At 73.9% G+C, this 57135-nt stretch carries 48 protein-coding genes and 4 tRNA genes (1 of these 52 only partly in view); 24 read left to right on the forward strand and 28 right to left on the reverse strand.

Annotation, left to right across the window (positions count from 1 at the left end):
- The 6 genes from ABZ858_RS31040 to ABZ858_RS31065 form a co-directional block, all read right to left on the reverse strand.
- On the reverse strand, window positions 1-1825 hold a 1825-nt coding region (locus ABZ858_RS31040), incomplete at its 3' end, for an ATP-binding protein (protein ID WP_361386041.1).
- Window positions 1822-2559, reverse strand: a complete 738-nt coding sequence (locus ABZ858_RS31045; RefSeq protein ID WP_361386043.1) for a response regulator transcription factor — start codon at window positions 2557-2559, stop codon at window positions 1822-1824. The genes ABZ858_RS31040 and ABZ858_RS31045, both read right to left, overlap by 4 nt.
- 94 nt (window positions 2560-2653) lie before the next feature.
- Entirely contained in the window at window positions 2654-3559 is a 906-nt protein-coding gene (locus ABZ858_RS31050; RefSeq protein WP_361386046.1) for a DUF2797 domain-containing protein, read from the reverse strand.
- A gap of 109 nt (window positions 3560-3668) precedes the next feature.
- Entirely contained in the window at window positions 3669-5123 is a 1455-nt protein-coding gene (locus ABZ858_RS31055; protein ID WP_361386407.1) for a hypothetical protein, read from the reverse strand.
- Between the two features lie 206 nt (window positions 5124-5329).
- Window positions 5330-5402: transfer RNA gene (locus ABZ858_RS31060), tRNA-Arg, on the reverse strand.
- Between the two features lie 246 nt (window positions 5403-5648).
- Window positions 5649-5739, reverse strand: a tRNA-Ser gene (locus tag ABZ858_RS31065).
- A gap of 193 nt (window positions 5740-5932) precedes the next feature.
- Here ABZ858_RS31065 and ABZ858_RS31070 point away from each other — a divergent pair.
- Complete coding sequence (locus tag ABZ858_RS31070; protein ID WP_361386049.1) at window positions 5933-6436, forward strand: SSI family serine proteinase inhibitor; 504 nt, start codon at window positions 5933-5935, stop codon at window positions 6434-6436.
- Between the two features lie 270 nt (window positions 6437-6706).
- The gene (locus tag ABZ858_RS31075) at window positions 6707-11524 is read left to right on the forward strand and encodes a PAS domain-containing protein (protein WP_361386052.1); all 4818 of its coding nucleotides are present in this window, start codon (window positions 6707-6709) and stop codon (window positions 11522-11524) included.
- 133 nt (window positions 11525-11657) lie between these two features.
- Here the strand turns inward: ABZ858_RS31075 and ABZ858_RS31080 are convergent, their stop codons facing one another.
- Window positions 11658-12236: a TetR family transcriptional regulator gene (locus tag ABZ858_RS31080; protein ID WP_361386055.1), complete on the reverse strand. Its 579-nt coding sequence runs from the start codon at window positions 12234-12236 to the stop codon at window positions 11658-11660.
- Window positions 12237-12314: 78 nt separating this feature from the next.
- Here ABZ858_RS31080 and ABZ858_RS31085 point away from each other — a divergent pair, with 78 nt between their 5' ends.
- Window positions 12315-13535 (forward strand): MFS transporter, encoded by a 1221-nt coding sequence (locus tag ABZ858_RS31085; RefSeq protein ID WP_361386058.1) that lies wholly within the window; start codon window positions 12315-12317, stop codon window positions 13533-13535.
- 134 nt (window positions 13536-13669) lie between these two features.
- On the opposite strand, the gene ABZ858_RS31090 is transcribed toward ABZ858_RS31085, so the two are convergent.
- From ABZ858_RS31090 to ABZ858_RS31100, 3 genes are all read right to left on the reverse strand, one after another.
- Window positions 13670-15346 carry a long-chain fatty acid--CoA ligase gene (locus tag ABZ858_RS31090; RefSeq protein WP_361386061.1) on the reverse strand — a complete coding sequence of 559 codons (1677 nt, stop codon included), beginning with the start codon at window positions 15344-15346 and terminating at the stop codon, window positions 13670-13672.
- 342 nt (window positions 15347-15688) lie between these two features.
- On the reverse strand, window positions 15689-16246 hold the full coding sequence (locus ABZ858_RS31095) for a SigE family RNA polymerase sigma factor (RefSeq protein WP_361386064.1): 558 nt from the start codon (window positions 16244-16246) through the stop codon (window positions 15689-15691).
- 329 nt (window positions 16247-16575) lie between these two features.
- Entirely contained in the window at window positions 16576-16887 is a 312-nt protein-coding gene (locus ABZ858_RS31100) for a hypothetical protein (protein ID WP_361386066.1), read from the reverse strand.
- A gap of 399 nt (window positions 16888-17286) precedes the next feature.
- Between ABZ858_RS31100 and ABZ858_RS31105 the strand changes: the two genes are divergently transcribed.
- Entirely contained in the window at window positions 17287-18171 is an 885-nt protein-coding gene (locus ABZ858_RS31105; protein WP_361386069.1) for a bifunctional DNA primase/polymerase, read from the forward strand.
- Window positions 18172-18283: 112 nt separating this feature from the next.
- Window positions 18284-18817: an NUDIX hydrolase gene (locus ABZ858_RS31110; RefSeq protein ID WP_361386072.1), complete on the forward strand. Its 534-nt coding sequence runs from the start codon at window positions 18284-18286 to the stop codon at window positions 18815-18817.
- On the opposite strand, the gene ABZ858_RS31115 is transcribed toward ABZ858_RS31110, so the two are convergent.
- Window positions 18795-20141 carry a hypothetical protein gene (locus ABZ858_RS31115; RefSeq protein ID WP_361386075.1) on the reverse strand — a complete coding sequence of 449 codons (1347 nt, stop codon included), beginning with the start codon at window positions 20139-20141 and terminating at the stop codon, window positions 18795-18797. The two genes, ABZ858_RS31110 and ABZ858_RS31115, sit on opposite strands and share 23 nt — an antisense overlap.
- Before the next feature lie 324 nt (window positions 20142-20465).
- Between ABZ858_RS31115 and ABZ858_RS31120 the strand changes: the two genes are divergently transcribed.
- Complete coding sequence (locus ABZ858_RS31120) at window positions 20466-20795, forward strand: hypothetical protein (RefSeq protein ID WP_361386078.1); 330 nt, start codon at window positions 20466-20468, stop codon at window positions 20793-20795.
- Between the two features lie 258 nt (window positions 20796-21053).
- Here the strand turns inward: ABZ858_RS31120 and ABZ858_RS31125 are convergent.
- Window positions 21054-21138: transfer RNA gene (locus ABZ858_RS31125), tRNA-Ser, on the reverse strand.
- Window positions 21139-21220: 82 nt separating this feature from the next.
- A complete protein-coding gene (locus tag ABZ858_RS31130) occupies window positions 21221-22789 on the reverse strand; it encodes a trypsin-like peptidase domain-containing protein (protein WP_361386081.1) in 1569 nt (522 codons plus the stop codon).
- Window positions 22790-23090: 301 nt separating this feature from the next.
- Here ABZ858_RS31130 and ABZ858_RS31135 point away from each other — a divergent pair, with 301 nt between their 5' ends.
- The 3 genes from ABZ858_RS31135 to ABZ858_RS31145 all read left to right on the forward strand — a co-directional run bounded on the left by ABZ858_RS31135 (window position 23091) and on the right by ABZ858_RS31145 (window position 25935).
- On the forward strand, window positions 23091-23918 hold the full coding sequence (locus ABZ858_RS31135) for a glycerophosphodiester phosphodiesterase (protein ID WP_361386084.1): 828 nt from the start codon (window positions 23091-23093) through the stop codon (window positions 23916-23918).
- 136 nt (window positions 23919-24054) lie between these two features.
- Window positions 24055-24696 carry an ATP-binding protein gene (locus ABZ858_RS31140; protein WP_361386087.1) on the forward strand — a complete coding sequence of 214 codons (642 nt, stop codon included), beginning with the start codon at window positions 24055-24057 and terminating at the stop codon, window positions 24694-24696.
- A gap of 273 nt (window positions 24697-24969) precedes the next feature.
- Window positions 24970-25935: a DUF5926 family protein gene (locus ABZ858_RS31145; RefSeq protein ID WP_361386090.1), complete on the forward strand. Its 966-nt coding sequence runs from the start codon at window positions 24970-24972 to the stop codon at window positions 25933-25935.
- A gap of 263 nt (window positions 25936-26198) precedes the next feature.
- Here ABZ858_RS31145 and ABZ858_RS31150 read toward each other — a convergent pair whose 3' ends face one another.
- A complete protein-coding gene (locus tag ABZ858_RS31150) occupies window positions 26199-26720 on the reverse strand; it encodes a hypothetical protein (protein ID WP_361386410.1) in 522 nt (173 codons plus the stop codon).
- Window positions 26721-26888: 168 nt separating this feature from the next.
- Window positions 26889-27554 carry a bifunctional DNA primase/polymerase gene (locus ABZ858_RS31155; protein WP_361386093.1) on the reverse strand — a complete coding sequence of 222 codons (666 nt, stop codon included), beginning with the start codon at window positions 27552-27554 and terminating at the stop codon, window positions 26889-26891.
- Window positions 27555-28059: 505 nt separating this feature from the next.
- On the opposite strand from ABZ858_RS31155, the gene ABZ858_RS31160 reads away from it, so the two are divergent.
- From ABZ858_RS31160 to ABZ858_RS31170, 3 genes are all read left to right on the forward strand, one after another.
- On the forward strand, window positions 28060-29607 hold the full coding sequence (locus ABZ858_RS31160; protein WP_361386096.1) for a PP2C family protein-serine/threonine phosphatase: 1548 nt from the start codon (window positions 28060-28062) through the stop codon (window positions 29605-29607).
- Window positions 29608-29696: 89 nt separating this feature from the next.
- Window positions 29697-31154, forward strand: a complete 1458-nt coding sequence (locus ABZ858_RS31165) for an aminopeptidase P family protein (protein WP_361386099.1) — start codon at window positions 29697-29699, stop codon at window positions 31152-31154.
- A 71-nt stretch (window positions 31155-31225) separates the two neighbouring features.
- A complete protein-coding gene (locus tag ABZ858_RS31170; protein ID WP_361386413.1) occupies window positions 31226-32590 on the forward strand; it encodes a PLP-dependent aminotransferase family protein in 1365 nt (454 codons plus the stop codon).
- Window positions 32591-32611: 21 nt separating this feature from the next.
- Here ABZ858_RS31170 and ABZ858_RS31175 read toward each other — a convergent pair whose 3' ends face one another.
- Window positions 32612-33058, reverse strand: coding sequence for an ATP-binding protein (locus tag ABZ858_RS31175; RefSeq protein WP_361386102.1), 447 nt, complete (start codon window positions 33056-33058; stop codon window positions 32612-32614).
- A 221-nt stretch (window positions 33059-33279) separates the two neighbouring features.
- On the opposite strand from ABZ858_RS31175, the gene ABZ858_RS31180 reads away from it, so the two are divergent.
- The 9 genes from ABZ858_RS31180 (at window position 33280) to ABZ858_RS31220 (ending at window position 43424) form a co-directional block, all read left to right on the forward strand.
- Window positions 33280-34251 (forward strand): hypothetical protein, encoded by a 972-nt coding sequence (locus ABZ858_RS31180; protein ID WP_361386106.1) that lies wholly within the window; start codon window positions 33280-33282, stop codon window positions 34249-34251.
- A 223-nt stretch (window positions 34252-34474) separates the two neighbouring features.
- Window positions 34475-35209, forward strand: a complete 735-nt coding sequence (locus tag ABZ858_RS31185) for a YcnI family protein (protein ID WP_361386109.1) — start codon at window positions 34475-34477, stop codon at window positions 35207-35209.
- Window positions 35210-35298: 89 nt separating this feature from the next.
- Window positions 35299-35952, forward strand: coding sequence for an SCO family protein (locus ABZ858_RS31190; RefSeq protein ID WP_361386112.1), 654 nt, complete (start codon window positions 35299-35301; stop codon window positions 35950-35952).
- Window positions 35949-36425 carry a copper chaperone PCu(A)C gene (locus ABZ858_RS31195; protein WP_361386115.1) on the forward strand — a complete coding sequence of 159 codons (477 nt, stop codon included), beginning with the start codon at window positions 35949-35951 and terminating at the stop codon, window positions 36423-36425. Before ABZ858_RS31190 ends, ABZ858_RS31195 begins: the two co-directional genes overlap by 4 nt.
- 13 nt (window positions 36426-36438) lie before the next feature.
- Complete coding sequence (locus ABZ858_RS31200) at window positions 36439-38463, forward strand: copper resistance protein CopC (RefSeq protein ID WP_361386118.1); 2025 nt, start codon at window positions 36439-36441, stop codon at window positions 38461-38463.
- Window positions 38464-38471: 8 nt separating this feature from the next.
- Entirely contained in the window at window positions 38472-39770 is a 1299-nt protein-coding gene (gene efeB / locus ABZ858_RS31205) for an iron uptake transporter deferrochelatase/peroxidase subunit (protein ID WP_361386121.1), read from the forward strand.
- 48 nt (window positions 39771-39818) lie between these two features.
- On the forward strand, window positions 39819-40751 hold the full coding sequence (gene pheA / locus ABZ858_RS31210) for a prephenate dehydratase (RefSeq protein WP_361386124.1): 933 nt from the start codon (window positions 39819-39821) through the stop codon (window positions 40749-40751).
- A 562-nt stretch (window positions 40752-41313) separates the two neighbouring features.
- Window positions 41314-42591 carry a serine--tRNA ligase gene (serS, locus tag ABZ858_RS31215; RefSeq protein ID WP_361386127.1) on the forward strand — a complete coding sequence of 426 codons (1278 nt, stop codon included), beginning with the start codon at window positions 41314-41316 and terminating at the stop codon, window positions 42589-42591.
- Entirely contained in the window at window positions 42588-43424 is an 837-nt protein-coding gene (locus tag ABZ858_RS31220) for an HAD family hydrolase (RefSeq protein WP_361386130.1), read from the forward strand. The genes serS and ABZ858_RS31220 overlap by 4 nt, the downstream gene beginning before the upstream one ends.
- Before the next feature lie 192 nt (window positions 43425-43616).
- Here ABZ858_RS31220 and ABZ858_RS31225 read toward each other — a convergent pair.
- The 6 genes from ABZ858_RS31225 to ABZ858_RS31250 all read right to left on the reverse strand — a co-directional run bounded on the left by ABZ858_RS31225 (window position 43617) and on the right by ABZ858_RS31250 (window position 47935).
- A tRNA-Ser gene (locus tag ABZ858_RS31225) sits at window positions 43617-43700 on the reverse strand.
- Window positions 43701-43988: 288 nt separating this feature from the next.
- Complete coding sequence (locus tag ABZ858_RS31230) at window positions 43989-44231, reverse strand: hypothetical protein (protein ID WP_361386133.1); 243 nt, start codon at window positions 44229-44231, stop codon at window positions 43989-43991.
- A 145-nt stretch (window positions 44232-44376) separates the two neighbouring features.
- Complete coding sequence (locus ABZ858_RS31235) at window positions 44377-45096, reverse strand: ABC transporter permease (protein WP_361386136.1); 720 nt, start codon at window positions 45094-45096, stop codon at window positions 44377-44379.
- Between the two features lie 10 nt (window positions 45097-45106).
- Window positions 45107-46018 (reverse strand): ABC transporter ATP-binding protein, encoded by a 912-nt coding sequence (locus ABZ858_RS31240; RefSeq protein ID WP_361386139.1) that lies wholly within the window; start codon window positions 46016-46018, stop codon window positions 45107-45109.
- Window positions 46015-46929 (reverse strand): ABC transporter permease, encoded by a 915-nt coding sequence (locus ABZ858_RS31245; protein ID WP_361386142.1) that lies wholly within the window; start codon window positions 46927-46929, stop codon window positions 46015-46017. Before ABZ858_RS31245 ends, ABZ858_RS31240 begins: the two co-directional genes overlap by 4 nt.
- Complete coding sequence (locus ABZ858_RS31250) at window positions 46922-47935, reverse strand: ABC transporter ATP-binding protein (RefSeq protein WP_361386416.1); 1014 nt, start codon at window positions 47933-47935, stop codon at window positions 46922-46924. The genes ABZ858_RS31245 and ABZ858_RS31250 overlap by 8 nt, the downstream gene beginning before the upstream one ends.
- A 237-nt stretch (window positions 47936-48172) precedes the next feature.
- Here ABZ858_RS31250 and ABZ858_RS31255 point away from each other — a divergent pair, with 237 nt between their 5' ends.
- The 3 genes from ABZ858_RS31255 (at window position 48173) to ABZ858_RS31265 (ending at window position 51113) form a co-directional block, all read left to right on the forward strand.
- Window positions 48173-49936 carry an SDR family oxidoreductase gene (locus ABZ858_RS31255; RefSeq protein ID WP_361386144.1) on the forward strand — a complete coding sequence of 588 codons (1764 nt, stop codon included), beginning with the start codon at window positions 48173-48175 and terminating at the stop codon, window positions 49934-49936.
- A 149-nt stretch (window positions 49937-50085) separates the two neighbouring features.
- Window positions 50086-50634 carry an RNA 2'-phosphotransferase gene (locus tag ABZ858_RS31260; RefSeq protein WP_361386147.1) on the forward strand — a complete coding sequence of 183 codons (549 nt, stop codon included), beginning with the start codon at window positions 50086-50088 and terminating at the stop codon, window positions 50632-50634.
- A 17-nt stretch (window positions 50635-50651) separates the two neighbouring features.
- Entirely contained in the window at window positions 50652-51113 is a 462-nt protein-coding gene (locus tag ABZ858_RS31265) for a hypothetical protein (protein ID WP_361386150.1), read from the forward strand.
- A 70-nt stretch (window positions 51114-51183) separates the two neighbouring features.
- Here ABZ858_RS31265 and ABZ858_RS31270 read toward each other — a convergent pair whose 3' ends face one another.
- From ABZ858_RS31270 to lanKC, 6 genes are all read right to left on the reverse strand, one after another.
- Window positions 51184-52086 (reverse strand): LLM class flavin-dependent oxidoreductase, encoded by a 903-nt coding sequence (locus ABZ858_RS31270; RefSeq protein WP_361386153.1) that lies wholly within the window; start codon window positions 52084-52086, stop codon window positions 51184-51186.
- 143 nt (window positions 52087-52229) lie between these two features.
- Window positions 52230-53258 carry a glycosyltransferase gene (locus ABZ858_RS31275; protein ID WP_361386156.1) on the reverse strand — a complete coding sequence of 343 codons (1029 nt, stop codon included), beginning with the start codon at window positions 53256-53258 and terminating at the stop codon, window positions 52230-52232.
- Between the two features lie 149 nt (window positions 53259-53407).
- Window positions 53408-54037 carry a response regulator transcription factor gene (locus ABZ858_RS31280; RefSeq protein WP_361386159.1) on the reverse strand — a complete coding sequence of 210 codons (630 nt, stop codon included), beginning with the start codon at window positions 54035-54037 and terminating at the stop codon, window positions 53408-53410.
- Window positions 54038-54239: 202 nt separating this feature from the next.
- Window positions 54240-54926 carry a GPP34 family phosphoprotein gene (locus ABZ858_RS31285; RefSeq protein WP_361386162.1) on the reverse strand — a complete coding sequence of 229 codons (687 nt, stop codon included), beginning with the start codon at window positions 54924-54926 and terminating at the stop codon, window positions 54240-54242.
- A gap of 112 nt (window positions 54927-55038) precedes the next feature.
- A complete protein-coding gene (locus tag ABZ858_RS31290) occupies window positions 55039-56292 on the reverse strand; it encodes a YcaO-like family protein (RefSeq protein ID WP_361386165.1) in 1254 nt (417 codons plus the stop codon).
- Between the two features lie 32 nt (window positions 56293-56324).
- Window positions 56325-57135, reverse strand: the final stretch of a protein-coding gene (gene lanKC / locus ABZ858_RS31295; protein WP_361386168.1) for a class III lanthionine synthetase LanKC. 1703 nt of this gene lie beyond the right edge of the window; the window shows 811 of its 2514 coding nt (coding positions 1704-2514); the start codon falls outside the window, past its right edge; the stop codon is at window positions 56325-56327.

Consider the following 57135-nt stretch of genomic DNA (forward strand, 5'->3'; position numbering starts at 1 on the left):
CGGGGGCGGCGGGGGCGGCGGGGGCGGCGGGGCCAGGGGTAGCGGGGCCAGGGATAGCGGGGGCGGCCGAGGCGGCGGAGCCGGGGGCGGCCGAGCCAGGGGTAGCGGGGGCGGCCGAGGCGGCGGAGCCGGGGGCGGCCGAGCCAGGGGTAGCGGGGGCGGCCGAGGCGGCGGAGCCGGGGGCGGCAGAGCCAGGGGTAGCGGGTGCGGCCGAGGCGGCGGAGCCGGGGGCGGCAGAGCCAGGGGTAGCGGGTGCGGCCGAGGCGGTGGAGCCGGGGGCGGCGGCCGGCCGGAGTGCGGGCAGCCGCACGGTGAACGCGGTCCGGCCGGGCTCGCTGTGCACGGTGACGGCACCGCCGTGCGCGCTCACCACGGCCTGCACGATGGCCAGCCCGAGCCCCGTGGAGCCGGTGGCGCGCGAGCGCGCCGAGTCGCCGCGCGCGAACCGCTCGAAGACGTGCGGCAGCAGCGGGGGCGGGATGCCCGGCCCGTCGTCCTCGACGTCCACGCACAACCACGGCCCGCGCCGCCGTACCCGTGCGGTGACGGTCGTCCCGGGCGGGGTGTGGGTGCGGGCGTTGGCCAGCAGGTTGACCAGCACCTGCTGGAGCCGGGCGGCGTCGGCCGACGCCGGGACGTCCTCGCCGGGCAGGTCGAGGCGCCAGGTGTGGTCCGGCCCGGCCGCCCGCGCGTCGCTGACGGTGTCCACGACCAGCGGTACGAGGTCGGTCGGCTCGAACCGCAGCGGCCGGCCCGCGTCCAGCCGGGCGAGCAGCAGCAGATCCTCCACGAGGAGGGTCATCCGGCCGGCCTCGGACTCGATGCGGGCCAGCGCGTGCCGGGTGTCGGGGCCCACCTCTTCCCCGCCGCGGCGGGTCAGTTCGGCGTAGCCGCGGATGGAGGCGAGCGGGGTGCGCAGCTCGTGGCTGGCGTCCGCGACGAACTGGCGGACCCGGGTCTCGCTCTGCTGCCGGGCGTGCAGCGCGCCGTGGATGTGGTCCAGCATGCGGTTGAGCGCGGTGCCGACCTGGCCGACCTCGGTGCGCGGGTCGGTCTCCGGTTCCGGCACCCGTTCGCTGAGGTTCACCTCGCCGGTGTGCAGGGGGAGTTCGGAGACCCGGGTGGCGGTGGCGGCGACCCGGCGCAGCGGGCGCAGGGCGACCTCGACGATGGCGGCGCCGGCCAGGGAGGCGGCGATCAGGCCGGCGACGGTGACGCTGATCTCCACCAGGACGAGCGTGTTGATGGTGCCGTCGACGTAACTGGTCGGCAGGGCGACGTAATAACTGCCGTTGGGGCCGGTGCGGTACTCGACGCGGTACCCGCCGAGGCCCGGCAGGTCCACGGTGCGGCGGGCGCCGTCGGCCTGGGGCACGGTGGCGAGCGCGGCGGCCTGCCCGCCGGTCAGCTGCTCGGCGCTCATGTGGAAGTCGGAGCTGGACTTCTCGCCGCGCCGGGAGTCGGTGATCCGGCCGTCCTCCACCCGCGCGACGACGGTCGACCCGCTCGGCGGCTGCGGGCCCTTGGTGACGAAGTCGGCCAGGTCGACGCGGCGCGGGACGCCGCCGCCCGGCCCGACGCCCGCCCCGCCGCCGGTGCCGGGCTGGTCCGGCGGGCGGAACTGGCCGGACGCCCGCGCCGCGACCTCGCGGAGCTGCTCGTCCAGCTGCTGGTACAGATGGGAGCGCAGCGCCAGGGTCGTCACCGTGCCGATCACCGCGCAGACCACGGCGATCAGCACCAGGGAGGCGACGACGAGCCGCGTGCGCAGGGTGCGCGGCTGGTGCCCCCGCCTGCCCGTACGCGGCCGTCGCCGTCCGTTCACGACACCGCGGGCTTGATCAGGTAACCGGCGCCGCGCCGGGTGTGGATCATCGGCTCGCGGCCCGCGTCGATCTTCCGGCGCAGGTAGGAGATGTACAGCTCGACGACGTTGGCCTGGCCGCCGAAGTCGTACGACCACACGCGGTCCAGGATCTGCGCCTTGCTGAGCACGCGCCGCGGGTTGCGCATGAGGAAGCGCAGCAGCTCGAACTCGGTGGCGGTCAGGTGGATGTTGTCCCCGCCCCGCGACACCTCGTGGCTGTCCTCGTCCAGGGCGAGGTCGCCGACGACGAGGACGGACTCGGGCCGCCGGTCGGTGGCGCCGGAGCGCCGGATGAGCCCGCGCAGCCGCGCCACGACCTCCTCCAGGCTGAACGGCTTGGTCACGTAGTCGTCCCCGCCCGCGGTGAGCCCGGCGATCCGGTCCTCGACGGCGTCCTTGGCGGTGAGGAAGAGGACGGGCACGTCGGGCAGGTCACGGCGCAGCCGCCCCAGGACGGTGAGCCCGTCCATGTCGGGCAGCATCATGTCGAGGACGACGACGTCGGGCCGGAACTCGCGCGCGCACTGGAGGGCTCCCCGCCCGTCCACCGCGCTGCGGATCTGCCAGCCTTCGTACCGCAGCGCCATGGACAGCAGTTCGGTGATGGACAGCTCGTCGTCCACGACAAGCACCCGGACGGGGCTGCCGTCCGGCCTCAGCAGTTCGGTGCGCCCCTGAGAAATCGTGGTCATGGCGGACACCTTGGCGGCGTCCTCTGAGAGCACGCTTTTCCGCGTCTGTGATTTCTCTGAGAAACGCACAGCCGTCTCTCAGGACGGTCCTCCGTCAGAACAGCCCGTCCTGTACTCCTGCTCCCCTCGCCGTCCCGAACTCCCGTACCGGCACGGTGAACCCACCGCCACCGCCACCGCCACCGCCACCGTCGGCGGAGGCCGGCCCCAGCTCCCAGCCGGTCATCAGTCGGGTGTCGAGCACGACCGGGCCGCCCGCGGCCGCCAGGTGCAGATCGGGTCCGGCCACGGCGAGCAGCTCACCGCTGACCCGCCCGCCCGCGACCAGCTCGCTCACCTGCCCCACGGCGGCGGGCAGTCCGGCCAGCCCGAACACCTCCCAGTGGTCGACCGGCCGGAACGGCGCCGGCCGCAGCGATTCGGGCCACCCGTCGAGCCCGCTCGCCCGCGCGTGCAGCTCCGCCGTCTCCGCGGCCCGCTCCGCCGCCCGGTCCGGCAGCGCCGACCGTACGGCCCGCTTCGCGGCGTACGGGATCCGGTCGGGGACCCGCAGCGCGGCGCGCAGCAGCTCCTCGGTGCGGCGCGCGGCCATCAGCGGCCCGGTGCCCAGCCAGCTGAAGCAGACGGCACCCTGCTCCAGCAGCCGCGCCGACCCGCGCTCGGCCGCCGTGATCCCGACCTTGGTCATACCGGGGCCGAACCACGCCAGATAGACGCGGTACGGCCGCGGGTCGTCCGCCCTCGTGTCGGCGGCCACCGAGTGCGCCCGGTCCAGCCGAGCGCACTGCTCGCACCGCGCCCCCGTGCTCCGCCCCGGCACGACCGCCCGCTCCGCACACTCGTTCCCCCGCGCCCCCACGCACCGCCGCTCCCCTCCCTCCGCCACCGAGAAGGCCACCCGCCGCCCCCGCACCAGCCCGCTCTCCGCCCCACCCCGCCACCCCAGCACGGGCCCCTCCGCGCCCCACCGCAGCCCTGAGCACTTCCACATACGCGCCATCACTCATGAGCGTAGGGGGGACCACTGACAACGGCGGCGTACCGGCGGACGGGGGCGCAGGACAAGGACCGCGAGGCCGGAGACCGGGCCCCCGCGGTGCCCGCTCCCCTCAGTGGCGGGAAGCGCGTCGCTCGTACACCGTGACCCGGCGGCCGCGGACCTGTTCGTCCGCCGTGACCGTGAAGTAGTCCCGCAGCACGGACACCTTCGTCCGGTCCGTCGCGGCGGTCACCGGTTGCGCCACCCGCGTCGCGTCCGTCACCAGCAGGACCCGCCGCTGGCCCAGCATCGCGGCGCGGATACGGGCCGGTTCCGCCTCCACGCCCTTCAGGGTCCCGGACTTCTCCGGACTCTCAGCCAGGGCGATGTCCCGCAGGCCCAGGAAGGCGTCCGGGGAGACGGTCCGGGTGTCCCGCCGGGCGGCCGGGACGAACAGCACGGCGTTCCCGGGCTCCTTCATCCGGCGTACGTGCGACGCGACCGCCAGGACGTCGTCCACCCGACTCGACGGGGACCGCTTGGCCAGCGACTGCGGCAGCAGCGCCGCCGTCGCCACCACGATCACCGTGGGGAGGACCCACACCGACGCCCTCGGCTGCCGGGCCCCGACCGCCCGGACCGCCACGCCGATCACCGCGCCGATCAGCAGGGCGAGCCCCAGCAGGCTGAAGAGGACGTACCGGTCCAGGAACAGGGGCTGGACCAGTGAGACGCCGAGGAGGCCGAGCTGCGGCACGGCCAGCAGCGGCAGCCCGACGGACGCCGACGACAGCCGGCCCGCCCGTGGTCTGTCCAGCGGGACGCCGACGCCTCCGATGGCCAGCAGGACGGCCGGGCCGATCAGCATGTGCCAGGTCAGCGGCGGTATCCACGACACCTGCCCGGACTGGCCCCGGCTGAAGAGGATCAACGGCAGCACCCCGGCCGTGGCGGCCACGGCGGCCGCCGCCCAGCGGATGCGCGCTCCCCGGCCGGCCCGGGACCAGGCCACGGTCGCCAGGTGCGCCGGCAGGATCATCAGCGAGAGCCAGTTCAGGAGCCCGCTCGCCAGGACGGTGCCGCCGTAGGCGACCCAGCGCGCCGTCCCGCCGCGCCCCTGGAGCAGGGTCACGAGGAGCAGGGTGGAGATCCCGGCGCCGGCCGCGACCAGCGCGTACGGCCGTCCCTCCTGGAGGTAGAACTGCACGGCCGGAAGCAGCCCGAGAGCCATGCCGCCCGCCAGCCCCGCCCACAGGCCGGCCAGCCGCAGGCCGATGGCCCCCACGCACGCCGCCGCCACCCCCATGGCCAGCACCGAGGGCAGCCGCAGGGTCGTGGTGCCCGGGCCGAAGCACTCGAACAGGGCGTGCATCAGCAGGTAGTAGCAGCCGTGCACGACATCGACGTTGCCCAGCATGTGCCAGATCTCGCCCGTGGACCGCTGGGCCACCTGCCAGGTCGCGGCCTCGTCCCGCCAGACGCTGTCCTGCCGCGACAGCCCCCACAGCCCGAGGCCCCAGGTCCACACCAGCGGTACCAGCCAGACCAGGACACGAGCACCGCGCGGACCGCCCGGCGACGACATGGACGCCGCACCGGCCGGCCCGGCGGGGCCGGCCGACGAGCGGAACGGGTGCGCGAGGCGCGTGAAGCGCATGAAGCGCATGAAGGAAGGCTTCCGGAACGACGACTGCGGGACAGCGATCAAGGATGCCATCACGCCAGCGACGTGCCGGCGCGGAATACGGAACGACAGAGGCCCCGGATCTCTCCGGGGCCTCTGTCGCAATGTGCACTCGGCAGGATTCGAACCTGCAACCTTCTGATCCGTAGTCAGATGCTCTATCCGTTAAGCTACGAGTGCTTGTTCTTTTGTTTTGCCCTCGCTCCCGGTTCCTTTCGGCCCCGCTCGCGGCGACAGGAAGAACATTACATGACTGCCGCCGTCATGTGAAATCCATTCCCCTCACCCTGTCTGACCTGCACAAACGCCGTCACGGGGGTCGGGAGCGGATGTGGAGCGGAGGGGACGGGGGAGGGCCACGGGGAGCCGGGTGCGCGGAAACGCAGAAGCCCCGGTCCTGGGGACCGGGGCTTCGTCGATCATGCGCGGAGGCGGAGGGATTTGAACCCTCGATGGGCTTTAAGACCCAAACCGCATTAGCAGTGCGGCGCCATAGACCGGACTAGGCGACGCCTCCAGCACAACCCTTCACACGCGAGCGCGCGAAGTGGTGCGTGCAGATGATGACACACACAAGCGGGGCGTCACCAATCGCCTCCCACGGTACTAGGCAGGCGGGGCCGCAGGCAAAGCCCTCGTGACGGGGCGGGGCGGGGCGGCCCGGCCGGACGCGGGCGCAACGTCCGGGCGCCCGCCGCGTTAGACCGGGCATGGTCCAGACGCAGATCAGCCTCCCCTCCGTGCGCCGCCCCGTGCGGCGGCTCCTCCTCGGCGTGTCCGCCTCCGCCGCCGCGTTCGCCGCGCTCTGCGCCGGCCCCGCGGCCGCCGCCACCGGCGCGCCGCCGCCCGTCCGGGACGAGGACCGGGCCGGCGACCACCTCACCGTCACCGTGCGGCACGCCGGACCCGGCAACGACGGCACGTTCGAGCTGTACTGCCACCCGCGCGCGGGCACCCACCCGAATGCGCGGGGCGCCTGCGGGGCGCTCGACCGGAGCACGCGCTGGGGCCGGGACACCTTCGCGCCGGTACCGGAGGACGCCGTCTGCACGATGCAGTACGGCGGCCCCGCCACCGCCCACGTGACCGGGACCTGGGCCGGACGCCCGGTGGACGCGACGTACGACCGCCGCGACGGCTGCCAGATCGGCCGCTGGGACCGGCTGGTGCCGCTCCTGCCGGACCTCGGCACCGCCGCCCCCGGCCGCCGGTAGAAACATGTGAGGCGAGCTGGTCGGGACACGCGGGATACGGGCGAAGCGGAACCGCACGGTCACAAGTTCGACGTCACTTCCTCGTGCGACCTCCCTCTCATCCGGCGTCGCGAGCGCAACCTCAGCGCTTAGACTCCCTCGCGTGACACGTCGCGGGCCGGTCGGCAGGATGACCCCCGCGGTCGGCAAGGTGCGGTAACAGGGAGGAAGCGTCTCGTGAGCAGCAGGCCATCCCGAGGCGCTGCTCGCCTCGCTGCCATACTCGACGCGTTGCCCGACGCGCTGGTGCTGGTCAACGCCAACGGCACCGTCGTCAACGCCAACACCATCGCGCTGGAGGCCTTCGAGACGCCGGGCACCGCCCTGGTCGGGCGCGGGCTGCTGGACCTGCTGCCGCAGTTCGACTCCCGGCTCATCCCGGGCTCCATGCGCCGGCCCGACCACATCGACCCGCGCGCCCGCACCAAGCCGACCCGGATGATCGCCCGGCGCACCGACGGGAGCGAGTTCCCGGTCGAGGTCACGAGCGCGAATCTGCAGAACGGCCAGCAGGCCTACGACGGCTCCGGGTACACCGGCGACGAGCTGCTGATGCTGGTCGTGCGCGACCTGTCCGGCACCGTCGACACCGAGGCCGAGCTGGCCCGTTCGCAGCGGCAGACCGAGATGATCCTGCGGGCCGCCTCCGAGGGCGTGGTCGGCACCGACACCGACGGCCGGATCGTCCTCGTCAACCCCGCCGCCGCCCAGATCCTGGGCTACCGGGCCGGCGAGCTGGGCGGCCGCGAGCTGCACACGCTCGTCCTGCACTCGCGCGGCGACGGCGCGCCGTTCGCGTACGAGGAGTCCCCGCTCGCCGACACCCTGCGTTCCGGGCGCAAGCACCGGGTGCGCGGGCAGGTGCTGTGGTCCAAGTCCGGGGACAAGGTGCCCGTCGACCTGACCACCGCCCCCGTCCGGGACGGCGACCAGCTGGTCGGCGCCGTGATGACCTTCACCGACCGCCGGCCCTTCGACGCGCTCGCCGACGAGAAGACCACCGCCGAGCAGCGGCACGCGGAGCGGCTCGACCGGCTCGCCGAGGAGCACGCCGCCGGACTCACCGCCCTGCGCGAGCAGCACGCGGCCGAGATCGACGAGCTGACCGAGCGCCACGCCGAGGAACTCGCCGCGAACGAGGAGCGCTACGCCGCGCTCGGCGAACGCGAGAAGGACCGCTTCGAGGCCCTCGCCGCCCGCCACGAGCAGTTGCTGACCCTGCTGGGCGGCTCCCTGCGCGGCCCGCTGGACGAGCTGCGCCGCGAGCTGGCCGCCCTCGCCGCCGACGACGCCGGGCAGCTGTGGCCCGAGGCCAATCAGGTGCTGCACCATCTCTCGGCCGGTTACTCCCGTATCACCACCCTCATCGACAACGTCCTCTCCTACCAGCGGCTCGACATCGGCAGCGAGGAACTCACCCGGACCAAGGTGATGCTCGACGCGGTCGTCACCGCCGGTGTGGACGGGGCCGTGGAGCTGGTCGGGCCCGGGCGCGTGCAGTTCGCCGTGCACGCGCCCCCCATCGAGGCCGAGGTGGACCCGCGGCGCCTGGCCACCGCCCTCGCGCACCTCGTCGCGGACGTCGCGGGCGTGGACGCGACCGGCAACGCGCCGGTGTCGGCGGCCGGTTACATGGACAACACCGTCGTGGTCGCGGCGGCGCAGCGCGGCGAGGTCGTACGGATCGAGGTGCGCGGCCCGTACGCCGGCGGCGACCCGGTGCACGAGCCGATCGTGCGCGGGATCGTCCGGGCGCACGGCGGCGTGCTCCAGACGCACGACGTCCCGGGGATGAGCGGCAGCGCCTACGTCCTGGAGGTGCCGCTCGGTGGCGGGGCGGGCACGATCGCGGCCGGTTACGCCCAGCTCCCGGCCGCTCCGGTGCCGGGCATGGGTGTGGGTGTGGGTGCGGTTACAGGTCTGGGCGCGGATGCGAGTGCGGTTACGGGTGTGGGTGCGGGCCTGGTCTCGCTTCCGGGGCCCGTCCCGGGGCAGGTCGCGCTGCCGGGGCCCGTCCCGCCGGGTCAGGTTCCGCTGCCGGCTCCGGCTGCCGGTGCCGGGCCGGCGGGCGGGGGCGGGGGCTCCGCGCAGATCGCGCTGCCCGAGCAGGCCGCGGGCGGTGGCGGCCGGCGGCGGGCCCGGCGGGGCTCCACGGACGCGTTCCTCGACGCCGACAGGGACGGTGACACCCCCGTTCCCACGTCCGCTTCCGCTCCCGGCGGTCCCTCGGTTCCGACCGGGCGGCGCAGGAGGCGTACGGCCGAGGAGGCCGCGCAGGACGGCGTGGCGCACTCGGACGGTTCCGGCGGTACGGGACGGCGGCGCGGCCGGGCCGCCGACGACGCGGAGGTGTCCGAGGGCGCCGTGGTGACCGCGGCCGAGCATGCCGCGGGCACGGCGGCGGCCGGTTCCGGCCTGGGCGGTACGGTGCCGCCGCAGGGCGTACCGGTGCCCGAAACCGGGGCTTCCGGACGGCGGGCCCGGCGTGAGCCCGGGGAACAGCAGGCCCTGCCGCCCGCACTGCCCTCGGCGCCGGCCGCCGGTACCGGTGCGGACGCCGAGGCCGGCGCGGGTGACGATGGTGCCCAGCCGACCGGGCGCCGTCGGCGTGCCCTGGCGGCGGCCGGCGAGCGCGCCGCCGCGCAGGAGGCGGCTCCCCGCACGGTGTTCGCGCTGCCGCCCGCCGCGGAGGACCGGCCGGCCGCCGAGTCCGACGCGGCGCAGGGGATGCCTGTGCCGCCGGTGCCGAACGGGCCGCACGGCACCTCCGTGCCCTCTGCTCCCTCTGCTCCCTCTGCTCCCTCTGTTTCTTCTGTTTCTTCTGCTCCCTCTGTTTCGCCTGTTTCCCCTGTGCCGCAGGGGGCTGGGTCCCGCGCGGCGCATGTGCCTCAGCAGGCGCAGGCGGCCGAGGACCAGGGCCAAGGCCCGGCGCAGGCGCACGTTCCGGCCCAGGGCGCCGGTGCCGGTGCCCGCGCCGGTCTCGCGAACGCCGTCGGCGCCGATGAAGGGCGGCACGACGCCGCCGCCCACGACCAGGCCGACGACCACACCCCGCCGCAGCCGCACCCCACGACCGCGCCCACGGGCCGGCGGCGGCGTGCGGCGGCGGCCACCGCCGTACAGGCGGACGGCGGCCCGGCACCGGCGGCCCCGCAGGCCGCGACCCCGCAGGCCGCGACCCCGCAGGCCGCGACCCCGCAGGCCGCGACCCCGCGGGCCGCGTCCGGGCAGCCGGTCGGTGGCCCGCAGGCCGCGGCGCAGCCGGTGCCCGGCCAGCAGCCGCCCGTGCAGAGCCCGTCAGCCCCGTCAGCCCCGTCGGTCCCGTCCTCCGGGCCGGTGGCGGGGCCGCCCGCGCAGGCCGTGCAGGGCCCCGGCGCACCGGGGCGGGCGGCCCAGGGCCGTCCGCTGCCCGCCGAAGCCGTCTCCGCACCGGACGCCCCCGTACCGGCCGCCCCGGCGCAAGGCACTCCGGCCTCGGCCGGTCCGGTGCAGGGTGCCGCCCCCGCGCCGGGCACACCGGCCGGAAGCACCCCCGCCTCCGCCCCGGCTGCTCCGGCGCAGGCCCTGCCCACTCGGCCGACCCCGCCCCCGGCCTCAACCCCGGCCCCGGGCACCACCGCCCCACAGGCCCGGCCCACCCCGGCGACCGGCACCCCGCTGCCGCCCGAGCAGACCGGCGGCCAGACTCCCGGTCAGGCCCCGATCCTTGGCTCCACCACCGGCCCCACCACCGGTCCTGCGGCCCATCCCGCCACCGGTCCCCGTGCGGCCCAACCGCTGCCCGCCGAGGCCCCCGAAGCACCCGAGGCCGCCGCCGCGCCGGTCGATCCCCACTCCACTCAGGGGCGGGCGATCAGCGTCCGTACCCTCGGGCAGGGCGTGCCCTTCAGCCGGCAGGCGGCCCAGGTGCAGCAGCCCACGGCCACGCCGCCCCCGCACGCGCCCGGCGGTTCCGGCCGGCGCCGCAAGCTGGGGACGCCGCCGGACCCGGCCGCCGCGCCGCGCCCGGAGTCACGGCCGCAGCAGCAGCGGCCCGAGCAGGCGGCGGCCCGCCCGCATCCCCCGGCCGAGCGGCCCGCCGCCCAGCCGTCCCCGGGCGGCACCCTCGCGGCCCCGGCCGTACCCCCCGTCCCCCCGGCGGCACCCACCGCCCCGCCGGTCCCGGCCGGGCAGCCCCGGCGGGCGCCGGGCACCGAGGGCGCCGGGCGGTCGTACGCCATAGGCGCCCCGGACGAGAACGCCGCCGAGGGGCCCGAACCGCTGGACGGTCCGGGCGGTGCCGTGGAGGTCGCGGACCCGCCGCGGCCGCAGCCGATGGACGACGAGCTGCCGCCGGAGCCGCTGGACAACCCGCGCCGGCTGCTGGTCTGGCCGGCCCCGGACGTCACCACGCAGCAGGCGCTCAGCGACCGCGGCTACCGGCCCGTCATCGTGCACTCGCGCGAGGAGGTCGACGCGCAGATCGCGGCCTTCCCCGCCGCGCTGTTCGTCGACCCGCTGACCGGCCCGATCACGCGCACCGCGCTGCAGTCGCTGCGCCAGGCCGCGGTGGCCGCCGAGGTTCCGGTGCTGGTCACGGCCGGGCTCGGGCAGGCGAGCCGGGAGGCGGCCTACGGCGCCGACCCCGCGGTCCTGCTGAAGGCGCTCGCCCCGCGCGACAGCGAGCAGCACCCGCCGCGCGTCCTGCTGGTCGAGGAGCACGCGGAGATCGCGCTGGCGCTGACGGCGACGCTGGAGCGGCGCGGGATGCAGGTGGCGCGGGCGGCGAGCGACGGTGACGCGGTGGCGCTGGCGGACCAGTTCCGGCCGAATCTGGTGGTGATGGACCTGATGCAGGTGCACCGCCGCCGGGCCGGGATCCTGGACTGGCTGCGGGCGAACGGCCGGCTCAACCGCACCCCGCTGGTCGTCTACACGGCCGCCGTCGACCAGGCGGACCTGCCGCGGCTGGCCTCCGGTGAGACGGTGCTGTTCCTCGCGGAGCGGTCCACCAGCACCGAGGTGCAGACCCGGATCGTCGATCTGCTGGCCCGGATCGGCACCAACTGACGTACGCGGCGGGGCGGGGCGGCCGTACGACCGACCGGGCGCCGACCAACCGTACGACCGCCCGGGCGCCGACCGACCGTACGACCGACCAACCGTACGACCGGGCGGCCCTCGGACCGGGCCGCGCACGCGGTCACTTCGCGACGAGCCTGCGGGCCGCCTCCTTGATCGAGGCCCGCAGCCGTTCCTCCGCGCGGTCCTCGGCGCCGACCATGATCCGCTTGATCTGCGGGACGACGACGGCCCAGTCGGCCAGGGCGACCAGCAGGAACATCAGGTCCTGCGCGGGGATCGCGTCGCTGATGACACCCCGGTGCTGGCCGTCCTCGATGGCGGCGACCTTGCGGCCGTAGTGGGCCTGGCGCTCCGCCTCGTCGGGCAGTTCGGCGGCGCCGTACTCGATGCCCTCCCAGAACAGCAGGCGCAGCAGCTCGGGATGGGCGGCGTGGTAGTCGAGCAGCCGGTCGACGTAGCCCTCGATGTCGTCCGGGTCGACCGGCACGGACGCCGCGAGGTCGACCATGCGGCGGCTCAGGACCTGGGAGAACAGCTGCGCCTTGTTGCCGAAGTAGGCGTAGATCAGCTGCTTGTTGGCCTTGGCCTGGGCGGCGATGCGGTCGATGCGGGCGCCCGCGATCCCGTACCGGGCGAACTCGGTGACCGCCGCCTCGAAGATACGGGTCTTGGTCGCCTCGGGGTCCCTTGCTGTCATGGGACACAGGGTAACCAATCGGGCCGGGTAACCAACCATTTGGTTGACAACGGAACCGCTCCGCCCCAGACTGCCCCCATGCCTCCAACCAACCAGTTGGTTATCGAAGCCTCGACGGCCGGGTCCGCCACCGAGCCCTGCTCCGGCAGCCGCCGCCGCTCCCCCGACCTCTTCCTGGCCCTCATCGCCCTCTGCACGGCCGTCACCGCCGGGAACATCTACCTGGCGGCCCCGCTGCTGCCGCTCATCGCCCACGACGTCGGCTCGGCACCCTCGGCCGTGGCCTGGATCGCCTCCGTGGCGCAGTTCGGGTACGCCACCGGCCTGCTGTTCTTCGCGCCGCTCGGCGACCGGGTGAACCGCCGCCCGCTGGTGGCCGCGCTGTCCGTGGCGACCACCGCGGCCCTGCTCGTGGCCGCGGCCGCCCCCGGCACCGGCGCCCTGGCCGCCGCCGTGTTCGTGGCCTCCGCCACGACCGTCGTCCCGCAACTGCTGGTCCCGCTGGTCGTCGAACGCGCCCCCGCCGACCGGCGCGCCCGCCATGTCGCCGCGGTGATCGCGGGCCTGTTCACCGGCATCGTCGCCGCCCGCGTCCTCGGCGGGCTGGCGGGAGGGGCGTTCGGCTGGCGCTGGGTGTTCGCCGGCGCCTCCGCGCTGACCCTCGTCCTCGGACTGGCGACCGCCCTCGCCCTGCCGTCCGAGCCCCGTCGCGGCACCGGGCCGCTGCTGTCCGGCGTCGCCGCCCTGCCCGCGCTGCTGCGGCACTCGCCCGGGCTGTGGCGGGCGTGCGCGCGGCAGGCCGGCATGTTCGGCGCCTGGAGCGCCCTGTGGACCTCGCTCACGCTGCTGCTCACCGGGCCGGCGTACGACCTGTCGACCGCGGCCGCCGGGCTCTTCGGCCTGTTCGGGCTCACGGCCGGCGCGGTGGCCCCGCTCGCGGGCGGGCTGGTCGACCGGTTCGGCGCGGCCAGGGTCGTCCGGACCGCGTACGTCCTGGCCGCCGTGTCCGTGCCGCTGTTCTGGCTGGGCGGGCGCACGATGGCGGCGCTGTTCGTGGCCGCGGTCGCGCTGCACGCGGCCCTGGCGGCCTCCCAGATCGCCAACCAGACGCTGGCCCTGACGACCACCTCCACCCCGGCGACCGCCAACACCGCCTACGTCGTCTCGGGCTTCGCGGGGGCCGCCCTCGCCTCCAGCGTGGCGGGCCCCGCCTTCGCCCACTGGGGCTGGTCCGGGGTGTGCGCGGTGGCGGCGGTGTGGCTGGTACTGGGGTGGACGGCCACGGCCGTACGACGGTGAAGCGGGCGCTACGTCCGTGAAGCCGGCGCTACGCCCATGAAGCCGACGCCAAGTCCGTAAAGTGGGCGCTACGTCCGTGAACCCCGGCCCCGCTCTCCCCGGAGGCCACCCCCCTGGTCTCCCGTATGCGGGGCTCAGAGGCTGGTGACGTCCAGCTCCCCGTCGGCGTACCGCTTGCGCAGCGCCTTCTTGTCGAACTTGCCGACGCTGGTCTTGGGCACCGACCCGACGATCGTCCAGCGCTCCGGGAGCTGCCACTTGGCGATCCCGCCCTCCCCGGCGAGGAAGGCGCGCAGTGTCCCGAAGTCGGCGGTGGCGCCCTCCCGGAGGACGACCGTGGCCAGCGGGCGCTCGCCCCACTTGTCGTCGGGAACGGCGACGACGGCGGCCTCGGCGACGTCCGGGTGGGACATCAGGGCGTTCTCCAGGTCGACCGAGGAGATCCACTCGCCGCCGGACTTGATGACGTCCTTGGCCCGGTCGGTGAGGGTGAGGAAGCCGTCCGGGCTGATGGTGCCGACGTCCCCGGTCCTCAGCCAGCCGTCCTCGCTGAACTTGTCGCGGGGGCGCAGGGGGGCGGCGTCGGGGCCGTTGTAGTAGGCGCCGGCGATCCACGGGCCGCGCACCTCCAGCTCGCCCGCCGACTCGCCGTCCCAGGGCAGCCGTACACCGCCGGGGCCGATGAGGCGGGCCTCCACACCGGCCGCGAAACGGCCCTGCGTGACGCGGTAGGCGAACTCCTCGTCCGTGCCGAGCGCGTGCGCCGGGGGGCGGGCCACCGTGCCCAGCGGCGAGGTCTCCGTCATGCCCCAGGCGTGGCGGACCCGCATGCCGAGCCGGTCGAACGCGGCCATCAGGGCGGGCGGGCAGGCGGCGCCGCCGATGGTGACCTGGGTGAGGGTGGAGACGTCGCGCGGGCGGGCGGTCAGCTCGTCGAGCAGGCCCTGCCAGATGGTGGGGACGGCCGCGGCGTGGGTGGGCCGCTCGCGCTCGATCATCTCGGCGAGCGGGGCGGGCTGCAGGAAACGGTCCGGCATCAGCATGTTGATGCCGGTCATGAAGGTGGCGTGCGGCAGGCCCCAGGCGTTGACATGGAACTGGGGGACCACGACGAGCGAGGTGTCGTGGTCGGTCAGGCCCATGGACTGCGCCATGTTGACCTGCATGGAGTGCAGGTAGATGGAACGGTGGCTGTAGACCACGCCCTTGGGGTCGCCCGTGGTGCCGGAGGTGTAGCACATGGCGGCGGCCTGGCGTTCGTCCAGCTCCGGCCAGTCGTAGGTGACCGGCTTGCCCGCGATCAGGTCCTCGTACTCGTGCACCGGGACGGGGGAGCCGGCGAGCGGGGCGCGGTCGCCGGGGCCCGAGACCACGATGTGCCCGACCGTCCTGAGCCGCGGCAGCAGCGGGACGAGCAGGGGGATGAGGGAGCCGTTGACGAGGAGCACGCGGTCGGCCGCGTGGTTGATGATCCAGGCCAGCTGATCGGCGGGCAGCCGCAGGTTGAGGGTGTGCAGGACCGCGCCCATGGAGGGGACGGCGAGGTAGGCCTCGACGTGCTCGGCGTTGTTCCACATGAGCGTGGCGACCCGGTCGTCCCCGCGGATTCCGAGGTCGTCGCGCAGGGCGTTCGCCAGCTGCACCGCACGCGCGCCCGCCTCGGCGAAGCTGCGCCGCTGCGGCTCGTCCTCCCCGGTCCAGGTGGTGATCTGGGACCGCCCGTGCACCAGCGTCCCGTGCACGAGGAGGCGGGTGACGGTCAGCGGTACGTCCTGCATGGTGCTCAGCACGGCGTCCTCCCGGAACGGCATGGCCTACGCGGTAGTAGGGGGGTGCGCTGATTCTGCGCACATACCACGCGGTATGTCACTACGCCCGGGGAATCGATCAGATCACGTCCGGCGACGGCGACCGCACCGGCCGGCGGGCGGGAGTCGCCGCACGTCAGGGGAGGGTGGCGCCGTACGGACCGCGACCGGCCGGCAGGCGCGTACCGTCATACGGGCCGCCGAACGGACCGCGCCGTGCAGACCGCGCCGTACGGACCGCCGCCGGTCAGCAGGCGCGAGACAACAGGTGCGGGTCAGCAGGCGCGAGACAACAGGTGCGGGTCAGCAGGCGCGGGTCAGCAGGCGCGGGTCAGCAGGCGCGGGTCAGCAGGCGCGGGTCAGCTCGGGGTCGTCCCGCAGTTTGCCGAGCGCGCGGGAGACCGCCGACTTGACCGTGCCCACGGACACGCCGAGCACCTCGGCCGTCTGCGCCTCGGAGAGGTCCTCGTAGTACCTGAGTACGACCATGGCCCGCTGCCGCGCGGGCAGCCTGACGATCGCCCGCCACATGGCGTCGCGCAGCGCCTGCTGCTCCGCCGGGTCGGGAGCGCCGGGCGCGGGCTCCGGTTCGGGCAGCTCGTCGCAGGCGAACTCGTCGACCTTGCGCTTGCGCCACTGCGAGGTCCGGGTGTTCAGCAGCGCCCGGCGGACATAGCCGTCCAGGGCCCGGTGGTCCTCGATCCGCTCCCACGCCATGTACGTCTTGGTCAGCGCGGTCTGCAACAGGTCCTCCGCGTCGCACGGGTTCGCGGTCAGCGACCGGGCGGCACGCAGGAGCACCGGCTGGCGGGCCCGCACGTACGAGGCGAACGACGGGTACGCCGGACTCTGCGTCCCCGCTACGGCGGGGGTCGACGCGCTGGTGCAGACGGGTGTGGTCATGCCCTCCACGCTAGGAGCGGCTTTCGCGCCCGGGATCGCCCGCAGGTCCCGAAGCGGGGTCCATCTCAGGTTGTAGGGGTGGGGCCGGCCGCACCTCCTGAAGGTGGACGAGGAGGCCGGCGGGGGTACGGGTTCTCCCTGGGGAGGGCGGTCGGGGGACTGCCGCGGGACGGAGCATCGGGGACCCCGGGCGCGGCGTGGACCGGACCCGGGAAACGCCTGCGCGGCAGCGCCGAAGCACCGCCGCGCACACGTGTGTCACATCCCCACAAGCACACCCACGGGGTCCGGGCCGGCGGGTCCCCTTCGTGCGCGCCGGCCCGCCCGGCTCACCAGAGGTGGGTGAAGTGGACGGCGACGTTCTCGTTGCCCTGCTGAATGGCCGTGAACGCGGAGCCGTTCACCTGGGCGGTGTTGTTCTGGTTCGAGGCACCGGAACCGACCGCCTGCTGCTGCGTGGTGGACGAGTTGCCGTTGTTGTTGTGGCCGACTCCGCTGCCGACGACACCGGCGATGCCCGCGTTCGATCCGTTGCTCGCGAAGGCGCCGTTGTCCGCGGCCGCGATGCCGGTGAAGAGGGCGGCCGCGAGAGGGATGGCGGTGACGGCGGCGAGAACGCGGGCGGTACGGATGTTTGCCATGTTGCTCCTCCAGTAAGAGCTGCGCGCCGGCTGCCTGCCGGAAGCACGTGAAGCTGCGTGAAGCTAGCTGAACTACGGCTTGCACCAGGGAAGTTGGCCGACCGCCCCGGGTGTCTCTCACGACGTCGCGAGATCAGATTTGCCCACCGCTCCCCGGCGAACCACCCCGGAAGTCCCGATTACCACTCAAGCGTGATGAGAAGTCGATAAACCCCTTTCACCACCTTTCGCGCCCCGGGCCCCCTCGCGGGCCGGGGTGCGCCCCCTCGCCTCCCGGTCACCCCCAAGGGATGAAGCGTTCCAGCAGACGACCGGCGGAAACGAACCGATGCGCGCGCCCCCGGCGCACCACACGGCCACCCTCTTCCCCCACCCGAACATTCGTACGAAACTAAATCCATGGCCGCCCCAGACCGGAAGGCCGCGCCCCTGGCCCTCGCGCACGCCCTGTCAGCCGCCGAGCGCGGCCTGGCCGTCCTCCCGCTGTCCCGGACGAAGCTCCCGGCCCTGCGCTCCCCGCACCGCGACGACCCGCACCCGGCCCGGCCGCCCTGCCACGGCGCGTGCGGACGCCCCGGCCACGGCGTCCACGACGCCACCACCGACCCCGCCCGCGTCCGGGAACTGTTCGCCGCCGCCCCCTGGGCCACCGGCTACGGCATCGCCTGCGGACTGCCGCCGTACCACCTGATCGGCATCGACCTCGACACCAAGCCGGGCACGGACGCCCCGGCCGCCCTGCGCGTACTCGCCCGGCGCCACGGCTTCACCCTCCCCGCCACGGTCGTCGTCCTGACCCCCAGCGGGGGCCGGCACCTCTGGCTGAGCGGCCCCCCGGACACGGTCGTCCCCAACTCGGCCGGCCGCCTGGCCCCTGGCATCGACATCCGCGGCGCGGGCGGCTACCTGGTGGGCCCCGGCTCCCGCACCACCCACGGCACGTACACCCTCACCCCCGGTACCGCACACCTGCCCCCGGCCCCCTGCCCACCCCCCTTGCTGCACCTGCTGCTACCCCCCTCCCCCCGGCCCCACCACCCCCTCCCCCTCCCCTTGTCCGCCGCCGCACGGCACGGCCAGGGCCTGGTGCGGTTCGTCCTCGACGCCCACGAGGGCCAGCGCAACACCCGCCTGTTCTGGGCGGCCTGCCGCGCCTACGAGAGCGGCCTCGGCCCCACCCTCGCCGCCCCACTCCTGGCAGCGGCCCTCCACACCGGCCTCCCCGAACCCGAGGCCCACGCGACACTCGACTCGGCGGCGCGGGTGACGGGGCATCACCCGTAGGGCTCGTTGCGAAAGCGGCGCCCGCCGGAGGCAGGCCGACCGGCCTCCCACGGCCGCCTTCACCCAACCGCTGCTCTGCGATGCTGGAGACCGATCGAGAGGGGCCGCAGCGATGCAGTGGAAGATCCACGGGGAACGTCCGATCTACGAGAACAGCTGGGTGAACCTGTGGCTCACCGACGTCGAGACACCGGACGGAAACCGCTGGGAGCACCACGTGGTGAAGCTCCGGCACCTGGCCGTGGCCGCGGTGGTCAACGAGCGGCGTGAGGTGCTGATGATGTGGCGGCATCGTTTCATCACGAATGCATGGGCGTGGGAGCTGCCCATGGGACTGGTGGAGGAGGGTGAAACTCCGGCAGAAGCGGCCGCGCGTGAGGTGCTGGAGGAGACCGGCTGGCGGCCCGGGCCCATCAAGCCGCTGATCTACGCCGAGCCGGCCAACGGCATCACCGACTCCCAGCACCACGTCTTCCGGGCCGACGGAGCGACGTACGAGGGGCCGCCGACCGAGAAGAACGAGTCCGACCGGATCGAGTGGATCCCGCTGGCCGACGTGCGGGGCTTGATCGACCGCCGCGAGATCGTCAGCAGCGGCTCCCTCGTCGGACTGCTCTACCTACTCATGGACGAGGCGACCCGCTGACCTGGCGGGGCAGCGCCTCACGCAGCCGGGACTCGAACGCCACCGCAGCCGGTTCTCGGCAAAAGGGCTCCAATTGCTCGTAGAACTCCCTGATGTGGCCGACGACTCGCTGTGAGCCGACGCTCGCCGCCGGAGCCAGGGCGCCCCTGGCCGTGTGGCACGCCTCGTCGAGCTTTCCGCGCTGGAGCTGAGTGCGGGCGAGCCAGAAGGCGTGGAAGGCGCGGCCCCGGTGGTTCGTCCGGTGCTCTCGGCGCAGGGCGTCCGCGATGAGAGGTTCGGCGAGGGCGGCCTCGCCCAGGCGGCCGTGCGCGATGCCGGTGTCCACGATCAGCTTCGGCTCATCGAAGTAGGCGACCCACACCGGGTCCGGATCGCTGTCGCTGATCCGCCCGAACTGGGTGTGGGCTTCCGAGATCGCGGTGTGGGTCGCGCCATGGTTCCCGAGGGTGGCGTGTGCGAAGGCTTCGCGCATCGCGAGCATGGCCAGGACACGCGGTGTTGTTCCCGCGGCCGCCCGGGCCTGGTCCTGAGCCGCTGTGACGAGTGCGAGGGCGTCGCCAGGCTTGTCCTGGTAGGTGGCCTGAAGGCTCATGCAGGCGAGGACGTTCGCCATGAACTGACGGTCGTCGATTGCCTTGGCCAGGCCGAGGGCTTCGGTGAAGTAGGCGCGTGCCTGGTGGTACTGGCGGGCGTCGAAGTAGGTCCATCCGGTGAGCCGGGCCAGCTCGGCCGCGATGCTGTGCAGACCGTCCCGCAGGGGAGCGGGGCGCTGCTCCTTGAGGAGATCGACGACGTAGCGGAGCTGGCCGACGACGGCCGGTCGTAAGGTCTCACCACCGTGTTCGTCATCCCGGCGCCAGTAGTCCGCGATGGACGAGTGCAGTGCGTCCAGCGTCGAGGGGCTGAGGTCCCGCTCGGCCGCCAGGGCGAGGATGCTGTCGACGTCCGCCCCTGGCAGCCCGGCGGCCAGCGGTTCGACGGCTGCGGTCGGCGCCTCGGCCGCCTCGCGGGGCATGACCGTCAGGCTGGGCGGTGTCTCCCAGGAGCGTCGGGCAAGGCCGAGCATGTGTCCGGGGATGCGCAGTCCGTCCGAGATCCGTTCGATCACGTCCATGTGCAGCAACTGCCGTCGCCCTGCGATCACCTCGCCCACGCGGCTCGGGGTCAGGTCGCAGCGGCGCGCGATCATCGACGGATAGATGCCCGCTCGTGCTTTGACCAGCTGAAAGACGCGGCCGAAGTCCCTGGTCCGGCATGCCGCGATCATCACTGGGTCCGTGAGCAGGCTGACCGGAAGTTCCTCTGAGCGAGACGGGTCGGGCATGGGGGCACGCTCCGGCATGAGGACTACGGATCGCAACTCTTGGTCAACCGAGGGTGATGCTATCCAAGTTGGGTAATCCGCTTGGCCTTTCTGAGCGATCCCGCGCATCGCGATGCTCCTGGCCATGGCGAACAGACAGGACGACGTTCGGATGACACTGCGGGTCTCGCGCGACTCCGGTCGGACGTGGGGCCCCCTCACGGAGGTACGAGTGGGCGACGACCCGCTGCCCCCGGACAACCCCGGCCGCTTCCCACCGTGCGCCTGTCGCCGGTGCGCGGAGGGGGGCCGGAACTCCGTCGGCTCCCTCCGCATGGAGTGGTGATGCGGTGCGCCCACTGGCGCCGAGTGCCCCTGGAACTGGTGCGGGAAGCGCGGGAGAAGTCATCCGCTGAGCACGTCGACAGGGCAGTGCAGTGCCAACTGTCCGCGCACGACGACGGCGACCACTACGGCCTCCTCGCCGACGTCGGCGAGTACGGGACCGCGCTGTGGCTCCGCTGGCGCGGGAGCACCGAGGCGGAGCAGGCCGTACTGCCGGACTGTCCCGTGGTCGCCTCGGAGCCCGGCGGTGGAGGCTGCGGTCTGTTCGCCGGCCACATCGAGCAACACACCTGGGAAGACACCCCGAAGGAGGTCCCGTGCGTCAGCTGATCACGAGCCGGTCCAACGCCCGGCTCGCTCGCCCCACCGCCTAGCAACGAGAGGTACGGGGCCTGCGGAGGCAATGGAGCCGACTCGTCCGGCAAGAGCTGCGGCACCTGCAACGGGCCGGGCGAGATCTACTGCCGCGCCCTCCGCCAGGACTTCCGCTCGTCGTCAACGGGTAACTGCGGGGACGCGGCGACGGGCGGACAGCGCGGAGCACGGCGGCCCCTGACCGTCTCACCCGGTCAGGGGCCGTTCCTCATGCGGTGGGTGTGGGATTTGAACCCACGGTGACTCGCGCCACGACGGTTTTCAAGACCGTTCCCTTAGGCCGCTCGGGCAACCCACCCCGCGCCGGTCGTGATCGGCGGCGCGGGGACAAGACTAGCCGGTCGGGGAGGGAAGCGCGGTATGCGCGGGTGCGGGCGGAGTCAGTTGTCGCCGTCGCGGGAGGCGAGGACGACGTCGGTGGTGTGGTCCTTGCCGTCGCGCTTGTAGGTGATCGTGACCTTGTCGCCGGGCTTGTGGGTCCAGATCTCGCCGATGAGGGTGGGGCCGGAGTCGATCACCGAGTCGTCGAACTTGGTGATGACGTCGCCGGGCTTGAGGCCGGCCTTGGCGGCGGGGCCGCCCGGCTCGATCGCGGCGGAGCCGCTGGCGCCCTGGTCGGTGATCTTCGCGCCGCTCGTGCCGTCCTGCAGGGAGACCGACGCGCCGATCTTCGCGTACACCGGCTTGCCGGTCTTGATCAGCTGCTGGGCGACGTACTTGGCCTGGTTGATCGGAATGGCGAAGCCCAGGCCGATGGAGCCGGACTGGCCGCCGGAGCCGCCCAGGCCGCCGCTGCTGGAGGACTGGATCGCGGAGTTGATGCCGATCACCGCGCCCCGCGCGTCGAGCAGCGGGCCGCCGGAGTTGCCCGGGTTGATGGAGGCGTCCGTCTGCAGGGCGCTCATGTAGGACGCCTTGCTGTCGCCGCTGCCGTCGCTGGAGGCGACCGGGCGGTTCTTGGCGCTGACGATGCCCGTGGTGACCGTGTTCGACAGGCCGAAGGGGGCGCCGATGGCGATCGTCTCGTCGCCGACGGCCACCTTGTCGGAGTCGCCGAGGACGAGCGGCTTGAGATCCGACGGGGGGTTCTTGAGCTTGATGACGGCGACGTCGTACCCCTGCGCGTGGCCGACGACCTCGGCGTCGTACTTCTTGCCGTCCGGGAAGGTCGCGGTGAGCTTGCCGCCGTCGACGGCGTCGGCCACCACGTGGTTGTTGGTGACGATGTGCCCCTGCGTGTCGAACACGAAGCCGGTGCCGGTGCCGCCCTGGCCGTTGGTGCTCTCGGCCTCGATGGTGACGGTGCTCGGCAGCGCCTTGGCGGCCACGCCCGCGACCGAGTTCGGGTCGCGCTTGACCTGGGCGGCGCCCGTGTCCGAGGCGCTGACCGTGGTGGAGCCGCTGTCGTCGTGCTTGGCGAGGGTGTAGCCGAGGCCGCCGCCCAGGCCGCCGGCGACCAGCGCGGCCACCAGGACCGCGGCGACCAGCCCGCCGCGCCCGCGGCGCTTGGGGGCGGGCTGCTGGTAGCTCGCGCCCCAGCCGGTGGCGCCGCCCGCGCCGGCCCCCGCGCCGCCGGCCGCGTAGGCGGGCACGGCGGGGGGCTGGGGCGGCGGCCAGGAGCCGTCCGCGGGCGGGCCGGCGGGCCTCTGGGGGTGGCCGGGCGCGGCGGAGGTGTCGAAGGTGGAGCGGCCGGGCGTGGCCGGGCCCTCACCGGGGGCCTGCGGGTGCGCCGCTCCGGCCGTGGGCGGCTGCGCCGGGCCCTGGGGCTGCGTCGGCACGGCGTCCTGCTGCGGGGCGGGCACGTGTGGGGGCGCGCTGGGGGGCGGGGGCGTGGCGGCGCCGCTCCCCTGGGGGGCGGACGGCCGCGGGGAGGCTGCGGGGGAATCCACCGGCACGGGGGGTGCGGACGGGGCCGGGGGTACCTCGTTGCCCTCGTTCTCGGTGCTCACAGCTCTTCTCCTCGATCCACGGCTGTTGTTGTCGGTCGCACTCGGTCACGCTCGCTCATGCCTGCCGACGACCCGGCGTGCTCCAGCTGTGCATGTACTTCTGTATGCCCTCAGCTTTTCCCACGGGCCGTCAGAGCACCATAAGCGGTTGCTGTGGGCAGGTTGTCATTCTTTATATAAGTCATTTCAGAGTAATCGGGCGGATCATCCTCGTCCGTCCGTCTCCGCCGGTCCCCCGGCCCGCCTCGCCCCGTCCGCGCCCGCCGTCACGCCTGCCCCCTCTCGATGGCACCATGACGCGGTGACCCACGCACGGCAGCACCAGATCCAGGTCGTCGCCCACCGCGGAGCCTCCGAGGCCGCTCCGGAACACACCCTGGCCGCCTACCGTACGGCGATCGAGGACGGCGCGGACGCCCTCGAATGCGACGTACGCTTGACCGCGGACGGCCACCTCGTGTGCGTGCACGACCGTCGCGTCAACCGTACGTCGAACGGCCGCGGAGCGGTGTCCGCCCTGGAACTCGCCGACCTCGCCGCACTGGACTTCGGTTCCTGGCCCGCGCGCGGCTCCCGGCGGGGCCGGGACGAGGAGCCCGACTGGGAGGTGCGGCCCGAGGACCCCGAGGACACCTCCGTGCTCACCCTGGAGCGGCTGCTGGAACTCGTCGCCGACGCCGGCCGGCGGGTGGAGCTGGCCATCGAGACCAAGCACCCCACGCGCTGGGCCGGACAGGTGGAGGAACGGCTGCTGGCCCTGCTGCAGCGGTTCGGGCTGGACGCGCCCGCCCGCGCGGAGGAGTCGCCGGTGCGCGTGATGAGCTTCTCGCCCCGCTCGCTGCACCGGGTGCGGGCCGCCGCCCCGACCCTGCCGACCGTGTACCTGATGCAGTTCGTCTCCCCCCGGCTGCGGGACGGGCGGCTGCCCGCGGGGGTGCGGATCGCGGGGCCCTCGATCCGGATCGTGCGCAGTCATCCGGACTATGTCGAGCGGCTGAAAAGCGCCGGTCATCAAGTGCATGTGTGGACGGTGAACGAGCCCGAGGACGTCACTCTCTGCACCGAGCTGGGCGTCGACGCCCTCATCACCAATCGCCCGCGTGCGGTTCTGCGTCAGCTCGGCCGCTGATCGTGCGCGGAGCTTGACCGGGGCGGGCGCGTGCCGCATTCTCCGGCGTGGGCCATACCGAAGATTTCCGGCCACCCAGCGATGTGTTGTCACAGGGAGTGCTCCGGCGCGTTCGGTGCGTGTTCGATCACCGCGAATGCGTCGCCGGGCGGCGTATGGCCGGTTTCCGGTACAGGCCAATGGGGCATCCACACCGTGGCGTGGGGCGAAGGAGGTCTCGGGGGTGGCGTTGGTGGTGGCACAGGAAGTGCCCACGTCGTCGAGCATGGCCGTACCCCATGGCCCTGCGGGCGTGGGGGAAGCAAGGCACCGGATGCGCGATCAGCTGCGCAGGGGTGGCGTGGCGGAATCGGTCATCGACGATGCCGTACTGATCCTTTCCGAACTTCTGAGCAATGCCTGCCGACACGGCCGGCCGCTGGGCGGCGTCCCGGCGGGTGACGGTGACGTCCGGGCCGCGTGGCGCGTGGACACGGGCGGCAGGCTCCTCGTCGAGGTGACGGACGGGGGCGGCCCGACCCGCCCGGCGCCCGCCACCCCCTCGGTCACCGCGCACGGCGGCCGCGGGCTGAACATCATCACGGCGCTCTGCGACGACTGGGGCGTCCGGGACGACGTCCGCGGCGAGATCACCGTGTGGGTCGTCGTCCACGACGACGTGCACGACCCGGACGCCTGCCACCGCCGGGACGACTTCGCCGCCCGCGTGACCGCGCCCGCGGTGGCGGCCCTTCCCGAACTGAGCTTCGCCGACGCCGCCTTCGACGAACTGGACTGAGACAGGGCAGGGGTCACAGACTCCAGGACCAGGACCAGGACCAGGACCAGGACCAGGACCAGGAACAGGGCCAGGACCAGGACCAAGCCGGGGACGGCCGCGGTCGCCGGGCGCCGGGCGCCGGTCCACGACCGCAGGCCCCCCACAGCCTCGGCCCGCCCGCAGCCCCAGGTTGTCCACAACCACCGCTCCGTCCACAGCTTCCCGTCCTCGACGGTGTGAACGACTAGGCTCGCGCCCGTACGAGACGAGCCGTAACCGGGAGACACCCAGATGGCCAAGAAGCGACCCCAGACGAAGGCCGAGCGCCCGCAGCTCACGGACGGAGAGATCCCGGTGGTCGGCGCCCGCGAGCCGTGCCCCTGCGGCAGCGGCCGGCGCTACAAGGCGTGCCACGGGCGGGCCGCCGCGCACGCGGCGACCGAGCTGGTGCGGCGGCCGTTCGAGGGGCTGCCCGGCGAGTGCGACTGGGTGGCGCTGCGCGAGCTGGTCCCCGCCGCCACCGTCGAGCTGACCCTGCGGGAGGACCTGCCCGAGGGCGTGCCGTCGGTCCGGCTGGCCACCGTCCTGCCGATGGCCTGGCCCGCGCTGCGCCGCGACGACGGCTCGGTGCTGCTCGGCCTGCAGAACGACACGGCGTCCGGCGACATCAGCCGCGACCTCGCCGACACCCTGCGGCGCGCCCTGGAGGCCGAGCCCGGAACGCCGGTGCAGGGCCGCCGCGCCCCCGCCGACGGGCCCCGCCTCCAGGACCTGCTCGACCCCGAGGCCCCCTGCGCGCCGGAGGTGCACGAGGGCTTCGAGTTCTGGGTTCCGGACGCGGAGCACGCGACGGCGGAGGTGACCGCCTCCCTGGAGCGGGCCAACGCCGCGGCCATCCCGACCGTGCGCCTGGCGGGCGTCGGGGCCGCGTACTGGTGCGAGACCCCGGAGAAGAACCACCTGCGCTGGGTGATGCCGCACCCGGAGGAGGAACTCCTGGACGCGCTCGCCCGGCTGCACGCGGCGGGCACCTCCAGCCTCGGTGAGGGCACCCGCCTGGTCGGTTCCTTCCGCGCCCACGGCCTCACGGTGCCCGTCTGGGACCTGCCCAGCGGCGTCGGCGCCCAGGACGTGGAGAAGCCGGCCGCCGAGTTCGCCGAGCGGCTGGCCGCGGCGCTGGCCTCGGACGCCCCGCTGACCGCCGAGGAGCGCCGGGCCCGCGGCGGTCTGACCAACCGGCAGGTCACGCTCAGCTGACCCGCCGGCGCACCGGGCGCGCTGACCGACCGGTCAGCCGAACGCCTCGCACGGAACAGGAGCCTCCAGATGTCAACTCCCGTTCCTTGCAGATCAGTCGGTGACCGGAAAAGCAGCCTTGGCGGTGACCGGAAAGCCGAGTTCGAATTTGCGAACCGCGGATCTCTTGTTACCGTTCCAGTAGCCCGGTTGCTGGTGCATCCCCCGTCGCCAGCAACCGGGTCTTTCCATGTGCATCGCCGCTCACCGAGCGCACCCGCACGTCAACCGTCCGTCTCCGCAGGGGAGTTGCTCCCCGAGCGCAGCAACAGCGGTCCGTGCCCGGCGCGTCCCGCGAACTCCGCGACGGCCGTGTAGTCCGCCGGTGCCCCCCGGGTGTGCTCCCGGGGCGTCTCGCACATCCCCGGCTCGTCGTCGCCGTCCAGGGCGCAGTGCGTCCGCACGGTGCGGTCGCCGGGGCCCATGAGGGTGAGGGCGGCGTCCAGCGGTCCGCCGGTCGTGTCGCGGTAGTAGGTGCGCGCCCAGGTGTCCGCGCCCTGGGTCAGTACACAGGTCTGCGCCTCGACGCCTGCGGGCGAGGAGACCTGCGGGCCGCATCGGGCGGCGGTGGCCAGGCCCAGGCCGAGCAGGGAGGGGGAGCGGGAGCCGCCGGGCGCCGCAGACGGCAGTTTGTCGTCGCCGCGCGGCAGGGCGCGCGGCGCGGAGGGCGCGTCGCCGCGGTCGCCGACCTGGCCCGCGGACGCCACGGCCAGCGGCAGTACGACGGCGCACACGACGATGCCCATGAGGGCCAGCAGCCGCACGCGCCGGGGGTCCGGCCGCCCGGGCGGCGGCGTCCGGTCCTCGGGCCCGCTTCCGTGGCCGTCTCCGCTTCCAGGTCCCTCGGGATCACGCAGCATAAGGGGACGATAACGAGCGAAACGGGCGCCCGGTCCCGGCGCGCCCCGGCGCCCCTACAACTCGGGCGCGCTCACACCCGTACGAGTGAGGGCGTCCACGACGGCGTCCACCACGGCCTCCACGTCGGGCACCCAGGGCGCGGCGGAGCCGGGCAGCGGCGCGCGTTCCCAGCGGACCGGTCCGGTGCCGGTCTCGGAGGGCGGCAGCGCGAGATAGCCGCCCTCGCCGTGGAAGCGGAGCGAGCCGGGCACGAAGTCCTTGGCGTAGAGGAGTTCGCCGAGCTGCTCCATGGAGTACGGGCGCACCAGGATCGCCCAGCGCGCGGGCGAGGCGACGACCGGGCCGAGCCGCAGTCCTGCCCGGTCGAGGGCGTGGAGGGCGCGGGCGGCGGCGAGGGCCGGCAGGCTCACCGCGCAGGGGGCGGTGCCGCCGGTGGCCAGGACGATCGGCGCGGTGGGCCGGTTGGTCCACCACCAGCGCACCATCCGGGCGTTCGTGGTGGCCGCGAGGAGACCGGGATCGAACGGGTGTGCGCCGGGCACCGTGCAGTCCGGGTCGGGGCAGCCGCAGCGGCCGGGCCGGTGCGGGTCGGGCGCCACGCCCGGGAGTACCGGCCACTGCCAGCGGGCGGCGATGGTCAGGGCCGAGCCGATCGGCTCGGGCCCCCCGCCGCCGCGCCGGGACAGGAGCCTGCGTCGCCTTCCGGGGATCTCGCGCATGAGCGCTCGTCCTTTCCGTTGCACCGCTGGCAACACGTGGACCACATCACAACATCATGTGCCGATCACTTCACTGTGCGTACCTGATGGCGCATCACACCCGTGCCTTCGGGCACGGGGGCCCCTCCGGGCCGGGCATCGGGCTGCTTCCGCGGCAGCCCCGCCCCTGCCGCTTCGGACAAGAGCATGGACGTGGCGTGGGGTGGCGGAGCCTGGCGTTTCGCTGTCGCGCGTTCTGCTCCCCGCCGCCGTCACGCGAGGATGGGGCACGGCCGTCGGTGGATAGGACGCCCGGGTCCGTCGCCAGGTTCCGGGTGGCTGCCAACCACCCCTGGCCTTCTCCGAGTACGTACCCATCACGACCGCTGTGACGCTCTGTGGAGCAAACCCAGTCGACCGCAATAAGCCGTTACCCGAGGCAGTTTCAAGCCAACTTCGTTGTGGCGCAAGAGGTCTGGCGCAAGACCTCGCCGGACTCGCTGACACCAGGAATACCGGCAGGACAATGCTGGACATCCCCTCACGAGTGCGTGTACATGTGGAGACACTGCCGGCGGCGCAGAAGGACATGGGGGTTCGCGATGCTTTTGAGCAGTACGCACCGGTCGGAAAGCCGGACGCCATGAACGCCCCGCACCCTCCGAAAGTGGCTGGAATCGATTCAACGGTTCCCTCACCCGCACACACTGTCGCGCCCGCACCCGCAGCCCCTGGCGCCCCACCGGCCGCCGCCCCGAACGGCGCGCACTCCCCGCACCCCGCCCACCCGCCGGGAGCCGTGCTGCAGGACCGGCTCGCCGGCTGGGTGTCCGACCTCACCACCCTGCACGAGCTGACCGAACGCCTGGCCCGCACCAGCGGGCTCGACGCCGCCCTGAAGGAACTGCTGCGCGCCGGTGCCGCCCTCGTGGGCGCCCGGCGCGGTCTCGTCGTACTGGAACCCGGCGACGGGCTCGGCCCCGACACCACCGTCGGCCTCGGCCTCGCCCACGCCGACCTCGGCCACATCGAGACCGTGCCGCGCGGCGCGATGCCCCACGGCGCCCTCCTGGAGGCCACCGCCGGACCGCCCGGCGGCGAGGGCGAGTCGGTCCACCCGGACCTGTTCGCCGAGGACGGCCTCGACCCCCGCCACCGCGAGGTCGCCGCCCGCCTCGGCTACGCCGCCGGCTACGCGCTGCCCCTGTCCACCGAGGCCGCCGGACGGCTCGGCGCCGCGCTGTGGCTCTACGACGAGCCCGCGCAGCCGGACGCACGCCGGCGCCATCTCGCCGGCCTCTACGTCCGCTTCGCCACCGAGCACCTCGCGCGCCTGCTGGAGACGGAGCGCACGCGCGCGTGCATGGCGACGATGTACGAGGAGCTGCTGCCCTCCCGGCTGCCCCGGGTCCCCGGCGTGCAGCTCGCCGCCCGGCACCGCACCGGCCCGCGCGGCGGCGGCGACTGGTACGACGCGCTGCCGCTGCCCGAGGCCGCGCTCGGCCTGGCGGTCGGCTCGGTCACCGGCACCGGGCCCGGCGCGGTCGCCGCGACCGGCCGGCTGCGGGCGTCGCTGCGGGCGTACGCGGTGATGGAGGGCGAGGACCCCGTCGCCGTCCTCTCCGACCTGGAACTGCTGCTGCGGCTGACCGAGCCGGCCCGGTCCGCCACCGCGCTGTTCGCCTACTGCGAGCCCGCGCTGCGCCGGATCACCCTGGCCGGCGCCGGGCACTGCCCGCCGCTGCTGACCGGCGAGCGGCGCACCGAGTTCGTGGAGACCTCGGTGTCCGCGCCGCTGGGCATGCTCGCCTGTTGGGAGGCGCCCAGTGCGGAGTTCCAGGTGAGCGCAGGCGAAACGGTGCTGCTCTACACCGACGGGCTGCTGCACCGCGCCGGCGACAGCGTCGACCGCGCCTTCGCCCGGCTGCACGCGGCCGCGGCGGGCGTCCCGCGCGCGGTGCGCCACGACCCCGCCGCCGTCGCCGACCACGTGCTGCGCACGGTCCTGCCCGACGGCCTGGACGTGACCGGCGGCACGGAGGACGTGGTGCTGCTCGCGGCCCGCTTCGAGTAGCCCGCGGACCTTCCGCCCACGGCCCCCAGGGCCCCTTCCGTACGACCGTACGATGGGGGTGGTCCAGTGCCGTATCGAGGAGGAAGACCGTGGCGGAGGAGCAGCCGGCGACCCCGGAGACTGCCGAGGAAGAGCCGATCAAGCAGCGCAAGAACGGCCTGTACGCGGGCGTGTCCGACGAGCTGGCCGAGAGCATGAAGTCCGGCTGGGCCGACACGGAGCTGCGTGACCTCCGGCCGGTCGAGCAGGCGGAGCACACCGCCCGCCGCCGCGCCGCGCTGTCCGCCCGCTTCCCCGGTGAGCGCCTGGTGATCCCCGCGGGCAACCTGAGGACCCGCTCCAACGACACCGAGTACGCCTTCCGCGCCTCGGTCGAGTACGCCTACCTCACCGGCGACCAGGCCGAGGACGGCGTGCTGGTCCTGGAGCCCGCCGCGGACGGCCACCGGGAGACGATCTACCTGCTGCCCCGCTCCGACCGGGAGAACGGCGAGTTCTGGCTGGACGGGCAGGGCGAGCTGTGGGTCGGCCGCCGCCACTCCCTGGCCGAGTCCGAGGCGCTGTACGGCATCCCGGCCGCCGATGTGCGCGAGCTGGCGGAGAAGCTGCGCGCGGCCACCGGTCCGGTCCGCGTGGTGCGCGGCCACGACGCCGGCATCGAGGCCGCGCTGACCGACAAGGTCACCGCCGAGCGCGACGAGGAGCTGCGCGTCTTCCTCTCCGAGGCCCGCCTGGTCAAGGACGACTTCGAGGTCGGCGAGCTGCAGAAGGCCGTCGACTCCACCGTGCGCGGCTTCGAGGACGTGGTGAAGGTCCTCGACCGGGCCGAGGCGACCAGCGAGCGCTACATCGAGGGAACGTTCTTCCTCCGCGCGCGCGTGGAGGGCAACGACGTCGGCTACGGCACCATCGCCGCCGCCGGCCCGCACGCCTGCACGCTGCACTGGGTGCGCAACGACGGCCCGGTCCGCTCCGGCGACCTGCTGCTGCTCGACGCCGGCGTGGAGACGCACTCCCTCTACACCGCGGACGTCACGCGCACCCTGCCGGTGGGCGGCACGTACAGCGAACTCCAGAAGAAGATCTACGACGCCGTGTACGAGGCCCAGGAGGCCGGCATCGCGGCGGTGCGGCCGGGCGCCAAGTACCGCGACTTCCACGACGCCGCGCAGCGCGTGCTGGCCGAGAAGCTCGTGGAGTGGGGCCTGGCCGAGGGCCCGGTCGAGCGGGTGCTCGAACTGGGCCTGCAGCGCCGCTGGACCCTGCACGGCACCGGCCACATGCTCGGCCTGGACGTCCACGACTGCGCCGTCGCGCGCACCGAGACGTACGTGGACGGCACGCTGGAGCCGGGCATGGTCCTCACCGTCGAGCCGGGCCTGTACTTCCAGGCCGACGACCTGACGGTCCCCGCGGAGTACCGCGGCATCGGGGTCCGCATCGAGGACGACATCCTGGTCACCGAGGACGGCAACCGGAACCTGTCCGCCGGGCTGCCGCGCCGGTCGGACGAGGTCGAGGCGTGGATGGCGGCCCTGAAGGGCTGATACGCAAGGAGCGGCCGGGTGCCTGGGCGGTGCCCGGCCGTACACATGCCCAGGGGGAGGGTTTCGTGGACGTGGACGACTTCTGGTCCGGGGTCGGGGTGGACCTGCATCTGGAACCGGACGCGGCGGCCGGCCGCCGGGCCGGCCTGGAGAAGGCGCTCAGGGACGCCGTGCGCGAGGGGCGGCTGACGCCCGGGACCCGACTGCCGGCGACCCGGCGCCTGGCCTGCGAGCTGGGCATCTCGCGCGGCACCGCCAAGGCGGCCTACGACCAGCTCGTGGCCGAGGGGTATCTGACGGCCCGGCAGGGCTCCGGGACCCGGGTCGCCGCACTGCCCACCGTCGCGGCGGAGGAGCCCGGAGCGGCGGCACGCGCGCGTGCGCCCCGGTTCGACCTGCGGCCCGGCAGCCCGGACGTGGGCGCGTTCCCGGCGGCGGCCTGGCTGCGGGCGCTGCGCCGGGCCATCGCGACGGCGCCCTCCCTGGCGTACGACTACGGCGACCCGCGCGGCCGCGTCGAACTGCGCACCGCGCTGTCGGGCTATCTGGGCCGGGCGCGCGGGGTGATCGCGCCGCCCGAGCGGATCGTCGTCACCTCCGGGTACGTGCAGGGGCTGGCCCTGCTCACGCGGGTGCTGGACGGCGGCGCGGTCGCCATGGAGGACCCCGGGCTGCCCTTCCACCGGGAGGTGGTGCGGCGCAACGGCGGCCAGGTGGTGCCGGTCCGGGTCGACGAGCGGGGCGTGCGCGTGCCGGACCAGGAGGCGCGGGCCGTCGTGGTCACGCCCGCGCACCAGTACCCGACCGGCGTGACCCTGCACCCCGAGCGACGGCGCGCGCTGACCGACTGGGCCCGCGCGCACGGCGCCCTGATCGTCGAGGACGACTACGACGGCGAGTTCCGCTACGACCGCCAGCCCGTCGGCGCGCTCCAGGGCATGGCCCCGCATCAGGTCGCCTATCTGGGCACGGCCTCCAAGACCCTCGGCCCGGCGCTGCGGCTGGGCTGGATGGTGCTGCCGCCGCGGCTGGTGGACGCGGTGGCCGACGCCAAGCTGCACAGCGACCACCACACCGAGACCATCGGGCAGCTCGCGCTCGCCGAACTCGTCGACAGCCACGCCTACGACCGGCACGTCCGCGCCTGCCGGCTGCGCTACCGGCGCCGCCGCGACCAGCTCCTGGACCGGCTGGGCGCACACCGGCGCGTCCGCGGGATCGCGGCCGGGCTGCACGCGCTGATCGACGTCGACGACGAGGACGACGTACTGGCCCGCGCGGCGGCGGAGGGCCTGGCGCTCGGCCGCCTCGGCGACCACTGGCACACACCCGGCGCGGGACGGCCGCGGGGGCTGGTCGTCGGGTACGGCACGCCCCGGGAGCGGGTGTACCCGGAGGCGCTGGACGTGCTGGCGAAGGTGCTGGAGGGGGCGTGAGGGGCGCTTCGGTGAGCGCCGCTAGACCGCCATCAGCGGTGCGCCCGTGCGCCACTTGAGGATCTTGTCGAAGCTGACCACCGCGCCGCGGCGCCCCGGTCCGTCGCCGATGTGGACGTGGTCGGCGAGTTCCCGGATGAGGCACAGGCCGCGGCCGTGCTCGGCCTCGGCGTGCGGGACGCGCACCGGCACCCGGCGGCCGCCGCCCGGGAAACCGGGGCCGGCGTCGGCCACCTCGATCCGGCACGTCTCCCCGTCGAGGTAGGCGGTGACGCGGTACGCCGCGGGGGAACCGGCGTCCCCGCCGTGCTCGACGGCGTTCGCGCACGCCTCGCTGAGGGCGACGGACAGGTCGTAGGAGATGTCGGGGTCGACGCCCGCGGTCTCCATCGCGCCGAGCAGCAGCCGCCGGGCGAGCGGCACGCTCGCGGCGTCACGCCGCAGATGGAGTGACCACCAGATGCTCATGCTCCAGCCTCCCGGCCGCGGGTCGACATACCGTTACGTATTGCCCGGCGTGTCCGGCCGTAAGCACCGAGTCGCCACCGGAACCTCCGATCGGCGGATGCGGCCGGAACGGAATCGGTGTATGCGCGCCGTCCAGGGACGGAAGGTGACCTTCCGGGCGTACCGCATCTTGCGGACCTGCCGCACGGCGGGCGGGAGCCCAGTGCGATGATGAGCGCGCCATGACTGCCCCCCACCCGCGCACGGCACGCGCCGGACGCGATCTCAGGCTGCTGCGGGCCGCGGTGTTCGCCGCGGTCTGCGTCGTGCTGGCCGCGGCCGGGCACACGCTGGGCTCGTGCGCCGCCGTCCCGCTGTGGACGCTGGGCGTGGGATTCCTGGGGGCACTCCTCGTCGTCGTCCCGCTCGCCGGGCGGGCCCGCTCCCTGCCCGGGATCGCGACGCTGCTCGCGGTCGGCCAGACCGTCCTGCACACGCTCTTCGGGCTGGGGCAGCACGGCATGGCGGGCATGGGGTCCGGGGCGATGTCCATGGGGCCGATGGGTGCCATGGGCCCTGCGGGTGCCATGGGCTCCGCGGGCCCTGTGGGTTCCATAGGTTCGGCGGGCTCCCTGGGGTCCTGGGGACCGGCGGGTTCCGTGGGGTCGATGGCGGCCGTGGGGCCGGCGGGTTCCGCCGGGCACCCGCTGACCGACGCCGCGCTGGTGGAACAGGCCGCGCGGTACGTGTGCGGCACCACCGCGGCGGCGATCAGCCCGTCCCAGGCGTTCCGGATCCTCACCGACGCGCACCTGTACTCCGGTCCCGCCCCGGACGCGGCCGCCGCCCACCCGGCGGACACCCTGTCCGGCTCCGGCTCGTGGTTGGCGCTGCTGCCGTCCCTGCCGATGCTGCTCGGCCATGTGCTGGCCGCGCTCGTCGCGGGCTGGCTGCTGCGCCGCGGCGACCTCGCCCTGCTGCGGCTGATCGAACTGTCCGCGCACGGGGTCGCCGAGGGGGCGCTCGTACGCTCGCTGCGCGGGGCGCTCGCCCTGATGTGCGCGCTGTGCGCGGGACTGCCCACGGCGCCCGGGACGGGACCGCGCTTCGTGCGCGCCGCCGGCTCCGCGCCCCTGGCGCCCGCCACCGTCGCGCTCCAGCACACGGTGATCCGCCGCGGCCCGCCGGCCGCCGCCCTCGCCCTCGCCGCCTGACACGACGCGACCAGCACTCCACCGGACTCGGCCCGAGCGGCCCGCCGGAGGCAGCGGCCGCCGTCGTGCGGCACACGCGCGTGCCCGTCGCCGGATGTCCGCCCCCGCGGGCGCCCCGGCGCACGCGCCCCTCCCTGTCACCGGACCCACCGGATCGCGCCGGACCACCGGATCACCCGGTCGCCGGCCCCCCGGACTCACTCGAAGTGGAGTGCTCTTCGTCATGAAGGCCATCAGCCGCAGGACCTCTCGTCTCGCCACCGTCGGCGCCCTCGCGGGCACGGCCGTCCTCGCCGTGTCCGTCCCCGCGTTCGCGCACGTCACCGTGCAGCCGGAGGGGGCCGCGGCCAAGGGCGGCTACGCCGTCGTCGACTTCAAGGTCCCCAACGAGCGCGACAACGCCTCCACCACCCGGCTGGAGGTCAACTTCCCCGCCGACCACCCGCTCGCCTCGGTGATGCCGCAGCCGATCGACGGCTGGAAGATCGACGTCACCAAGTCCAAGCTGGCCAAGCCGCTGGAGACGCACGGCGAGAAGATCTCCGAGGCCGTCACCAAGGTCACCTGGACCGCCACCGACGGCAAGGGCGTCCAGCCGGGCTACTTCGAGAAGTTCCCGCTCTCGATCGGCGCGCTGCCCCAGGACACCGACCAGCTCGTCTTCAAGGCCCTGCAGACGTACTCCGACAAGGAGGTCGTCCGCTGGATCGAGGTCCCGCAGAAGGGCCAGGACGAGCCGGAGAACCCGGCGCCCACCCTGCAGCTGACCGCGGCCGCCGGCACCGGCGCCGCGGCCCAGAACACCGCCGCCGGCGCGAAGCCCGCCGCCGAGAACACCGCCGCCGCCAAGAGCGGCAGCGACACCACCGCCCGGGTCCTCGGCGTCGTGGGCATCGTCGTCGGCGCGGCGGGCGTGGCGTTCGGCGTGTTCGCCGGACGCCGGCGGACCGCCGCCTGACCTGCCCGTCCGCGCCGCGCACCGGGTCCGTACGCCGCTCGCGTACGGCCCGGTGCGCGCCGCAGTTCTCACATCTGGGACATTTTCCTATGCGCAAGAAGACGTTCGCCGCGGCCGCCCTGCTCGCCGCCGCCACGATGACCCTCTCCGCCTGCGGCAGCGGCAGCGGCGACAGCGAGAAGCCCGCCGCCGTGGTCTCCGAGGACACCGCGCAGCGGGCCGCGACGGTGCTCGACCAGCCGTACGAGAAGCCGGATCTGGTCCTCACCGACACCCACGGCAAGAAGTACGACCTCCGCGCCGAGACCGCGGGCCGGCCCACGCTCATCTACTTCGGCTACACCCACTGCCCCGACGTCTGCCCGCTGACGATGAACAACCTCGCGGTCGCCAAGCAGGCACTGCCCAAGGCCGAGCAGGACAAGCTGCGGGTCGTGTTCGTCACCACCGACCCGGGCCGCGACACGCCTGCCGAGCTGGGCAAGTGGCTCAAGGGCATCGACCCGCAGTTCATCGGCCTGACCGGCGGCTTCGCCACCATCGAGGCCGGCGCGCGCAGCATCGGCATCACCGTCGAACCGACGAAGAAGGACAAGAACGGCAAGCTGGTCTCGGTGCACGGCGCGCAGGTGGTCGCCTTCTCGCCGAAGAACAACACCGGGTACGTCGTCTACGGCGAGAACGCCTCCGTCGACGACTACACCAAGGACCTGCCCAAGCTCATCAAGGGAGAGAACCCGTGAGGCGCCGGACAGCGGGAGCCATAGTGACCGCGGGGGCCGTGACGGGCGCCCTGCTGCTGACCGGGTGCGGCGGGTCCGCCTCGGGTTCCGAGGGCGGCGGTCCCGAACTGTCCGTCAGCGCCGCCTACATGCCCCAGCCGGTCTCGGACTCGATGGCGGCCGGCTTCCTGACCATCACCAACAAGGGCGGTGCGCAGGACGAGCTGACCTCGGTCACCAGCGCCGCCGCCGGCTCGGTCACCGTGCACGAGACCACCGGCGGGGCGATGCGGGAGGTCGACCGGCTCGCCGTCCCCGCACACGGCCGGCTGGTGTTCAGGACAGGGGGTGACCACCTGATGTTCGACATGCTCAAGCGCAAGCCCGAGCAGGGCCAGACGGTCCTGGTCGAGCTGCACTTCGCCACGTCCGGTGACATCAAGGTCGAGATGCCGGTGAAGTCCGCCACGTACAACCCCGCGACCGGACACTGAGGGAGGGACCACCTTGACGCGGACCACCGCCCCCCGCCCGCGGACCCTGGTACTGCTGTTCCTGGCCGTCGCCGGCGCGCTGCTGGCCGGCGCCGGGCCCGCCTCCGCGCATGCCGCGCTGCTCGGCAGCGACCCCCGGCAGGGGGCGGTGGTCGCCAAGGCCCCGACCCAGGTCTCGCTGACCTTCTCCGAGCAGGTCGCCATGAACGACGACTCGGTACGGGTGCTCGATCCGCAGGGCAAGCGCGTCGACGCCGGGAAGCCGGCCGGTGTCAGCGGCTCCACCTATGCCGTGCGGCTGCGCGGCGGCCTGGCCAAGGGCACCTACACCGTCGCCTATCAGGTGATCTCGGCCGACAGCCATCCCGTCGGCGGCGCCTACACCTTCTCGATCGGCGCGCCCTCCAAGACCTCGGTCGTGGCGGACGGCGGCCAGGAGGTGGGCGGCGGCACGGTCGGCCTGCTCTACGGGATCGGCCGGTACGTGTCGTACGCCGGGTTCATCGTGCTGGCCGGCGGTGCCGCCTTCGTGCTGGCCTGCTGGCGGCGCGGGGCCGGGGTGCGGGCCGTGCAGCGGCTCGTCGTCTCCGGCTGGGTGGCGCTCACCGCGGCCACCCTGACGCTGCTGCTCCTGCGCGGCGCGTACACCACCTCCGGCAAGCTCGGGGACATCGTCGACCTGAACCTGCTCGGGCAGGTGCTCCAGACCAAGTCGGGCGCGGCCCTCGTCTCCCGGCTGCTGCTGCTCGCCGCGGCGGCGCTCTTCGTCGCGGTGCTCTTCGGGGCGTACGAGAAGCGGGCGGACGAGGAGAAACGGGACCTGACCTTCGGGCTGGCCATCGGCGGTACCGTCGTCGCCGCCGGGCTCGCGGCGAGCTGGGCGATGGCCGAGCACGCCTCGGTGGGCCTGCAGCCGGGCATCGCGATGCCGGTCGACGTCCTGCACCTGCTGGCCGTCGCCGCCTGGCTCGGCGGGCTCGTCGCCCTCCTGGTGGCGCTGTACCGGGCGCCCGCCGGCACCCCGGTCGAGTCCGACGCCGTACGCCGTTTCTCCCGGGTCGCCTTCGGCTCGGTCGCCACGCTCGTCGCCACCGGCACCTACCAGTCCTGGCGCCAGCTCGGCTCCTGGTCCGCGCTGACCGGCACCCGCTACGGGCAGCTGCTGCTGGTCAAGGTCGGCCTGGTGGCGGTGATGGTGGGGCTCGCGTGGTTCTCCCGGCGCTGGACGGGGCGGCTGGCGGACGTGGGGGCCGCGAAGGTGTCGGACGCGGTGGCCGCGGAGACGTCGGATGCGGTGGCCGCGAAGACGTCCGGCACGGCCCGTGCGAAGGAACAGGCCGGTGCTGGGGGGCAGGCCGGTGCTGGGGGGCAGGCCCGTGCGAAGGAACTCGTGCGCGGCAAGGAGACCGTCGCCGCGGACGCTGGCGCGGGCGCGGCGGACGGTGACGCGCGGCGGGCCGCCCAGCTCGCCCGGCAGCGGGCCGCCGTGGACTCCGCCCGGCTCAAACGGCTGCGCGACGCCGATCCGAACCGGTTCGGGCTGCGCCGCTCCGTGCTGGCGGAGGCGGCCGTCGCCGTCGTGCTGCTCGTGGTGACCACCGTGCTGACCCAGACCGAACCGGGCCGCACCCAGGAAGAGGCCAAGGCCGCCGCCTCGTCCTCGTCCTCCTCTTCTTCCTCGTCGTCCGCGTCGGCGGGTGCGGTCACCCTCGACATGCCGTTCGACACCGGCGGCCAGAACGGCAAGGGTGTCGTACGGCTCGACATCGACCCCGCCCGGGTGGGCGCCAACGAGCTGCACGTCTACGTCCAGCGGCCGGACGGGCAGCCCTTCGACATCCCCGAGGTCAAGCTGGCCTTCACCCTGGCCGCGCAGAACGTCGGCCCGCTGCCGGTGGCCCCCGGCCACATCGCCACCGGACACTGGGCGGCGGACGGGGTGCAGATCCCGATGGCGGGCGACTGGAAGGTCGACGTGACCGTGCGGACCTCCGACATCGACCAGGTGACCGTCACCAAGAACGCGCAGATCGGCTGAGCCTGACCATGACCCACCAGACCACTCCGGAGGCCGTCTCCCCGGGCGCGCCGCCCGCCGTGCCCGCGCCCGGGAAGGACGGCACCGCCGCCACGGAGGGCGTCTCGCGCAGACGGCTGCTCGGCGCGGCCGGCGCCACCGGGCTCGTCCTCGGGGCGGCGGGCGCGGCCGCCGGTTACGCGGCGGCGCCCGCCGGGGCCACCCCGCTGACCTCGCTGGGTTCGGACCGGGCGGTGTTTCACGTGAAACACCAGCCCGGCATCACCGACGCCCTCCAGTCCTGCGGCCATCTCGTCGCCTTCGACCTGGCGGCGGGCGCGGGCCGCAAGGAGGCCGCCGCGCTGCTGCGCCGCTGGTCGGACACGGCCGACCGGCTGATGGCGGGCGAGCCGGCCGCGCACGGGGACACCGATGTCGCCCGGGACGCCGGACCCTCCTCGCTGACGGTCACCTTCGGCTTCGGCCGTTCCTTCTTCGACCGCACGGGCCTGCAGAAGCAGCGGCCGGCCGCTCTCGCCCCGCTGCCCGACTTCTCCTCGGACCGGCTCGACAAGGCGCGCAGCGATGGTGACCTGTGGGTGCAGATCGGCGCCGACGACGCCCTGGTCGCCTTCCACGCCCTGCGGGCCGTGCAGAAGGAGGCGGGCGGCGCGGCCCGGGTGCGCTGGCAGATGAACGGCTTCAACCGTTCGCCGGGCGCCACCCCGCGTCCCATGACCGCCCGCAACCTGATGGGCCAGGTCGACGGCACCAACAACCCGAAGCCCGGCGACGCCGACTTCGACCGGCGCCTCTTCGTCCCGGCCGGGGGCGAGCCCGCCTGGATGGCGCACGGCTCCTACGCCGTCGTACGGCGGGTCCGGATGCTCCTGGACGACTGGGAGAAGCTGTCGACCGCCCGGCAGGAGAGCGTCATCGGGCGCCGGAAGTCCGACGGCGCCCCGCTCAGCGGCGGTACCGAGGCGACCCCCATGGACCTGGAGAAGACAGGCGCGGACGGCTCCTTCGTGGTCCCGGTCAACGCGCACGCCCGGATCACCCGGCCTGACCAGAACGGCGGCGCCGCCATGCTCCGCCGCCCCTTCTCGTACCACGACGGCATCGGCGCCGACGGCTCCCCGGACGCGGGGCTGCTGTTCGTCTGCTGGCAGGCCGATCCGCTGCGGGGCTTCGTGCCGGTGCAGCGCAAGCTGGACCGCGGGGACGCGTTGTCGCAGTTCGTCCGGCACGAGGCGAGCGGGCTGTTCGCGGTGCCGGGCGGGGCGGCGAAGGGCGAGTACGTGGGGCAGCGGCTGCTGGAGGGGTGAGCCCAGGATCGGTGCCCCGTCCCGCGTGGCGGCCATTAGGGTGAGGCCATGCCAGCCAGCTACGCGTATCTCGGCCCCGAGGGCACCTTCACGGAAGTCGCCCTGCGGACGCTGCCCGAGGCGGCCACCCGGCAGCTGGTCCCTTACGTGTCCGTGCAATCCGCGCTGGACGCGGTGCGCACCGGCGAGGCCGAGGCCGCCTTCGTGCCGATCGAGAACTCCGTCGAGGGCGGCATCACCGCGACGCTCGACGAGCTGGTCGCGGGCCGGCCGCTGATGATCTACCGCGAGGTGCTCCTGTCGATCACCTTCGCGCTGCTGGTCAGGCCGGGTACCGAGCTGTCCGGCATCCGGACCGTCACCGCCCACCCGGCCGCGCAGCCGCAGGTGCGCAACTGGCTGAAGGAGAACCTCCCCGAGGCCCGCTGGGAGTCGGCCGCCTCGAACGCGGACGGCGCCCGCCTGGTGCAGGAGGGCCGTTACGACGCCGCGTTCGCCGGGGAGTTCGCGGCGGCGCGTTACGGCCTGGTGCCGCTGGAGACGGGCATCCACGACGCGGAGAACGCGCAGACCCGGTTCGTCCTGGTCGGCCGTCCGGCGCGGCCCGCCGCCCCGAGCGGCGCCGACAAGACCTCCGTGGTCCTGTGGCAGCGCGACGACCACCCCGGCGGGCTGCGTGACCTGCTGGGCGAGTTCGCCGGCCGGGGCATCAACCTCATGCTGCTGCAGTCCCGCCCGACCGGCGCCGGCATCGGCAACTACTGCTTCTGCGTGGACGCCGAGGGCCATATCGACGACCGCCGGATGGCCGAGGCGCTGACGGGGCTGAAGCGGATCTGCCTTCAGATGCGGTTCCTCGGCTCCTACCCGCGCGCGGACCTCGGCCCGGCGGGCGTGCGGCTGCCGTCCACGGGCACCTCGGACGAGGAGTTCATGGCGGCGGCGGACTGGGTGGCGCGCTGTCAGGACGGCCGTTTCTAGCCAGGAGCGGTCTGGGGGTGACCGTTGGTGACCGGTCCTACCTGCAGATCTTCGTTGTCCACAGAAGTTATCCACAGGCACTCTTCTCGACCTGGGGACAAGTCGACACCGGACCGCGAGTCGGTCGACAAATCGGCCCTCGGCCGCCCTCCCGGGCCGCCGCCCGGCAGGTCACCCTTCGTCCACCCGTTTCCTGTCGTTCATCTTTTGGGGCGACCCTTTTCCACCCGAAAGTGGGTGTCGGGCGGGTTTGAACCGGGAATTCTTCCTTCCGTGCGGCTCATCCGGAGTGATCAATTCCGAAGTCCACAGAACTTTCGCACAGCCTGTGGATAACTTTGCGGGAGTCGTGGATTCCTGTGGACAACAGGGCCACCAAGTCCCGTACGCCGCAAGGGAATCCAGTCAACCAGGCGGCCGGCGCCTGCCCCGTTCCAGGGAGCGGCCCGTCCGAAATTGACACCATGCGCAATTCGTCCATGACGGTGAGTGCGGCACCGGCCCGGCGTGGCCCGGAATACCGGGTCGTGAGCGCGAACGCCGCACCGGTAGCCTTGACCGCGTGATTGACCTTCGTCTGCTCCGTGAGGACCCTGACCGTGCGCGCGCCTCGCAGCGCGCCCGTGGAGAGGACGTCGCGCTCGTCGACTCCCTCCTGTCTGCCGACGAGCGGCGCAGGTCGTCCGGCGTCCGCTTCGACGAGCTGCGCGCCGAGCAGAAGGCGCTGGGCAAGCTCATCCCCAAGGCCGCCGGTGACGAGAAGGCCGAGCTGCTGAAGAAGGCGAGCCAGCTCGCCGCCGACGTCAAGGCGGCCGACGCCGAGCGCGACGCGGCCGACGCCGAGACCCAGGAGCTGCTGCTCCGGCTCGGCAACCTCGTCCACCCCGAGGTCCCGGTCGGCGGCGAGGAGGACTTCGTCACCCTGGAGACGCACGGCACGATCCGCGACTTCGCCGACGAGGGCTTCGAGCCCAAGGACCACCTGGAACTGGGACAGCTCCTCGGCGCCATCGACGTGGAGCGCGGCGCGAAGGTCTCCGGCTCGCGCTTCTACTTCCTCACCGGTGTCGGCGCCCTGCTGGAGCTGGCGCTGGTGAACGCGGCGATCGCCCAGGCCACCGCGGCTGGCTTCACCCCGATGCTCACCCCGGCCCTGGTCCGCCCCCAGTCGATGGCGGGCACCGGCTTCCTCGGCCAGGCCGCCCAGGACGTCTACCACCTCGACAAGGACGACCTCTATCTGGTCGGCACGTCCGAGGTGCCGCTCGCGGCGTACCACATGGACGAGATCATCGACGCCGAGCGGCTGCCGCTGCGCTACGCCGGCTTCTCGCCGTGCTTCCGCCGCGAGGCCGGCTCGCACGGCAAGGACACCCGCGGCATCTTCCGCGTGCACCAGTTCGACAAGGTCGAGATGTTCTCCTACGTCGCCCCCGAGGACTCGCGGGCGGAGCACCAGCGGCTGCTGGAGTGGGAGAAGCAGTGGCTGACCTCGCTGGAGCTGCCGTTCCGTGTGATCGACGTGGCCTCGGCCGACCTCGGCTCCTCCGCGGCCCGCAAGTTCGACTGCGAGGCGTGGATCCCGACCCAGCGCAAGTACCGCGAGCTGACCTCCACCTCGGACTGCACCGAGTACCAGTCCCGGCGGCTGTCCATCCGCCTCCGTGACGGCAAGCAGGTCAAGCCGCTGGCCACGCTCAACGGCACCCTGTGCGCCGTGCCGCGCACCATCGTCGCGATCCTGGAGAACCACCAGCAGGCCGACGGCTCCGTGCGTGTGCCCGAGGTGCTGCGCCCCTACCTCGGCGGCCGGGAGGTCCTGGAGCCGCTGGCCAAGTGACCACGACCGCTCCCGCGGCCGCCGGTGAGCTGACCGGCGGCCTGCCCTACCGGCTGGTCGCGACCGACCTCGACGGAACGCTGCTGCGCTCCGACTGGTCCGTCTCGCGGCGCACCCGTGACGCGCTCGCCGCGGCCACCGCGGCGGGCGCCGCGCATCTGGTGGTCACCGGCCGGGCCGTCCCCTGGACCCAGCACGTCCTGGACGACCTCGGTTACCGGGGCCTGGCCGTCTGCGGCCAGGGCGCCCAGGTCTACGACGCGGGGCAGCGGCGGCTGCTGACGTCCGTGACCCTCGACCGGCAGCTGGCCGGTGTGGCCCTGGCCAAGATCGAGGCGGAGGTCGGCCCGCTGTACCTGGCGGCGAGCCGGGACGGCCTGGAGGGCGAGGTGCTGGTGGGCCCCGGGTACGCCCTGGCGGGCTCGCTGCCGGCCACCCCGTTCACCGACGCGTCGGATCTGTGGAGCGCGCCGCTCAACAAGATCTACGTCCAGCACCCGACCCTCTCCGACGACGAGCTGGCCGAGGTGGCCCTGCGGACCGCGGGCGGCTTCGTCTCGGTCACCATGGCGGGCGAGGGCATAGTGGAACTGCTGCCGCTCGGCCTGTCGAAGGCCACCGGCCTCTCGCTGGCCGCACGGCGCCTGGGCCTCAAGGCGGTGGACACGCTCGCCTTCGGCGACATGCCCAACGACATCCCCATGTTCGCCTGGGCCGCCCGCGGCGTGGCCATGGCCAACGCCCACGAGGAACTGAAGGCGGTCGCCGACGAGGTGACGGCCTCCAACGACGAGGACGGCATCGCGACGGTGCTGGAAGGTCTGCTGGGCTGAGGCCGGCGGCCGCGGTTCCAGGCCGGCGGCCGGCCTGGAACGGTGGCTGCCGGGCTGGGCCCGGTCACTGCTGCCAGACCACTGTCGTGGCCGAGCACAGGTCACGGCCGGGCCGGTCACGGTCGGGCGGCGGTCACCGGCCGGGTGCCGGTCACGGCCGGGCGGCGGCCACTGCCGAACCGCCAGGTTCTGCGGAGGATGCGCGGATCGAACGTGCGCGGGGACGACCCGGCCACGGCTCAGCGAGCCGGTGCCTTGCCACTCGGCCGATCCTCCGGGGTGGGCGGCCCACGCGACAGCGGATCGCGTGCTCGAAGCGGCCGCCCCGGGCAGCTCCCCGTGCGGAACGGACTCCTCGGAGCTGATGATCACTCCGAAGTCCGCCGCGGGCTGCCCTGACGGGAGCCGGGCGTACTGCCGTGCACGCCGTGCACGGGCATCGCCCCGCTCCTCCCCCGGAACGCGGCGCCGGGCCGATCCGGCACCGCGGACATCACCACTGTGCCGTGCTGACGATGCCGTCGCCACCGAATTGGCCCGCGCCCGATGGCGGGCCGGCCCCCGTCAGTCCCGCCGCCATCTGCGGCGCCGTGTCTTGCTGAAGAACCATCCCGCGGGCGGCTCGTCGGAGCGCCAGGGCTGGGGTGCGGGCTGCTCGTGGCGCCGGCGGGCGGCGAGCATCCGGGCCCGGGCGGAGGGTTCGGCGGCCTCGGCGGCACGGACGAAGTCGTCGTCCAGGACGATCCCGTCCCAGCCGTCCCCGGTGCTCCCCCGGTCGTCGCCCGGTGCCGCCTCGCCCGCCGCCATCCCCGTCCTCCTGGTCGTCCCCGCGCTGTGCCGCTGTACCGTCCTGCCGCTGTACGGGTCCACCGCGCTGTGTCCGGTCTGCGGGCGGTGGTGTGAAGCCTCCGTCAAGGGCGGTCCGGGCCGGCCGCCCGGAGCCGCCCGGGTCTCACTCCTCGCCGGCCAGCGTCAGGGACCGCAGCTTCTGCCCGGCGTACCAGGTGGCCAGCACGGTCACCAGCACCAGCAGGACCGTCGCCGTCGGCAGCCCGACGTCGGAGGTCACCAGATCCCCGCCGGCGACCTTGTGCGCCACGGCCAGGGCCCACTGCTGGATACTCAGGGTGCGCGCCCCGGGCACCAGGGAGCCGAACAGCGCCTCCCAGACCAGCGCGTACACGAGGCCGAGCACCACCGCGTGCCGGGACACCGTGCCCAGCAGCAGGAAGAGGGCCGCGTAGGCGATGGAGGCGACCAGCGCGGCCACCGTGTAGGCCACGGCGATCTGCTGCCCGTTGCCGTTGAGGATCAGTCCGGCGATCAGTGTCGGGACCGCCGAGAACACCATGGTGACGGCGATCGCCACGATCAGCTTGGTGAAGATGATCGCCGGCCGCTTCAGCGGCTTGGACAGCAGGTACACCACCGAGCCGTCGTCGATCTCCGGCCCGATCGCGCCGGTACCGGCGATGACGCCGATGATCGGCACCATGGTGGCGAGCGCGAAGCCGCCGAGGACGTTCACCGCGGTCTGGTCGTCGGCTCCGGTGAGGGCGCGGACGACCACGGCGATGACGATCAGCAGCAGCGGCAGCGCGCCGAGGATGAGGGCCCGGCGGCGGCCGAGCAGGGCCCGGTAGGTGAGCCGGGCGACTGTGGGGTCGTACATCGTGGGCCTCCTACGCCGCGACCAGATACGAGAAGACGGACTCCAGGGACTCGTCGGACGGCGAGACCGTGAGCAGCCGGATGCCGTGGTCCCGGGCCACCCGCGGGAGCAGGGTGGTGAACCGGCCGAAGTCGACGGCCTGGACGCGCAGCGCTCCCTCGGCCAGGTCGACCTCGATGCCGGCCGTCGACGGGTCCGCGATCAGCGCGGCCGCCAGGGCGCGGTCGTCGCTGGAACGCACCAGATAGCGGTGCGGGCGGTCCGTCATCAGCCGGCGGATCTTGCGGAAGTCGCCGCTGGCCGCGTGCCGTCCGGCGACCACGACCTCGATGTGCCAGGCGAGCTGTTCGACCTCCTCCAGGATGTGGGAGGAGAACAGCACCGTGCGGCCCTCGTCGCCCATGCGCCGCAGCAGCTCCATCAGCTGCATGCGCTGGCGCGGGTCCATGCCGTTGAACGGCTCGTCCAGCAGCAGCAGCGAGGGGTCGTGCACCAGGGCGCTGGCCATCTTCACGCGCTGCCGCATGCCCTTGGAGTAGGTGGAGATCTTCCGGTCCTGGGCGGCCTCCATCTCGACCGTGGCCAGCGCCTTCTGCGCGGCCTTGGCGCCCAGCCCGTGCAGTTCGGCGTTGGCGACGACGAACTCCCGGCCGGTGAGGAAGTCGTACATCGCCTCCCGCTCGGGGACCACGCCGATGTGCCGGTAGATCTGCTCGTTGCGCCACACCGGCCGGCCGTCGAGGGTGACGGTGCCGGTGGAGGGGGCGAGGAAGCCGCCCATCATGTTGATGAGGGTGGACTTCCCGGCGCCGTTGGGGCCGAGCAGGCCGGTGACTCCGGGGCCGATCGTCATGGTGATGTCGTTGACGGCGACCACGTTGCCGAACCAGCGGGAGACGTGGTCGATGCTCAGTGTGGTCACAGTCCCACCTTCTTGTAGCGGCGCAGCAGCAGGCCGTAGGCGGCGGCGATGAGGCCGAGGACCACCAGGACGTAGACCACGCCCTCCCCGCTGCCGGGGCCCGCGGCGCCGGGCGCCGCGGAGGTCGCGCCCAGGAAGGCGGTCTGCACGCCGTCGATCAGGGTGATCGGGGAGAACAGGCCGATCCAGGGGATGGCGCCGGTGCTGCTCTGGGTGTCGGCGATGGCCTCCAGGGTGGAGACCGCGCCGTAGGAGATGACCAGGACGGCGATGACGGCGGCGATGCCGAAGCCGCGGCGCGGGGTGACGGCGGCGACGACCAGGCCGATGCCGGCGAAGAGCAGTGAGAGCAGTGCCACGGAGACGAGTCCTTCGGCGAATCCCTTGGTCTGGTCGGCGAAGTCCAGCTTGGCCAGCAGCGCGCCGACGTAGAGCACGAGCAGCGGGGCGGCGGTCAGGATGAACAGCGCCGAGGCCAGCGCCGCGTACTTGGCGCGGACGTAGTCGGCGGTCTCGATCGGCCGGGAGAAGTACAGCGGCACGGTCTTGAAGCGCAGGTCGCGGGAGACGGACTGGGGTGCCTGCGAGGCGACGTAGAGGCTGATCACGCCCTGCATGATGATCGCGTAGCGGGTGTAGTCGACGGGCAGGTCCTTGGCCTTGGTGGCGACCGCGACGGCGACCATGATGGCCGCGGGCACGCACATCACCACGAAGAGCAGCATCGGCAGCACCTTGGACTTCGCCGAGCGGCCGAGGCCGTAGGCGCCGCGCAGGGACTGCGAGTACAGCGAGCGGCGGGCGTAGGCGCGGCCGAGGCGGGGGCCGTCGTAGGTGCGGTAGCCGATGTTGTGGATGCGGGTCTGGTCACCCGTCGGTGGTGCCGGTGTCCGCAAGGGCTGCTCAGCCATGGTCGACCGCCTCCTTCCGCTGTCCTTCGCGCTGTTCGTCGTCCCGGAAGACCTCCGAGATGTGGTGCCGGCGCTGCTCCATGCGCACCAGGCCGAGGCCGAGGTCCGCGATGACGTCCCGGACCACGTCGTACGTCTCCTCGCCCTGCGCGGTCAGCAGCAGGACGTGTCCCGCGCCCGGCAGGCCGCTGCCGTCCTCGGTCCGCACACCGCGCGCGAGGAGTGCCTCGCGCACCGCGCGGGTGCCGTCCGGGTGGGCGTCGCTGTCGGTGACCTCGACGGCGAGGGTGGTCGTGGTCTGGGTGAAGTCGGTGGTGGAGCTGGAGCGCAGGAGCTTGCCGCCGTCGACCACAACGACGTGGTCGCAGGTGCGCTCCAGCTCGCCCAGCAGGTGGGAGGTGACCAGGACCGAGATGCCGAAGTCGGTGTGGATGCGGCGGATCAGGCCGAGCATGTCGTCGCGGCCGACCGGGTCGAGGCCGTTGGTCGGCTCGTCGAGGAAGACCAGCTGCGGGTCGTGCACCAGGGCCTGGGCGAGCTTGACGCGCTGCTTCATGCCGGTGGAGTAGCCGCCGATGGGGCGGTAGCGCTCCTCGTAGAGGCCGACGTGGCGCAGCGTGTCCGCGGTGCGCTCGCGCGCGGCGGTGGGCGGCAGGCCGGACATGCGCGCCATGTGGACGACGAACTCGGTGGCCGAGACGTCGGGCGGCAGGCAGTCGTGCTCCGGCATGTAGCCGACGCGCTCGCGGATGGCGGCGCCCTTGGTGGCGACGTCGAGGCCGAGCACCTCGGCGCGGCCCTCCGTGGCCGGGGACAGACCCAGAAGGATCTTGATGAGCGTGGACTTGCCGGCTCCGTTGGCTCCGACGAGTCCGGTCACACCGGGCCCGACGTCCACGGAGAGCCGGTCGAGTGCGGTCACCCGGGGGAACCGCTTGCTCAGGCTTTCGGTCGCGATCACAGTCACGTCTTCGACAGTAGTGACAGGCGCCACGCGGGTCGTCAGACCGCAGAGCCGTCTTCGTATCCCTCTCCGGTATTACGGAGCCCTAGGGGTCACGCCCCGGAAGTACCGGACCCGCGGGTGGAGCCGGGTGGAAACCGGGTGGAGCCGGACCCCTCCCGCCCTATTGACGTTCCGTCTAACAACTGTCACAGTCGCCGGAGTCGTGTGCGGGTGACGGGTACGTATCCCCAGCGAGGGGCGAGCACGGGCAGTGCGTCGCCGGGCAGAGGAGAGGTGATGCGCGTGTCGTCGCTGAAGGGCGCGCGGGAGCGCCGGGTGCGGGCCGGCGAGGTCGAGCTGTGCGTGGCCGAACTGGGGGACCCGCGGCGGCCGACGGTCGTCCTGGTGCACGGCTACCCGGACAGCAAGGAGGTCTGGTCCGAGGTGGCCGAGCGGCTGGCCGGCCGGTTCCACGTGGTGCTGTACGACGTCCGGGGCCACGGCCGCTCCACGGCTCCGCGGCCCCTGCGCGGCGGCTTCACCCTGGAGAAGCTCACCGACGACTTCCTCGCGGTCGCGGACGCGGTCAGCCCCGGCGAGCCGGTGCACCTGGTGGGGCACGACTGGGGGTCGGTGCAGTCCTGGGAGTTCGTCACCGTCGAACGTACCAAGGGCCGGATCGCCTCCTTCACCTCCATGTCCGGGCCGTCGCTCGACCACTTCGGCCACTGGATCGGCGCGCGCCTCAAGCGCCCCACCCCGCGCCGGGTGGGGCAGCTCCTCGGCCAGGGCGCCAAGTCCTGGTACGTGTACCTGCTGCACACGCCGGTGCTGCCGGAGCTGGCCTGGCGCGGCCCGCTCGGCAAGCGCTGGCCGAAGATCCTCCAGCGCGTCGAGAAGGTGCCCGGCGGCGACTACCCGACCCCGTCGCTGCCCCAGGACGCGGCGCACGGCGCCTGGCTGTACCGGGACAACGTACGGACCCGGCTGCGCAGGCCGCGGCCGGACGCCCACGCCCATGTGCCCGTGCAGCTCATCACCCCGGTGGACGACGCGTTCCTGTCGGAGCGGCTGTACGACGGCCTGGAGCAGTGGGTTCCGCGGCTGGTGCGGCGCACGCTGCCCGCCAAGCACTGGGTCCCGCGCACCCGGCCCGACCGGCTGGCCGACTGGATCGCGGAGTTCGTGACCGCGACCGACACCGGACGCCCGCTGCCCGCCGCCACCGGCAGGTACGCCGACCGCTTCGCCGGGCAGCTCGTGCTGGTCACCGGCGCGGGCAGCGGCATCGGGCGGGCCACCGCGCTCGCCTTCGCCGAGGCCGGGGCCCGGGTGATCGCGGTGGACCGGGACGCCGGGGCCGCGGCCCGCACCGCCGAGCTGGCCCGGCCGCTCGGCGCGCCGGCCGCCTGGGCGGAGACGGTGGACGTCTCCGACGAGCAGGCCATGGAGAAGCTGGCCGCGAAGGTGGCCGCCGAGTACGGCGTCGTGGACGTGCTGGTGAACAACGCCGGCATCGGGCTGTCCGGCGCGTTCCTCGACCACACCGCGGAGGACTGGCGCAAGGTCCTGGACGTCAACCTGTGGGGCGTGATCCACGGCTGCCGGCTCTTCGGGAAGCAGATGGCCGAGCGCGGGCAGGGCGGCCACATCGTCAACACCGCGTCCGCGGCCGCCTACCAGCCCTCCCGGGCGCTGCCCGCGTACAGCACCTCCAAGGCGGCGGTGCTGATGCTCAGCGAGTGCCTGCGCGCGGAGTTGGCGGACCAGGGGATCGGGGTCACGGCGATCTGCCCCGGCTTCGTGAACACGGCCATCACGGCGACCGCGCGGTTCACGGGTGTGGACGCGGCGGAGGAGAAACGCCGGCAGAAGCGCGCGGCCCGTCTGTACGGACTGCGCGACTACCCGCCGGAGAAGGTGGCCGAGGCGGTCCTGCGCGCGGTCGTCCGCGACGAGGCCGTGGTGCCGGTGACGCCGGAGGCCCGTCTCTTCCACGCCATGTCCCGCTTCACCCCGCGGGCGCTGCGCAGGCTGGCGCGGGTGCAGCCGAAGGTGTGAGGGCGTCCGGCGCCTAAATCCCCCGGATCGGCGGCCAGTTGTCCACAGTTTCGCCAATTCACCTGTGGATAACCCCACTTGGCTGTGGATCAAACCTCCGGGGCGAAAAACAGTCGCGTGACGCTCGTTACTCCCGGCACGCTGGTGGCATGGACGGAAGACGCGCCGCGCAGGTGTCGAAGTACCTCTCCAGGCACCTGCGCCACCAGCCCGGGAGGATCGGGCTCGCCCTCGACGAGAACGGCTGGGTGGCGATCGACGCCCTGCTCGCGGCCGCCGCCGCCCACGGGTTCAGGATCAGCCGCGAGGAGCTGGACCACGTGGTCGCCACCAACGACAAGCAGCGCTTCGCGATCGAGGGCGGCCGCATCCGCGCCAACCAGGGCCACAGCGTCGAGGTCGACCTCGGCCTGCCCGCGGCCACCCCGCCGGCGTACCTCTACCACGGCACCGTGGCCCGCGCGCTGGACGCGATCCGCGCCGAGGGCCTGCGGCCCATGGACCGGCACGACGTGCACCTGTCCGCCGACCGGGAGACCGCGACCCGTGTCGGCGCCCGCCGCGGCCGCCCAGTGGTGCTCGCCGTGGACGCCGCCGCCATGCACCGCGACGGCCACGTCTTCCGCGTCAGTGCCAACGGGGTGTGGCTGACACCGGCCGTGCCGCCGCGCTACCTGCGGTTTCCCGCCGCGCACTGATCCCGGTGCGGTCCGGCATGATCGAGGCCATGGACCGCCACCTTCCGACGACCGAGGCCGCCGTCACCGCCTGCCGCGACATCGCCGCCGTGTACGCCCGCGAGATCGAGGTGACGCACGACATCGGCGCCGACCAGACCTCCCGCCGCAGCGCCGCGGGCGTCGGTGTCACCACCGATCCGGACGGCTCGCTGCCGCACGAGGCCTTCGTCGAGTTCGGCGGGCTGCCCCGGATCACCGTGCGGCTCTACCCGGACGACGACGCGCTGATCACCGTGGAGGGCGTCGAGTTCCACGACCTCCCCCGTGACGAGGTCCCCGCCTTCCTGCGGGCCGTCCTGGACGGCAGGGCGTTCGTCAGGGGCCGGCGCTTCCCGCCCGGCTACCGGCTGGTCGTCCCGCTGCCCGGCGACCGCACGTACAGGGAACTCGTCCCGATGCTGGGCCTCACCCCGTGGCTGAACGGGCGGGTGCGGTGAGTGCCGGGCGCTGTTTCACGTGAAACACCTCACGTGAAACACCCCGGACGGCGCCGGCGACCGCCCTGGCTCACCCCAGCTGGGCCGCGGCCTCCGTGGCGATCTCCTCGAACACGGTCTCGTCCGCGGCGAAGTCGGAGTCGGGGATCGGCCAGTGCAGCACGATCTCGGTGAAGCCCAGCTCCTGGTGGCGGCCGGCGAAGTCCACGAACGCCCCCAGGCTCTCCAGCGGACGGCCGCGGTCCGGAGTGAAGCCGGTGAGCAGGATCTTCTCCAGGCCGGCCGCGTCCCGCCCGATGCCCGCGCAGGCCTTGCCGAGCCTTTCGACCTGCCCGCGGATCGCCGCCACGGACTCCTCGGGAGTGCCCTCCTCGAACAGCTTTGGGTCACCCGTCGTCACCCACGCCTGCCCGTACCGGGCGGCCAGGTCCAGGCCGCGGGGACCGGTCGCCGCCACCGCGAACGGCAGCCGGGGCCGCTGGACGCAGCCCGGCAGGTTCCGGGCCTCGTCGGCGGAGTAGTAGGTGCCGCGCCGGGTGACGGCGGGCTCCGTGAGCAGCTCGTCGAGCAGCGGCAGGAACTCCCCGAGCCGGTCCGCGCGCTCCTTCGGCGTCCACGCCTCCTGCCCCAGCGCGGTCGCGTCGAAGCCGTTGCCGCCGGCCCCGATGCCGAGGGTGACACGGCCGCCCGAGATGTCGTCCAGGGAGATCAGTTCCTTGGCGAGCGTGACGGGGTGCCGGAAGTTGGGCGAGGTCACCAGGGTGCCCAGGCGCAGCCGCCGGGTGGCCGTCGCGGCGGCGGTGAGCGTGGGGAGCGCGCCGAACCAGGGCCCGTCGCGGAAGCTGCGCCAGGACAGGTGGTCGTAGGTATAGGCGGCGTGGAAGCCGAGTTCCTCAGCCCGCTGCCACTTGCCGCGGCCCCCCTCGTGCCAGCGGTCGACGGGGAGGATCACGGCGCTCAGACGCAGACTCATGGGGAGGAGCTTACGTGGGCGTCCGCCGGGCGCCCGCCCTGTCGTACGCCCCTCCTGTCGTACGCCCGCCCTGTCGTACGCCCGCCCTGTCGCAGCGGACAGGGGCAGGGCGGAGGAGGGTGGCCGATGGCCGGCGCCGGACCTCACCGGGCGTCGGCCAGGACGCGCCGGGAGAGGTCGGCGATCAGCCGGAACGTGCCCGGCTGGGTGCGGCGGGCCGCCTCCAGGATCCGGCGGGCGTGTCCGGCACTCGCGCAGCGCAGGGGCTGGGCGAGGACGAAGCGGTCGCGCTGCCGGTACACCACGAGCCCCGAACGCAGGGGCGCCCCCGCCACCATGGCCGCGGTCAGCTCCGCAGTGGGGTCGCCGGCCCAGCCGAGGGGGCGCACGAAGTCGTCCGAGGCGACCAGACGGGTCAGCCAGGCGCGGGAGTCGGCGGCGTGGACGGCGCGGAACTCCTCGTCACGGAGCCCGGACTCCAGCTCGCGGAGCACCGCGTGCGCGTGACGCGGGTCGTCGTAGGCCGCGAGCGGCATGTGGTGGGCGACGGGCAGCCGGTGCCGCCGGGTGCCGACGTCGTCGAGCAGGACGGCGGTGCGGTCCGTGACGGTGGTGAAGCGGGCGCCGCCGTCGCTCATCCGCAGCCACAGGTCCCAGTCCTCCAGCCCGCCCGCCGTCCGCCAGCCGCCGGCCCGCTCGGCCAGGCCCCGCCGGTGGGCCACGCGCGACGGTTCGAAAATCGGGCCGAGGACCTGCATCTCGGGGTGCCAGCACATCGCGTACGGCTCCGAGCGGGACGTGGTCCGCTCGTGCCGATCATGGAGTTCGAAGCCGGTGGCGACCAGCTCCGCGCCCGCGTCGACCGCCGCCAGGACCGTACTCAGGTGGCCGGTGCGCCACCGGTCGTCGTGGTCGAGGTAGGCGATCACCTCGCCGCAGGCCTCGGCCAGCGCGGTGGCGCGCGGTCCGCTGGGGTGGCCGTGGCGCCGGGTGCGGACCAGGCGGACCCGCGCGTCCTCACGGGCCGTCGCCCGGACCACGTCGTCCGTGTCGTCGGTGCTGCCGTCCGACACGACGATCATCTCCCAGTCGGGCATCGACTGGGCGCGCACGGAGTCCAGCGTCGGCGCCAGCGCGTGGCTCCGGTTGAACGTCGGGCAGACCACCGACACACGAGGGACCCGAGAGCGCACGATCGTCAACTTTCCGCAGCGGGAGACCGGGAGGCGCAACCGAGGCTAACCGGCGCGCCCCCGGGAAGCCCCCGCCGCGGGACCGGCCCGTCCCCGCCCGGGGGCGGGGAATCCCGGGTACCGGCCGCTCAGGCGGCGTGGCCGGTGCCGGACCGGGCCAGCGCCCCCCTGTGGAGCGCCACCACGAGCTGGGCACGGTCACGGCAGCGCAGCTTGCGCAGGGCGTTGGAGACGTGGAACTTCACCGTGGACCGCTCGATGGTCAGGCGCTGGGCGATCTCCGCGTTGGACAGCCCCTCGGCGACCAGCCGCGCGATGTCGCTCTCCCGCTCGGTCAGCCGCTCGGCACCGGTGGCGGGCACGCCCGACCCGGTGGGCACGGGCAGCTGGGCCAGTACGCGCGGGACCAGTTCCGGCGATATCCAGCCGCGTCCGGTCAGCACCTGGGCCACGGCGGTCACGAAACCCTGGTCGGGATCGTCACGGTCGACGATGCCGGCCGGGCGGCGCCCGCACGCCGTGTCCCAGAACGGGTCGTCACAGCCGCGGACCAGCACGATGACCGGCATCCGGGAGGAGAGCGCGCGAGCGGGATCGGCGGCCAGCGCGACGGACTCCACGACCAGGACGCCCGCCGGGGGAACGGGCGCCGGCCCGGACGTGTCCCACGAGACGACGTCCCGGCCGGCCTCGGTGAGGGCCTCGCTCACCCGGCGGTGCAGCGACGGCGTGGTGATGGCCAGCGCGATTCGTTCCATGCTTCCCCCGCTTCCGATACGCCGGGGTGCACTCGCTCGACAGGTCCGGGTGGTCGCCCCGAACGAAGCGCCGCCCCCACGACGTACTTGATCGATAAGCGGAACCTAACACGCTCAGTTAGCCGGTTTCCGCCCCGGGTGTCCGGAACGACGCGCTGTGCCCCAACCTCAAATTTCCCTCTGAGAAGCGGGGTTTGCCCTGCTAGGAAGGGTTGTGCAGCGCCAGGCCCACCGCGGTCCCGGTGGTGAACGACGCCAGTGCGACCAGTACCGAATCGGTCAGCCGGCGCACCGTGGGCGTGGCCGCGTTCCCCTCGGCGATCTCGGCCATGCGGCGCTCGACGGCGGCCGGGTCGGCCTCCGGGAAGGCCGGCCGGCGCAGTCCGCCGTGGTGCAGGAGCACGACGAGTCCGGCGGTGCGCGCGTCCGGTTCCCGGCCCTCGACGAGCACCTCGGCCAGCACGCGGCGCAGTTCCGCCTCGACGCTGCCGTCGGCCTCCGGGTACCGGCTGGTGCGGAACAGGCCGAGCACGCGCCGCTGTTCCTCGCGCAGGACGCCCTTGTCGAGGAGTGCCTGACGCGCGGCGGTGAACGCCTCCCGGCGCAGCGCGAAGATCCACTTCTGGATCTCGTCGCGCTGCCCGTCCCGCGTCCCGCCGGTGTCCCCGGCCGCGAGCCGGGCGAGGACCGGGTCGAGCGCGGGGTCGTCGAGGGGGGTGGCGTCGACCACGGTCAGCCGGTCGCCCTCCGCGCGGATACGGCCGGCCCGTTCCAGCTCCAGCAGGGCGGCCGCGGCGGTCACGTACTCGGCCTGCGGCTGCTGCCGTGCCTGGCCCGTGGTGTCGTCCAGGGACAGCAGCAGGATCTGCTCGCCGACGGTGGTGTTCATGTGGGGGTCCCCGATTCGGTGGTGGTCGTGTGGGTTCTGCTCTCCGGCTCCGGACGGCCGAAACACCGCGGCCGACGAGCCGGGGGCGTACGGCCTCGCGGCCCGTGAGACGTTACGGCAGCGGATGCGGTGCGGTGGGGGGCCGGCCTGCGGTCCCGGGCCGCGCGGCCACGAGACCGGTACGGGCCTCGGCGGTGGCCAGGCGTCGCGGGTGGCGGGTGAAGCCCAGCGTCTCGTTCATGCGCAGCGGCTGGAGTCCGGCCGGGACGACCTTGACCGCCGCCCAGCCCATCTCCCGCAGCCCGGCCGGCAGCCGGTGCGTGAGATCGACGGCCAGCGGGTCGCCGCCTTGGGCGATCAGGTCCCGCACGATGCCGTCGGTGCTCACCGGATGCGTGGGGCGCGGCGGGCGGGGCGCGGCGAAGCCCTCGGTCCAGGCGCCGACCCGGGCGAAGTTCTCCGCGGAGGCCACGTGCCGCAGCCGGTCGTCGTCGTCCAGGACGGCGGCGGGCGCGGCACCGTAGCCCTGCTCCTGACGCCCGTTGACGATCGCCGACCGCACCTGCAGCGCCTCCTGGAGGGCGCCGAGCATGCTCCAGCGGACGTCGTCCACGGCATTGCAGCCGACGGTCGCCAGGCTGCCCTCCGCGTCGAGGACGACACCGACCGTGCAGGCCACACCGGTGACCGCGGTCGGCAGGTCCGCCAGCAGCGGTACGAGCCCCGCCCGGCACGCCGTGTCCCACAGCCGCCGCAGCCGGCCGTCGCCACGGGCCTCGGCCGTGTCCAGGGGGCGCAGCCGCAACTGGCGTTCCCACGCCACGACGAAGGCGTCCCGCTCCACCGTCTCCAGCAGGGCCGAGCGCAGCGCCCGGTCGTATCCGTGCCCCGACGCGGCGCCCGAGGGGCCCGGATCGAACAGTCCGTGCGCGTCGGCCGCCGGGTGGTCCACCAGCGGCGCCGGTACCAGGACGGTGGCACCGTCGCGCAGCCGCCGGGCCGGGTACCAGGTCAGCACCGTGTCCGCGGCGCGCGGATCGCCCAGCGCGTGCCGCGCGAAGTCCAGTCGGCGGCCGGTCAGTTCGGACGCGCGTCCGCGGACCGTTCCGGGCGGTTCGGTGCCCTGGGGGAACAGCGCGTACCGCTCGACCGCCTCGCCCACCCCGCGTACCAGCGCGTCCTGCCGGGAGTGGCCGTAGGCGCCCACCACCCGGGGGCTGAGCAGTTTGCCGGTGCCGTCGTCGCGCCCGCACGAGAGCCGTACGAGGACGCGCCACAGCAGGTCGTGCGGCGGGGCCGGCGGCAGCAGGGACGCGTCCGTCGCCAGGCCGGCGGCGGGGTCGAGGGTGGCCAGGAAGTCGATCACGGGCGGTTCCTGTCGGGGTGGGGCACGGGTGGTCAGAAGAACGGCAGCATGCCGCGCCGCCCGGTGAGGGCGGCGTGCAGGGCCAGCAGGACACCGGCCGTGCCCGTGGCCAGGTCGGCCGAGATCCGCAGGCACTGCTGGCCGAGGAAGGCGAGGCGCCCCCGGTCGTGCACCGCGTGCAGGGCGAGGCCGTCCAGGTGGGCGCGGAGCACGGCCGCGTCGGGACGGCCGTCCGTGAGGCGCAGATGGACCTGGAGCACCCCGGCCCGGCCGTGGAACAGTCCGGCCTGGGAGCAGAAGGGCAGGGACGTGGCGTCGCGGATCGCGTCCCGGGCGCGGGTCAGGCCGGGGTCGGGGCGGTGCCGCAGCAGGTCGTGCAGGACGAGTCCGGTGCCGCCGGAGCCGCTCGCGACCAGCGGCAGCCGGCCGGCCGAATCCGGTGGGAAGCCCGTTCCGTCCCAGCCGAGCCGGCGGAGATCCGCGCGCAGGCGTTGCTCGGCGCCGTCGAGCAGTTCCGGCTGCCCGGTCCGCTCGTACAGCCGCAGCAGGAACAGCGCCGCTCCGGACGGGCCGCGTACCAGGCCCAGCGGGGGCCGTTCCCGGTCGGCCGGGCGGTCGGTGAGGCGGGCGGCGATGTCGAGGACGCCGGGCAGCCGTCCGGCGTCGCCGCGGGCCAGGTGCAGCCGGGTCAGGCCCACGCCCGCCAGACCGTCGTACAGGCTGTCGTCGAGCCGGTCCAGGTCGGCGTCGGTGATCCGGTCCAGCAGGTCGCTCGCGTCCGCCGGGCGGCCCAGGCCGTCCAGGGCGTAGGCGATGCCCGCCAGGCCCCGGAAGAAGCCGGGC

The organism is Streptomyces sp. NPDC047017, assembly GCF_040644175.1.
In the GTDB taxonomy this organism is placed as follows: domain Bacteria; phylum Actinomycetota; class Actinomycetes; order Streptomycetales; family Streptomycetaceae; genus Streptomyces.

Bases quoted from the DNA above. Each gene is read 5' to 3' on its own strand.
- ABZ858_RS31185 (WP_361386109.1), top strand. From the start codon at position 34,475: ATGAAGGCCATCAGCCGCAGGACCTCTCGTCTCGCCACCGTCGGCGCC.
- ABZ858_RS31180 (WP_361386106.1), top strand. From the start codon at position 33,280: ATGACTGCCCCCCACCCGCGCACGGCACGCGCCGGACGCGATCTCAGG.
- ABZ858_RS31090 (WP_361386061.1), bottom strand. From the start codon at position 15,346: ATGCCGTTCCGGGAGGACGCCGTGCTGAGCACCATGCAGGACGTACCG.
- ABZ858_RS31230 (WP_361386133.1), bottom strand. From the start codon at position 44,231: ATGGCGGCGGGCGAGGCGGCACCGGGCGACGACCGGGGGAGCACCGGG.
- efeB (WP_361386121.1), top strand. From the start codon at position 38,472: ATGACCCACCAGACCACTCCGGAGGCCGTCTCCCCGGGCGCGCCGCCC.
- ABZ858_RS31120 (WP_361386078.1), top strand. From the start codon at position 20,466: ATGCGGTGCGCCCACTGGCGCCGAGTGCCCCTGGAACTGGTGCGGGAA.
- ABZ858_RS31190 (WP_361386112.1), top strand. From the start codon at position 35,299: ATGCGCAAGAAGACGTTCGCCGCGGCCGCCCTGCTCGCCGCCGCCACG.
- ABZ858_RS31055 (WP_361386407.1), bottom strand. From the start codon at position 5,123: ATGTCGTCGCCGGGCGGTCCGCGCGGTGCTCGTGTCCTGGTCTGGCTG.
- ABZ858_RS31070 (WP_361386049.1), top strand. From the start codon at position 5,933: ATGGTCCAGACGCAGATCAGCCTCCCCTCCGTGCGCCGCCCCGTGCGG.
- ABZ858_RS31105 (WP_361386069.1), top strand. From the start codon at position 17,287: ATGGCCGCCCCAGACCGGAAGGCCGCGCCCCTGGCCCTCGCGCACGCC.
- ABZ858_RS31145 (WP_361386090.1), top strand. From the start codon at position 24,970: ATGGCCAAGAAGCGACCCCAGACGAAGGCCGAGCGCCCGCAGCTCACG.
- ABZ858_RS31280 (WP_361386159.1), bottom strand. From the start codon at position 54,037: ATGGAACGAATCGCGCTGGCCATCACCACGCCGTCGCTGCACCGCCGG.
- ABZ858_RS31265 (WP_361386150.1), top strand. From the start codon at position 50,652: ATGATCGAGGCCATGGACCGCCACCTTCCGACGACCGAGGCCGCCGTC.
- ABZ858_RS31155 (WP_361386093.1), bottom strand. From the start codon at position 27,554: ATGCGCGAGATCCCCGGAAGGCGACGCAGGCTCCTGTCCCGGCGCGGC.
- ABZ858_RS31080 (WP_361386055.1), bottom strand. From the start codon at position 12,236: ATGACAGCAAGGGACCCCGAGGCGACCAAGACCCGTATCTTCGAGGCG.
- ABZ858_RS31245 (WP_361386142.1), bottom strand. From the start codon at position 46,929: ATGGCTGAGCAGCCCTTGCGGACACCGGCACCACCGACGGGTGACCAG.
- ABZ858_RS31100 (WP_361386066.1), bottom strand. From the start codon at position 16,887: ATGGCAAACATCCGTACCGCCCGCGTTCTCGCCGCCGTCACCGCCATC.
- ABZ858_RS31285 (WP_361386162.1), bottom strand. From the start codon at position 54,926: ATGAACACCACCGTCGGCGAGCAGATCCTGCTGCTGTCCCTGGACGAC.
- ABZ858_RS31255 (WP_361386144.1), top strand. From the start codon at position 48,173: ATGCGCGTGTCGTCGCTGAAGGGCGCGCGGGAGCGCCGGGTGCGGGCC.
- ABZ858_RS31270 (WP_361386153.1), bottom strand. From the start codon at position 52,086: ATGAGTCTGCGTCTGAGCGCCGTGATCCTCCCCGTCGACCGCTGGCAC.
- ABZ858_RS31175 (WP_361386102.1), bottom strand. From the start codon at position 33,058: ATGAGCATCTGGTGGTCACTCCATCTGCGGCGTGACGCCGCGAGCGTG.
- ABZ858_RS31050 (WP_361386046.1), bottom strand. From the start codon at position 3,559: ATGGCGCGTATGTGGAAGTGCTCAGGGCTGCGGTGGGGCGCGGAGGGG.
- ABZ858_RS31115 (WP_361386075.1), bottom strand. From the start codon at position 20,141: ATGCCCGACCCGTCTCGCTCAGAGGAACTTCCGGTCAGCCTGCTCACG.
- ABZ858_RS31260 (WP_361386147.1), top strand. From the start codon at position 50,086: ATGGACGGAAGACGCGCCGCGCAGGTGTCGAAGTACCTCTCCAGGCAC.
- ABZ858_RS31085 (WP_361386058.1), top strand. From the start codon at position 12,315: ATGCCTCCAACCAACCAGTTGGTTATCGAAGCCTCGACGGCCGGGTCC.
- ABZ858_RS31110 (WP_361386072.1), top strand. From the start codon at position 18,284: ATGCAGTGGAAGATCCACGGGGAACGTCCGATCTACGAGAACAGCTGG.
- ABZ858_RS31150 (WP_361386410.1), bottom strand. From the start codon at position 26,720: ATGGGCATCGTCGTGTGCGCCGTCGTACTGCCGCTGGCCGTGGCGTCC.
- ABZ858_RS31095 (WP_361386064.1), bottom strand. From the start codon at position 16,246: ATGACCACACCCGTCTGCACCAGCGCGTCGACCCCCGCCGTAGCGGGG.
- ABZ858_RS31160 (WP_361386096.1), top strand. From the start codon at position 28,060: ATGCTGGACATCCCCTCACGAGTGCGTGTACATGTGGAGACACTGCCG.
- ABZ858_RS31045 (WP_361386043.1), bottom strand. From the start codon at position 2,559: ATGACCACGATTTCTCAGGGGCGCACCGAACTGCTGAGGCCGGACGGC.
- ABZ858_RS31140 (WP_361386087.1), top strand. From the start codon at position 24,055: ATGCGTCGCCGGGCGGCGTATGGCCGGTTTCCGGTACAGGCCAATGGG.
- pheA (WP_361386124.1), top strand. From the start codon at position 39,819: ATGCCAGCCAGCTACGCGTATCTCGGCCCCGAGGGCACCTTCACGGAA.
- ABZ858_RS31235 (WP_361386136.1), bottom strand. From the start codon at position 45,096: ATGTACGACCCCACAGTCGCCCGGCTCACCTACCGGGCCCTGCTCGGC.